The sequence below is a fragment of the Dellaglioa carnosa genome, from assembly GCF_026948345.1.
Classification (GTDB): domain Bacteria; phylum Bacillota; class Bacilli; order Lactobacillales; family Lactobacillaceae; genus Dellaglioa; species Dellaglioa algida.
Genome location: NZ_JANXLI010000002.1, coordinates 115,343 through 173,013 on the forward strand (window position 1 = coordinate 115,343; position 57,671 = coordinate 173,013).

The following is a 57,671-nucleotide window of genomic DNA, read 5'->3' on the forward strand; positions in this document are numbered from 1 at the left end:
AAAAGAATACTAAAAAAACGAACGACAGTGAAAAATCAATTTATGTTCAACAAAGCGAGAATTTATTAAAAGAAAAATTTGGTACACAGGTCTCTATTCAACAAAGTAAAAAAAATGATAAAGGTAAAATCGAAATTGATTATTTATCAACGGACGATTTGAACCGAATCTTAGACTTACTTGATATTTCACTAGATTAGGAGGTTAGTCGATATGTATGACTTACACGATATTGTTGAAATGAAAAAGCCACATCCCTGTGGAACTAACCGCTGGGAAATTGTCCGAATGGGGATGGATATCCGCATTAAATGTTTAGGTTGCGGACATCTTATTCTATTATCCAGACGAGAATTTGAAAAAAAGATGAAAAAAATGTTAGAAAAGGCTACGCCAGAAGATAACACAAAATAAATGAAAAGAGTGACGCTTAATTATGGCATTAACGGCAGGAATCGTAGGATTACCAAACGTAGGTAAATCAACCTTATTTAACGCAATTACAAAAGCAGGCGCAGAAATGGCTAACTATCCATTTGCAACAATTGATCCTAATGTTGGGATGGTTGAAGTTCCAGATAAACGCTTAGCTCGGATTGACGAAGTCGTCCCTGCTAAGAAAATTATTCACACAACTTTTGAATTTACAGATATTGCCGGTATTGTTAAAGGCGCAAGTAAAGGCGAAGGATTGGGTAATAAATTTTTAGAAAACATTCGTCAGGTTGATGCAATTGTGCATGTTGTTCGCGCGTTTGATGATGATAACATTACGCATGTTTCTGATAAAGTTGACCCAATGGACGATATCGAAACGATTAATTTGGAACTTGTTTTTGCAGATTTGGATAGTGTTACGAAACGCTATGCTAAGGTGGAAAAAGTTGCGAGAACAAAAGATAAGGATGCTTTAGCAGAATTCAGTATCTTACAAAAAATCAAACCAGTTCTTGAAGCTGGACATGCCGTTCGTTCAATTGAATTTGATGAAGAAGAAGAAAAATATGTTAAAGGCATGTTCTTATTAACTAATAAGCCAGTCCTTTACGTTGCTAATATCGCCGAAGACGATATGGCTGACCCTAACGCTAATAAATATGTGAAATTAATTGAATCTTTCGCCAAAGAAGAAGGTTCTGAATGCTTAGCCGTTTCTGCTAAAACGGAAGAAGAAATTGCCGAATTAGATGATGAAGATAAGTTAGATTTCCTTGAAGCTGCTGGTGTCGAAGAATCAGGACTTGATCGTTTAATTAGAGCTTCTTACAAGTTATTAGGTTTAGCAACATTCTTCACCGCGGGTGGTGCTGAAACACGAGCATGGACCTTTAAACAGGGGATGAAAGCACCTCAAGTTGCCGGTGTTATCCATTCAGATTTCGAACGTGGGTTTATCCGCGCCGAAACAATGTCATTTGATGACTTGGATAAAAATGGAAGTGTTGCAGCTGTTAGAGAAGCTGGTCGCTTACGTTCCGAGGGTAAGGAATATGTCGTGCAAGATGGCGATATTATTGAGTTCAGATTTAACGTCTAAATAAAATAAGTTAGTAGGAGTTGTTAACCATGGCAGATGAAAATAACCTTGAAGGAGCACCAGTTGAAGATAGAAATGCTTCGGCCGCTGCAAAACAAAAAGAATATCTAGAAAAAGAAACAAAGTTACAAGGCGAAGGTCCTTTCGCGGGATTAACTAAACGTAATGAAGACTACGTTTACCGTTTAAATAGTATTTTAACGGATTCAGAAATTAATAATGAAAAACGCGATACAATTATTAATGAGATTGTTGCAGAATTGCGTACCGAACAACGTAAGGGCGTAACGGCAACTAAATTATATGGTCCAGTTAGCACAAAAGCTGCCGATATTATTATGGGACCTCAGAAAAAAGCTGCAGAACCATCAACGAGTTTTTGGTTGACTGTTCTGGATAATGGCTTGATGATGCTAGCAATTTTCGCTGCCATGTATGCTGTGACAGGATTTATGAATAAAACAAGTTTAGAGGCCGGTGATTCAGGTGCCGGTGGGTTATTGACGCTACTCTTGACATCGATCTTGGGTGGAATGGGCGCAGCACTTTTCTACAAAAAGTATGGGCCTAATGTCAAAAAAGAAGACAAACCAGCTTTTTGGGTTACATTACTCGTAATGATTGCTTTCATCGCTGTTTGGATTCTTGCCTACATGTTAGTAGCATTGATTCCAGGACCACTTAATTCAATATTACCAGCAGCTGTATACGTTGCAATTGCGGCTATCGCATTTGTGGCAAGACTTTATATTAAACGTCGCTATAATATTAATCGTACAATGTTTTAGATCGATAGCGACTGGGAAAAGAGTTCAAGTAAAATTTTTGAGCTCTTTTTTGCTACAATCACGAACGATTACAACTTAATAAGAATCAGACAATAGCCTTGACCAAGGTTGAACTTATCTGGTATGTTAGTAAACAAAATAAAATGAGAAAGCTGGTTTTAAGATGTCAAATTGGGAAACAAAGTTCGCTAAAAAAGGATTCACTTTTGATGACGTATTATTAGTACCTGCAGAAAGTCATGTATTACCGAACGAGGTTGATATCAGCGTGCAACTAGCTAAAAATATCAAGTTAAATGTCCCAATTTTAAGTGCCAGCATGGATACTGTCACAGATTCTAAGATGGCGATTGCCATGGCTCGCCAAGGTGGATTAGGTGTTGTCCATAAGAATATGAGTATCGAACAACAAGCCGGAGAAGTAAAAAAGGTTAAACGCTCTGAAAGTGGCGTTATTATTGATCCTTTCTACTTGACACCACAACATTCTGTTGCGGACGCTGAACAGTTAATGCAACGTTACCGCATCAGTGGTGTCCCAATTGTTGAAACACTAGATAATCGTTTATTGATTGGTATTATTACCAACCGTGATTTACGTTTTGTCTCAGATATGACAGTTTCAATTGATAGCGTAATGACTAAAGAAGGATTAATAACTGCCGCCGAAGGAACTTCACTCAAGGAAGCGGAAAAAATTCTTCAAACAAATAAAATCGAAAAATTACCAATCGTTGATCATGATGGTCGCTTAACAGGTTTAATCACAATCAAAGATATCGAAAAAGTTGTTGAATTCCCTAATGCCGCTAAAGATAAGCATGGTCGTTTACTTGTCGCTGCTGCCGTTGGTGTTACAAGCGATACATTTGAACGAGCTACAGCTTTACTAGAGGCTGGCGTTGATGCCTTAGTCATTGATACTGCGCATGGGCATTCTGCTGGTGTTATCCGTAAAATCACTGAAATTAGAGCTAAATTTCCTGATGCTACTTTAATTGCTGGTAATGTTGCAACGGGTGAAGCAACTCGTGCTCTTTATGATGCTGGTGTTGATGTTGTTAAGGTTGGGATTGGTCCTGGATCAATCTGTACAACACGAATTGTTGCCGGTGTGGGTGTTCCTCAATTAACAGCCATTTATGACGCTGCTGAAGTTGCTCGCGAATATGGTAAGACAATTATTGCTGATGGTGGAATCAAGTACTCTGGTGATATTGTTAAGGCGCTTGCTGCCGGTGGAAATGCCGTTATGTTAGGTAGCATGTTGGCCGGAACTGATGAAGCACCTGGCGAATTCGAAATTTATGAAGGCCGTCGCTTTAAAGTTTACCGTGGTATGGGTAGTTTAGCGGCCATGGAACAGTCAAATGGCTCTTCTGATCGTTATTTCCAAAGTGGCGTGAACGAAGCTAATAAATTAGTGCCAGAAGGTATTGAAGGTCGCGTGGCGTACAAGGGTAGTTTAGCTGATATCATTTTCCAAATGGTTGGTGGCTTACATTCTGGTATGGGTTACGTTGGCGCTGGTACATTGAAAGCCTTACAAGACGATGCTCAATTTGTTCAAATTTCAGGTGCTGGTTTAATTGAATCACACCCACATGATGTTCAAATTACTAAAGAAGCACCTAATTACTCAGTTAAATAACAAAAAAGGTTCAATTTCTTTAATTAACTTAAATAAATTGAACCTTTTTTTATTGAGTAATTTTTAAAGCGCTAATTTTGTGAAGGTTCATCATCAAACATAGTATCAGACATTTTATTGGCGTCTGCCTTATCTTGATAAAAGTGTTGACTTGCCCATATACCGGCGCCGCCTGCTATAGTTAATACCGGAATGCTGCGCCCGTTAATAACTCTATTTTTAACGCCGTAGTAACTGCCGGCACCCGCAGATTGATACCAACCCCTGACATCAAGCCATTTTCGACCATCTTCCCCGTGAAGTGATACAAATGAGCCCCAATGACTCTCTTTATAAGTGTCCACTTTACTATTTCCAGCCGTACTAGAACCCGCTAAGAGCGCTTTATCGGCGGCTGTTCGTTCACTAGTAAGATGTAATTCAGTAACATTACCATTTGTAATAATTTTATTGCCGGTAATGTTAATCGTATCAAGTTTGGACTCGTATTTATTATAGCCATACCAAGTTCCTATTAATGAAGAATCAATTAGATTATTGGCTTTTTTGGCACTTTCGGAACTAGCTTTTTTGGCACTTTCGGAACTAGCTTTTTTGGTACTTTCGGAACTAGCTTTTTGAGCACTTTCGGAACTAGCTTTTTTGGCACTTTCGGAACTGGCTTTTTGAGCACTTTCAGAACTAGCTTTTTTGGCACTTTCGGAACTAGCTTTCTTGGCACTTTCAGAACTAGTTTTTTTGGCACTTTCAGAACTAGCTTTTTTAGCCTTTTCAGAACTAATTTTCTGAGTACTTTCAGAACTTTGTTGTTCAGTCGACCCTGATTGCTTCCCACAACCAACGGTAACTAAAAGCGAACAACATAAAACAACGACTATCCCCATTTTTTTAACTAACACTTTCATTCCTCCATAAATCTATATTTATCCTACAGTAACTTTATAACATTTAGTCAAATTAATTACAAATACGATTCTAGTAACTGCTATCAGCGTTTTTTTATCTAAAATAAGTGTTATTTGTGGAAGTATTCAACGTTAGGGACTACACTACAATTATAAATAACAGATGGGGGTTACAAAATTGGCATATCAAGCAAGTCAGGAAGAACATTCAATTGAAATTACTAATGTTCAAGCATTAGAAGGTTTAGTAAAAGCACGTATGGAAAAGGGTGCATTTGGTTACATCGCCGGTGGTGCAGAAGATGAATGGACATTACGTGAAAATGGTGTCGCATTTGATCACAAACACATCGCACCTCGCGTTTTAAAAAATATTGAAAAACCAGATTTATCAACAACCTTTATGGGTATCGATTTAAAAATTCCAATGATTGCTGCACCAATTGCAGCACAAGGATTGGCTCATGAACAAGGCGAAATTGATACTGCTAAAGGGGTAGCTGCTGTTGGATCAATCATGTCACTAAGTACATATTCCAACAAAACGATTTCGGAAACATGCGATGGTGGAACGGGTGGTCCTCAATTCTTCCAACTATATATGAGTAAAGATGAAAAATTTAACCGTTTCTTGTTAGATCAAGCTAAAAAAGTTGGCATGAAAGCAATCATTCTAACAGCTGATTCAACATTAGGTGGTAATCGTGAAGCTGATAGTATTAACCACTTTACCTTCCCAATTCCCATGGCAAACTTGGCTGAATATGGCGAAGGTGAAGGACAAGGAATAGCAGCTATCTATGCCAATGCTAAACAAACATTGAGCTTGGAAGATATTAAAACAATTTCTGACTACACTGACTTACCTGTCTTTGTTAAGGGGATTCAATCACCATTAGACATTGATGACATCATCGAAGCCGGTGCTAAAGGCGTTTGGGTTTCAAATCATGGTGGCCGTCAATTAGATGGTGGACCTGCATCATTTGATGTTCTTGAATCAATTGCCAAAAAAGTTAACAAACGCGTGCCAATTGTCTTTGATAGTGGAATCCGTCGCGGATCACATATTTTCAAGGCACTTGCAAGTGGTGCAGATGTTGTCGCAATTGGTCGTCCAATGGTTTACGGTCTTCATTTGGGCGGTGCACAAGGTGTTCAATCAGTCTTTGAACATTTATCAAAAGAATTAACAATCGATATGCAATTAGCCGGAACAAAAACGGTTGATGATATTAAAAAAACTGAATTAATCTAAGAGAGACTCATAAGGGGGATACAATTATGTTAGTAATCAATTATGTTCATGGAAAAGAGTTACAAGCAACTTATAAAACGGCTGCAGCTTTTGTCGCAATGATGGAATTAGAAGTACCTGAATTCGAAGATTATTATGAAATCACTAAAGTTACAGAAGACGGTAAAGAAATTGACATATCAGACAAAACAATGGGCGGTTTATTCAACTACTTATTAGCACGTAAATAATTTTCTAAGAGAAGGGCTTTCATTTTTAAATGGAAGCCCTTTTTGATACCATGAATTAAGCATATTTAAGCAATTCTTTAAAGTTATCCTGTAAGATGTTTGATACAATGTAACTATAATTAAGAAAGTCAGGAGACATCCAATGAAAATTTTAGTCGTAGATGATGAAAAAGAAATCGTTGATTTAATTTCTATTTATTTAAAGAACGAAGGATATGAAGCAATTACTGCTCAAAATGGACTTGAAGCTATTGAAAAATTAGAAAAAATGCCGGATATTGGTGTGATGATTCTTGATGTCATGATGCCTAAAATGAACGGAATGGATGTGATTAAAGAAGTTCGTAAAACTTCAGAAATCCCTATTTTAATGGTTTCTGCAAAGACAGAAGACATGGACAAAATCCGTGGATTAATTACGGGGGCTGATGATTACGTTGTTAAACCATTTAACCCATTAGAAATTATGGCTCGGGTTAAATCATTACTCCGTCGTAGTCAGAACTCAAATCCAGCACCCGATGTTGCACTCGAAATTGGACCATTAATTATTAAAAAGGACTCACATGAAGTTCAGACGGTTGATGGAAATGCTATTCAATTAACGGCTTTAGAATTTGGAATCTTATATTTGTTAGCATCACATCCAAACCATGTTTACTCCGCAGATGATATTTTTGAACAAGTATGGCAGCAGGAATCAATTATTTCTGCAAAAACGGTAATGGTTCATGTTAGCCATTTGCGAGATAAAATTGAAGTGGCCACAAACGGCGATGATATTATTAAAACTGTTTGGGGCGTTGGGTACAAGATAGAGACGCATTAGTTAAGGAGACATCTTTGAAATTAACCGGTAGAGAAAAAAGTGAATTAATCGGTGAAGGATTCATTACAATCATTTTATTAATTTTATTAAATTTATCTGTTTTTATCTTATTAAATCAAACCATTGCCTCTAACCCAGGACTTAGAAATGGGATATTTCAAATAAAGACATCATTAACGTTTGGACCTAATGATTTCAATATTTGGAGTTGGGGCAATGTTTTTGTTGTGTTTATGGTTATTGTAGATATTATTGTGCTTTACTGGCGTTTAATCCGACGTTATCGTCAGATGCAGTTGCGACATGTTATTTCAGAATTGCATTACATTGCTGAGGGTCATTATGACCACCAAATCCCTTTTAAGTTACAGGGAGATATGGCACGGGTGGTTTCGAGTATTAACGCGTTGGTTCAAAGTACAATTGAATCAATGGAAGAAGAACGGCGAATAGAGAATTCTAAGGATGAGTTGATAACGAATGTCAGTCATGATATTCGCACGCCACTAACATCAATTATTGGATACCTCGGTTTAATAGAAGATAATCAGTATAACTCACAAGAAGATCTACTATCATATACGCACACGGCATATGTGAAGTCGAAACAAATGAAAGTTTTAGTGGAAGATTTATTCGAATATACCAAGGTTCGTCAAACGTCGACACCAATTAATGCAATTGATTTTGACATGAATCAGATGTTGGCACAGCTGGCAGCTAGCTTTGAACTTGAAGCTAAAAACAAAGGAATGACAATCAGCAGTAGCACGAAACCTAACCCATTAATGATGGAAGCTGATACTGAGAAATTAGGTCGCGTTTTTAATAATTTAATTTCAAATGCCTTGAAATATGGTTCCGGTGGGAAGCACATTTATCTTGAAGCGGAAAAAATTGGCCAAGAGGTTATCGTGAAAGTCTCTAATGATGGGCCTAAAATTCCTGAGCAGTCGCTTGATCAATTATTTGATCGTTTTTACCGAGTGGAAGAATCGCGTTCACAAAAAACGGGTGGAACTGGATTAGGTCTTGCTATTGCTCAGAGTATTATCACACTTCATGGTGGGTACATTTACGTCGTTTCAGATGATTCGCTAACTAGTTTCGTTATTCACTTACCACTTGGTAAGGATAAAAAACTGATTAGAAAGTAAGAAGGATAGTTGCAAGAATAGGTATTATTGGGTATTCTTAAATGAATAAGAGAAGTTAAGAGGGTAAAGAGAATATGATATTTTTAAAACGCACAAAGAAATTTGTAGTTGGACTTATTTCAGGGGCAGCATTATTTACTGGGCTTTCAGCAATGACGCTTCACGATGTTAAACCTGTATCGGCTGCTACAACAAGTTCAAGCGCAATTAATTTAACTGCTAAAGCTGCTTTAGCAATTGATGCGGACACTGGTCAGGTTATTTACGAAAAAAACGCCGATGCCGTTCTACCAATTGCATCGATGACAAAATTAATTTCAATCGATGTTATTTTGGATCAAATTAAAAGTGGTAAATTAACTTGGGACCAAAAGGTGACTGTTGATGATGATTCTTATAAAATCAGTCAAGACACGTCATTGTCAAATGTACCATTGAGTAAAACGAAAAAATATACAGTTAAAGAATTGTATGACGCTAGTTTAATTTATTCAGCTAATGGTGCCATTATGGCACTTGCTCACCAAGTTTCGGGATCACAAAAAGATTTTGTGACTTTAATGCGCGCAAAAGTTAAATCATGGGGCATTAATGATGCTAAAATTGATAATGTCTCTGGATTAACGAATAGTGATATTAGTGATGCAGATCGCTACCCTGGATCATCTGCGGCCGATGAAAATGAATTAACGGCTAAAGATATGGGACTTATTGCTAAAAACTTACTTAAAAAATATCCAGAAGTATTGAAAACAACAAGTATCAAACGCCAAGCTTTTGATAAAGGAACGTCCGACGAAACGCTAATGGAAAACTGGAACTGGATGTTACCAGGATTGGCTAAAGCTTATACTGAATTACCTGTTGATGGTTTGAAGACAGGAACATCTGATAAGGCTGGCGAATGTTTTACGGGAACCGTTAAAAAAGATGGACATCGTATTATTACGGTTGTTTTAGGTTCATCACATAAGAGTGAAACAGATGTGAGTCGCTTTACTGATACGCAAAAAATCATGTCATATGTCTTTGATTCATTTGATGTTAAAACAATCAAAGCGGGTACGACATTTAAAAATGCAGATAGTTTACCTGTCTTCCATGGTAAAGAATTAACAACAAAAGTGGCACTTAAATCTGACCAAAAAGTTTGGTTGAAAAAGGGCGAAACAGTTAAGAGTGTTGTTTCGGCTACGGTAGCGAAAAACACATCATTAGTTAAAAAGACTGGATTAGAAGCACCCATTAAAGCTAATAGTGATATTGGGACGCTTAAGTTAACTGGCAAAGATGGTGCATTAACTTATGTTGATGGGGCAAAAGCACTTTCTGTTACCGGAACAAATGAGAAGGCAATTGAAAAAGCAAACATCTTTGTTATCATGTGGCGCGCGGTTGCTAATTTCTTTAAAAACTTATTTTAAGCAATAAAAATCATCTATATCACAAGATGATTTTTTTGTCTTTATGAGTTAATAAGTTATGTAAAATTAAGAAAATCTTAAAAAAAAAATAAATAGTAAAAAAAATTTGTCCTTCGTGGACATTTGATGTATATTATAACCTATCGATAAAACTTTATAGTAGACATAATTAATTTTAGGGGGCACCAATTTCAATGAAAATGATCAAGAATGAATTTAAATTTGTTGGTAAGAATAGACTAATTCTTATTTCAACAATCGTTATGATGCTCATTCCGATTCTATACGCTGCTTTCTTCTTGAAATCAGTTTGGGATCCATATGGTAAGACAAGTGAATTACCAGTAGCAGTCGTTAATAACGATAAATCCGTTAAATATAATGGTGAAACTTTAGATGTTGGTGATCAACTTGTAAAAGAGTTGAAGAGTAATCATCAATTAAAGTGGATGTTTGTTTCTGAAGAACAAGCAAAACAAGGGATGAAAGACAACAAGTACTACACAACAATTACGTTACCTGAGAACTTCTCTTCTAACGCAGCAACATTGTTGGATACAAATCCTAAGAAAATGCAAATCACATATGACACCAATGCATCACGTAACTACATTGGTGAAGTTATCAGTGAAGCAGCTGCGAAACAATTAAATAGCCAAATTCGTGAATCAGTTACGGAATCATACGCTACAGCTATCTTTGGACAAGTTAAAACAATCGGTAAAGGCTTTAAAACAGCCGCTACTGGTTCTAAAAAACTATCTGATGGTACGATTACGTTAAATGATGGATTAAATAGTTACATTACAGGTGTTGGCACGGTTAACAACGGTGTTCAAACGTTATCAACTAGCGTTGTACCATTGAAGAACGGCGTACAACAATTAACTACGGGTGCTGGCTCATTAAGTGCCGGATTATCGAAATTAGATAACAGTACGGGCGCTTTAGCTTCAGGTGTATCGAAGTTAGATTCTGGCTCATCAACGTTGGCAAGCGGTGTTGTAACGTACACTGATGGTGTAGGAACAGTAAATACAGGCTTGCAAACGTTAAACGGTAGCACTGGTGCATTGGCTTCAGGAGTTAAGAAGTTAGATACCGGTTCAACTGGTTTAGTTACTGGTGTGAAAGGATACACTAACGGAGTTTCAAATCTAAATGCTGGGTTACAAAAATTAACTTCAAAATCTAATGATTTAAATTCTGGAACAAAACAATTAGAAGGTGGGGTTTCACAAGTTCAAGCGGGAAACCAAGGTCTACATGATAGTTTAAAAAAATCTGCTGATGAACTAAGTGGTCAAATAGCAGAATTAACTGATCCATCAAAACCTAATGTTACAGATTTAAAAGCTGGGCTTACGGGATTGGATTCTTTAATTACAGAATTAACTAAGGGTTTAGGCACTACCGTTAATGTGAAGGGACTTACTGAAAGTTTAACGACAATTCGACGTAATACCGAAACTGTCGGATCTTCCGCTAAGGAGGCAGGAGTTCAGTTAGGAAGTCTAAATGAGAACTTATATAATTCAGCTAATAGTGCCAGCGTTGCTGAGCAACTATCAGATGCCAAAGGAAATATGGCTGTTTTAGCTAAATTTTTAGGTTCTTCCGATTTTGCCAATCTGGCAAAGTCAAATCCAGAGTTAGCAAGTAATATAGCTAAGTCAGTTGGCGGTTTAGGAAGTAACCTGGGAAACGCGGGGGAAAGTTTAAAGGCATCAGGGGATAACGCTAAAGAAATCAGTAAGGATTTGACCGCTATGTCGGATCCATTAGAAAGTAATGGGACTCAATTAAAAAATATTAGCGATGAATTAAGTCTTGTTAAACCGTTATTAGAAAAATTACAAGGATTAAAAGAAGTTTTACCACAGTTAGCGCCAGTACCAGGTTCTGCTAAAACAACAATTGATCAATTAATTGCCGGATTAACAAAAGTTCAAACCGGATTAACACAGCAAGGAGATACGCCATCTACCATGGGTGCCATCCAAGCAACAGAGTTATTAAATTCTGGATTAAGTCAAATTCAATCTGGGTTAAAAGGGAATGGAACTGTTGAAAATCCTGGATTAGTTTCAGGATTACAACAATATACGGCCGGTGCTTCAGCTGCTAATGCTGGATCTAAACAATTAACGGCTAAAAATAACGAACTTGTAGCCGGTGCGGGTCAATTAAGTACAGGTCTATCAACATTAAATGGATCAGTACCAACATTGACATCAGGTGTTAGTCAATTGGCTGCAGGATCATCACAATTAGCAGCAAATAGTGGCGCACTTGTATCAGGCTCAGGTCAATTAAGTACAGGTTTATCAACATTAGATGGATCAGTACCAGCATTGACATCGGGTATCGGTCAATTATCTACAGGTTCAAATACGTTATCAAATGGGTTAGTAACCTTGAATAACCAAGTGCCAGCACTTGTATCAGGTGTTGATCAATTGGCAGCAGGAACTCAAAAATTAGATGATAACTCAGCTAAATTGAGCGACGGTTCTAAAACACTTAAAGATGGCACAAAAACGTTAGCTACTGGTCTTAAAACAGGATCAGATACTGTTAACGGCATTAAAGCAACTAATAAAACAGCTCAAATGTTCGCTGCACCTTCAGAATTGAAACATAAAGATTACAGTTATGTACCTAATTACGGTCATGCTTTAGCACCATACGTACTTTCACTTGCATTGTACGTTGGCGCAATCGTCTTTAACTTTGCATTCCCAATCCGTAAAGTCTCAATGGAAGGTCAATCAGCAACAGCTTGGTTCTGGAGTAAAGTTGCTATCGGAACTGTCGTTGCTATTGGTATGGCAGTCGTTGAAGTGACAGGAATGCTTATGTTCGGATTACAAGCAGACCATGTTGCTCAAACTTACTTAATTGCAACTACGTTCTCGTTAACATCGATGTACCTCGTCATGGCGCTTGCTATGGCATTCGATAATCCTGGTCGTTTTGTGGCCATGGTTCTTCTGATGTTACAATTAGGTGGCGCGGGTGGTACCTTCCCAATGGAAGTTACAAATAGCTTCTTCAACGCTATCCATCCATTCTTACCAATGACTTACTCTACTTTAGGGTTCCGTCAATCATTAACATCTGGAATGGTTAGTGGACAAGTTGGAATGAGTGTTCTTGTTCTAGCAATCTTCGCTATCGTCTCACTTGTTCTATTATGGGTTGCTATGCAAGTTCTTCAAAATATCGGACTTGCTGGTAAATCACAATTAGATGATAACCAAAAATTACAAGATTTAGAAAAATAATCATTAAATTAAAATAAGGTCGCTCAGAATTTATTCTGGGCGACCTTATTTTTGTTGTTGGGCTAAGATGGCTGGTAAAACAATCCGATCAACAATCCGAACTGCAAAATCATTAACGAATTGCGGTGTCATATCATTGGGTGTCATCATTGCCTGATACTGTAATAAATTAAAAGGTAAAAGCTTAATATCCTCAGTGACGGTGTATTGAAGCTCGCCAGAGAGCTGGGCTTGTGACAATAATTGATCCATTAATGATAAGTTTTGTTGACGCATTCGATTTGAATATTTTTGAACGGACGGCGTGTCTTGACCAAGTTCGAATAAGAAGGCACGCATGAACTGAGGTGATGCATTGAAATGACTAAGTACTGAAATTAAATTATCACGTAATGTTTTATCCGAAAAATCAATAATTGAATAATCAGAAATCTCATCTTCTGAGAAGTAATCAACGGCATCTAGAAGTAAATCAAATGGCGTTTTCCAACGGCGATAAAGGACGGGACGCCCCGTGCCCGCCAGTCGAGCAACATTTGAAAAAGTGACATTTTCATAGCCTTCTTTATTTAAAATGTTGATGGCTGATTGAAAGATATCTTTAGTTAATGCTTTTTTTGTCTTTCGGGGTGCTCTTTTTTTATCCGTCATTATCTTTAAATCCCTTCATTTTAGATACGTTAAGTATAACATAGTTACATAATGTTATTAAAATAAATACAACGTGTAATTAAAAATTGACTTTGAGTTTACGTTGACGTATATTATATTTAAGATACAACTCGTACCTTAAATATAATTATTAGGAGACTTATTAAATATGAAGAATAAAAATTTGAAACTTGAACCGATTCCGCATAACTTGGTTATTATTGCGTGGATTATGGTACTTGGTATTATGGCACCAATGTTAGATTCCACTATGGTTAATATTGCGGTTAATCAGTTAAGTATTGATTTTCATGTAAGTTTATCAATTGTTCAATGGACGGTTACCGGATTTATACTGGCCATGGGTGCTGCCGTACCATTTTCAAGTTGGTTAGTAATGAGGTTTTCCGGTAAATCTGTTTATCTGTGGGCGGAATTCGCTTTTGGAGTGGCATCTTTATTGGCGGGTATTTCTTGGAATATTAACGTTTTAATTATCTTTCGATTAATCCAAGGATTTGCCGGCGGACTATTAATGCCAGTGATGTTCACCTTGCTTGTCGATTCCGTTGGTGGTGACAGAATGGGACGAATGATGGCTGTTATTGGCCTTCCAATGACCCTTGGTCCAATGGTTGGTCCAATAATTGGCGGACTATTAGTTCAGTATCTCTCATGGCGCTGGATTTTCTTTATCAATGTACCGGTCGTTATTATAGCAATTATATTACTGATACTTAAAGTGCCACAGGTTGCACCAAAAAATAAGTCTGTAAAATTTGATTATTTTGGCGTTACACTACTAATTGCCATTTCTACGACAAGTATCTATGGTGTTGTGCAAGCCAGCACTAAAGGAACGTTTAACAATACGGCGACATTATCGTATGTTGGTGCCGGAATCTTTCTAGCTATGATCTATGTAGGGTACGCATTATTGAATAGTAAGAGGGTCGTGATGCCTTTACATTTATTTAAACAACGTCATTTTTCTGGATCCATGTTAGGAATCTTTTTATCGGGATTTGTGACCTCTGGACCAATGTTACTTTTACCTCTTTTCTTTCAAGATATTCGAGGTGAAAGTGCAATTGTTGCGGCGGTATCTTTGATTCCACAATCAATTGGGATGCTCGTTTCGCGAACCGCAATTGGTAATTTAATTGATTCTTTGGGCGCTCGTTGGGTTACTATTATTGGAATTGGCGTAACGCTCGTTGGGACAATTCCATTTAGTTACTTTGATGCATCAAGTCATTATTTATTAATTGCAATTGTCATGTTCATACGAGGGGTTGGTGGTTCAGCGGTAAAATCTGCGACGCAAGCGGATGCTTATGTTGGATTAGATAAAGTAGATTCAGCAGCAGCCTCACTTAGCTCTAATTTATTTCAACAAATTGGTGCTGGGTTTGCAACAGCCGTTTTAGCGACGGCTGTCACAACCTATACAACGACGCATCATGTTGTAAATGTTACACAGCTGGCTCAGGCTTATCATTATGGATTTATGTGGTCGGCAATATTCGTTGTCAGCCTTATCATTCCAGCTATGATGTTGAGTCGTAAAAGATAAACTGGCGGGATAAAAGAACTGTAGATGAGTTATATTTGGTTAGCACTAATGGGTCGTAATCATCATTGAAAAGCGGTATACTGTATTTATTAATATTTAAAACAATAGGAGGCCAAATTATGTTAAGTCATTTTGATGAAAAAAATCTTGAAGTCAACGAAAAAGGGATTCCGTTCCCAGCTGATACGCGCGTTAGTTTTGAAACTAACAACGAATTCTTTACTGGGGTCGTTGAAAAACAACTAAAAAATTCGGCTATTATTAAATTCGATAAGGAATTTATTAAGAATGAAACGGCTGAAGAATTAAAACAAAAAGTTGTCATTAGTTACGCAGGATTAGAATTAATTAAATAATTAGAATGAGAGGTTAGCGTGCGTACTTAGCGCTAACCTCTTTTTTTAAATTAAACTAAAAAAGGGGGATGACAAGATGAATAGGTGGATTCAAAAATATCTCGATAAAGCCAATTTATTGGCTTCCCCCGTACAAATTGTCGTGTTTTATTATTTGTCATTAATTGTGGTTACTAGTCTCTTGTTATGTATCCCATTTTTTAAACAACCGGGTGTGAATATCTCGTTTATTGATACGATCTTTATGGCTGTTTCAACCGTTAGCGTTACTGGATTGACGACATTTCCGTTAGAGCAAGTCTATAATCAAAATGGTATTGTTTTACTCGAAATATTATTTCAAATAGGTGGTTTTGGGATCACCATGTTATCGACATTTATCTTGGTAATTGCTGGACGTCGAATTGGATTACAGCAGCGCCGACTGATTCAGACCGATATGAACCAACCACGTTTAAGCGGAAATGTTCGTTTGGTTTACACAATCTTTGGTATTATGTTGGCAATTCAAGCCGTATTTGGCGTAATTTTTTCATGTTACCTGTATGCACGTGATGGATTTGAACATCTAGCTAAATCAATTTTTGATGGCTTTTATATTTCAATCTCAGCACTGACAAATGCGGGTTTTGATATTACTGGTCAATCCATTATTCCGTATTCAAAAGATTACTTTTTTTTATTTTTAATTATGATTTTAATTTTTATAGGTGGTCTTGGGTTCCCAGTTATCATTGAAGTATTAGCGTGGATTAAAATGACTTGGTTTAGGCCGGGTAATCAGAAATTTAGATTTTCACTGTTTGCAAAACTGGCGGGTAGCTTCGCGATTGGGTTCTTTTTTATTGGAACTATTCTGATATTTTTATCTGAGAATAATGGCTATTTTGCAAATAAAACGGTTATTGAGAAAACAATCACGGCCATGTTTTATAGTGTGACAACGCGAAATGCGGGATTACAGATAAATCAAATTGGCGATTTTAATACAACAACATTACTTATTTTCTCTATTTTAATGTTTATTGGTGCCAGTCCGAGTTCTGTTGGTGGTGGTGTCCGAACGACGACGATTGGTATTTTAGGGCTATATCTACTCTCATTTATCCGAGGGCATAAGAACGTGAATGTCTTCAACCGAAGAATTCACGAAAATGATATTCAAAAATCAATTGTCGTTGTTAATTTGTCCATCTTGATGTGTCTGATTGCGGTTTTCATTTTAAGTATTACGGAAAACCAATCACTCATTTCATTGATTGTGGAGGTAACCTCCGCCTTTGGGACAACGGGATTATCAACGGGCATTACTAGTTCGCTTAGTGTCATTGGTAAAATGGTTATTATTATCTTGATGTTTGTTGGACGTGTAGGGATGTTATACATGTTGATATTCTTTGTTTCGAAAAAAGATCGGGATGAAAAATACCGTTTTCCGTCAGAACAAATCATTATTGGATGACTTTTTGATTAAAGTTATTAAATAAAGAGTATTAAAAAACAGATGTATGCTATAATTTATACCGCAAAACCATTTTATATTACTGGAGGATTATCGTGAAAGAAACGGAAAAACGCTGGCTCACAGTCCTAAAAATTGCGCTGCCACTTTGTCTGAGTTACATCCCAATTGGACTCGCATGTGGGATTTTACTCCATGCGGCAGGCTTCAATACGATATTAGCAGGATTAGTTTCCGTGCTTGTTTTCTCAGGTGGTGCACAGTTTTTGATTGCATCAATGCTGACAATTCATTCGCCGATTCTTTCGATTGTTACCATGTTATTCTTCCTTGAATTGCGTTACGCCTTATTAGGTGCTAGTTTATCGCAATACATTCGAGGAACTAGTCGTAAATTCCTATACATATTTGCGGCATCACTGAACGATGAAAATTATGCAGTTAATTACTTAAAGTTTGCGACAGATAAAGAATGGAAACCAAAAGATGCCTTGATGGTTGAACATTACTCATTATTATTTTGGACAATGAGTAACGTTGTGGGTAGTCTTATTGGTGCCGGATTAAAAATTAATTTAAGTATTGTTGAATTTGCGTTAACATCATTATTTATTTATATGATTGTCATGCAACTCAAAAATTACTTAACAATTCTAATTAGCGTCTTGTCAGGAATATTGGCAATTGTATTTATGACGTTATTTCAAAGTACGATGGGATTAGTAGTGGCAACGTTGTTAGCCTCTTTTGTTGGCTTCTTGATAGAACACGAAGTCGTTAAAAAAGGTAAACGTAGCAAGTTATTGAATACGATTAAACCAAGAGCAAGTCGACATACGATCAGTAGAAAATCTAAAGTTTCTGAGGAAAGTTAACTATGGAAATGACAACAATGGATCATTTTTTATTAATTATTTTATCTGCGTTTGTTGCATATTTACCTCGATTCATTCCATTACGAATTTTTGCATCTCGTGAAATTCCGGAATGGTTTAATGAATGGATGAAGTATGTGCCCGTTTCTTTATTTTCAGCATTAGTTTTTAAAGATCTTTTTATTAATTCAAGATTTCAGTTTGTTGGTGTAGATAACGTAACGAAGTTAATAGCAGCAGTAATCGTCTTTGCGATTGCTTACCGTACGCGGTCAATGGGTCTATCAGTTGTTCTTGGACTCTGTGCTATTATGTTATTGTCACTTGTTTTGTAAATATAAATTAAAATAAGAATTCGGTTTCATTGGGAAGCCGAATTCTTATTTTTGATTAGCGATTGAGCAATATTCCGTGATATAATGGCGTTAGTATAAATATGATAATTAAGAGGTGTAGTTAGAATGAAAAAATGGGTATGGGGAATAGTAGTAATCATCATTGTAGGTATGTTTGGTGGTTATGGGTTAACAAAACACGCGGAAACTGGAAAGAGTTATGATACGGCAATGAAGGACGGTAAAGCCGCAATCAAGGATGCAGAGTATGCTAGCGCTGAAAAGCACTTCGACGTTGCTTTACAAAAAAAATCAAATGACGCTACTGCACAGGCTTATAAGACACAAGTAACGCACTATAGGACCGTTCTTGATAAGGTCGAAGCACGCCAGTATGATAAGGCAAAAGATGCAATAAGTATCGTTTTGGCAGATCGTGACGCATCAACGGTTATTAAAAAACGTGCAACAAATTTAGAAAAAGAGTTGGCAACAGTTATTAAAAAACGTGAATCATTTACAGCAAGTTATAATACTGCAAAAGATTTAACCGCAAAAAATAGTTACACGGCATCGAATACTGAATTAGATAAAATTTTAAAAGATAGTGATATTGATAAAAATTATTATTCAGATGTTAAGAAAGAAGCAATTGATTTACAAAAGAGCAATGATAAGAAATTAGCAGCTATCGGATACCCAACAAGTAGTTCAACGAGTTCGAGCTCATCATCTTTATCATCAAGTAGCAGTAGTACTACTTCGAAACCTAATACTGATTCTGGTTCATCGTCAGCGGAATTAACATCAGAAGAAAAGGATGATGCGGCGAAGTATTCGGGATCAAATGAGTACACGACAAATTCATCAGATTATGTTGATGCAAGTAGTGATAAAATTACTGCAGCTCGTATAAGCGAGGCACGTGATGCAATTAAATCTGCTGGGGTAAATCCTAGAGCGTTTAGCGATTCGGATGTTGCTAAAATTATTAAACAGTCTATTAAAGAAAAAACAACTGTTAAGGCTATTGCAGCACGCGATTACAAATAAAATACTTTTAAGAGCACGATCCTTGATTTTATTGGGGTTGTGTTCTTTTTCTTAAGTATATACAACATAGTAAAAACTGGGGGAATAGGTTATGTATTTAGCTATTAAAGAAATAAAACATAATAAGTTTCGATACGGACTTATTATTTTCACGATCTTTCTAGTATCATATCTCATCTTTTTTTTAACAGGTTTAGCATTTGGACTTGCGAATAATAATCGCTCGTCAATTGATAATTGGCATGCAGACAATGTTGTCATTAGCCAATATGCGAATGATAACTTATCGTCTTCGGAAATTCAAAGTAGCGCATTGCCTGAAATTTCAGGATCAAGTGCTGATTATGCTTACTTAGGTCAAATGATGGGTGTTGCTAGTCGTAAGAATGAAAAAAAAGCAAATATCAGTGTTTTTGGTATTGAATTTAATAAGTTCTTAAAACCAAAGTTAATTCAAGGACGTATGCCACAAAAGGCTAACGAAGTTGTTGTTGATAATGGATTGGAAGCAACTAAACTAGGTCAAAAAATAAAAATTAATAATGTGGATGAAGTTTATACGGTCGTTGGATTAACTACCGGGAACAAGTATACGACATCGCCTGTTGTTTATTTGCGATTGGCTGATTATCAGACATTAAGGTATGGACCAGGTAGTTCAAATAAAAAAATAAATGCGGTCGTTTTAAAAAATTCGGCAGGTATTAAAAAAGAAACACAATTTACAACGTTAACAACGAATGAATTAATTAACAATATACCGGGATACGCTCCAGAGGTAAAAACATTTGCATTAATGATTGGGGCGTTATTTGTTATTATTGCGTTTATCGTCGGTATATTTATGTATATTTTAACTATTGAGAAAACAGCTGTTTATGGTGTTTTACGAGCACAAGGGATTTCTGGTGGAACCTTAGTTAAAAGTTTAATCTGGGAATCATCATTGTTAGGGGTAGCAGGAATTGGGCTTGGAATTATTGCGGATGTGGCAACAGCAATAACGCTGCCAGCTGCCGTACCATTTTTAAATAACGCGCTCTTAGTTTCTGGATTCTCACTTGTTTTATTGCTAATGATTATTCTGGGATCACTATTTTCAATTTCTAAAATATTACGTGTTGATCCACTTGATGCAATTGGGGGTGTCTAAATTGAGCTTAATGCGATTATTGAATGTATCCAAGATGTTTGGAAAAGGTGATAGTGCCAAGTTAGCGCTCAAAGATATTAATTTAGTTGTTGAACCTGGGATGTTTATTGGGTTAACTGGTCCTTCAGGCTCCGGGAAGACAACATTGTTAACAATTATGGGTGGGCTTCAAGGTCTAACCGACGGTGAAGTTTATTTTAAAGATTTAGAAATTGGTAAATTAAGTGAAAAAGAACGCACGCACTTAAGATTTAATGAATTTGGCTTTATTTTACAAGGCTCAAATTTAGTTCCTTTCCTAACGGTTTTAGAACAGTTTGAGTTGGTAAGTAAAATGCGTAGTAAAAAAGGGAATAATAATCCCGAAGTAATGCTACGTGAATTGGGCGTATGGGATCAAAGAAATCAATACCCAGCTAGTCTTTCAGGTGGACAAAGACAACGTGTTGCAATCGCTAGAGCGTTGTTTAGTCAGCCGGAAATAGTCTTTGCAGATGAACCAACGGCAAGTCTAGACAGTAAAAGAGCGAAACAAGTTGCTAAACAATTGGCAGATATTACGAAGAAAACAGGCCAAACGATTATTATGGTTTCGCACGATGAGGATGTATTAGCTTATACAGATAAAACATTCTTTATGCGGGATGGGCAATTGACGGAAGAATAATAATAGATAAATTAAAAGACAGAATTCTTATAAAAAAGAATTCTGTCTTTTAATTTGGAACAAAAAAAGAGACGCAGTTGCGTCTCTCCTTAATTTAATAGTTTATGATCTTAATGATGTCCATTTCCAGTTGTTAACTTCTGGAAGATCATCACCATGTTCGCGAATGTAAGCTTCATGTTCTGCAATCTTAGCATCCATTTCTTTAACAAATGCATCACCCATAGCGCCTAAATGGCCGGCTTGTAAGACAGCATCTTTAGCAAGGTTGAAACGATCCATTTGGTTCAATACACGCATATCGAATGGTGTAGTAATATCACCATTTTCACGGTAACCATGAATTGCGATGTTGTGGTTGTGACGATCATAGAAGATGTCACGAACCATAGCTTCGAAACCATGGAATGCGAATACGACTGGTTTGTCAGTTGTAAAGTAGTTATCGAATTCTTCATCAGAGAAACCACGAGGGTCAATCTTAGGATGACGTAATTTCAAGATATCTACAACGTTGATGAAACGAATCTTTAATTCTGGGAAGGCTGCGTTTAAAAGATCAACAGCAGCTAAAGATTCTAAGTTAGGTTCTGTACCAGCAGCAGCAATAACGATATCAACATCATCGCCTTTAGCAGTACTTGCCCAATCAATGACTTTCAAACCGTTTTCAACAAGTTCTTGAGCTTCATCAGCTGAGTAGAATTGAGGACGTGGATGTTTACTTGAAACAACCAAGTTAATCAATTCTTCGCTTTGAAGAGTTGTATTCATAACAGCTAATAAACTGTTAGCATCAGCTGGTGTATATTCACGGATGAATTCAGGTTTCTTATCAGCTAAATGACCAAGGATACCTGGATCTTGATGAGTATAACCGTTATGATCTTGTTGGAATACAGTTGATGTTGCAATAACATTCAATGATGGGTAATGGTTGCGCCATGATTGTTCTTTGGCTTTACGTAACCATTTGAAATGTTGTGTCAACATTGAATCAACAACGCGTAAGAATGATTCGTAACTAGCGAAGAAACCATGACGTCCAGTTAAGACATAACCTTCCATCCAACCTTCAGCTTGATGTTCTGATAATTGAGAATCAAGAACACGGCCTACAGGACTTTGCCATTCATCGTTACCTTTTTTGATTGGTTCTAACCATTGACGGTTAGTTGCTTCAAAGACGGCATTCAAACGGTTTGATTTAGTTTCATCTGGTCCAAAGATACGGAAGTTTTTAGGATTTTCTTCGATAATATCACGAGCAAAATCACCGAAAACAATCATATCTTGTGCTGTAACAGCACCTGGAGTTGACGTATCAACAGCATTTTTCTTCCAATCAGGCATAACTAATTTTTGAGGATTAATTCCACCGTTAGTAATAGGGTTCATTGCCATACGTTGGTTGCCTTTAGGTGCCATTTCTTTTAATTCAGGAATTAATTGACCATCTTTTGTAAATAATTCTTCTGGACGGTATGATTTCATCCAATCAACAAGTGAGTCAATATGTTCCATGTGACGTTGTGTTACAGGAATTGGCACTTGGTGAGCACGGAATGAAGCTTCGATTGGTTCGTTATCCCATTGTGCTGGACCAGTCCAGCCTTTAGGTGTACGAACAATCATAACAGGCCATTTAGGCATTGTTGCTTCTTCAGCTGGGTGTTTGCGAGCTTCAGTTTGGATAGCTTTAATTTTTTCGATAGCAAGATCCATTTTTTTAGCCATATCAGGATGGATGATCTCAGGATCAGTTCCTTCAACGAAAATTGGATCCCAACCCATACCTTCAAAGTATTTCGTTAAATCTGCATCAGATTTACGTGATAAAATTGTAGGATTTGAGATTTTGAAACCATTCATATCAAGAATTGGTAATACGGCACCATCATTAACTGGGTTAATGAAGACATTTGAGAACCAACTTGTTGCTAATGGGCCAGTTTCTGATTCACCATCACCAATTACTGTAGCAGCAATGACGTCAGGGTTATCAAGAATAGCACCAGCAGCATGAGATAATGAATAACCTAATTCGCCACCTTCATGAATTGATCCTGGTGTTTCAGGAGCAGCATGAGAAGCAACACCACCTGGGAATGAAAATTGTTTGAACAATCTTTGCATACCAGTTAGGTCTTGAGTGATTTTAGGATAGATTTCTGTATAACTACCATCAAGGTAAGCGTTAGAAACCATTACTTGGCCACCATGACCAGGTCCTTCAATATAGAACATGTTTAAGTCGTACTTGTTAATTGCACGGTTTAAATGAGCGTAAATAAAGTTTTGGCCTGAGATTGTTCCCCAATGGCCGATAGGGTTAACTTTGATGTCTTCAGGTACGACATCAGTTTGTAACAATGGATTTTGTTTTAAATAAAGTTGACCAACTGAAAGGTAGTTTGCTGCACGCCACCAAGCATCAACTTTATCTAAATATGATTTAGATGAAAAATCAGTTTCTGTCATAGTTATACACTCTCCTAAAGGTTTTATTTGTTAAATTAATAACGCTTACTATATGACCATAATAACAAACATCAAACAGAAGTCAATCATTTAGTTTATTGGAACGTACCAATTTTGAAAATAAACAAATAAAAAGCCGTTAAATGGGTTATTTAACGGACATAAAAGTATTGAATTTAGAGAATTTATAATGGAATCTCATGCTTGAATATTCAAATGGTGTACCATCATCTAAGAAAAAAATACCATCCATAATGCTGACTGGTTCTGTTGGTTTTAAATCTAGAAGGGTTTGATCGTTTTCGGTAGAAGGTTCAGCATAAATTGAAATAGATGATTTGGTAACTGACTGATTTTGAGCATCTTCTAAATAATTAAAAATGGATCCCCTAACGATAACACGTGATAAATTGGGAACAATTTTGATGGGAATATATCCTGTCTCAATCATGAATGGTGTTTTTTCAAATAAACGAAGACGAACAATTTTGTAAACAAAGTCATCTGCATTTAAGAAAAGGTTTCGTTGTAAGTCTTCTGATGGGGCAATTACTTCAAAACTTAACACCTTAACTTTAGGACTTTTTCCGTTCATTTCAAAACCATCTGTGACACCCAGGTTAGTTCCCGCATAATTGAAAACCGTTTTATTTTTTAAATACAGTGGATTAATAAATGTACCAGATCCTCGTTTTTTAAAAATAATGCCATCACTGGCCATCTGACCCAAGGCCCGTTTTACTGAACTACGACTAATCTCGTAAGTTTCACTTAGACTACGTTCGTCGGGAAGTTTCATGTCGGGGAATTCATTCGCAGTGATTCTTTTTTTTAGTTTACTAATCAGTTGTTTATAAATTAATTCGGCCATAAAATGGGACTCCTTTCGTAGCGTTAATAATCATAGTTAAACATAAGTTTTAATATTCAACAAGTCGACATTTTCTGAAATGGATTGATGATGTGTAATTAAAAAGTAAGAAGTACAGACATTTCAGTGATTTTTTTGTACAATGAAGATTGTGATTAAAGGAGTGTGTCTATTGGAAATCTGGCAAAGTTTTATTGAAAATATTAAGTTACGTAGATTCGTTGTTTTATGTACGATTATTGGGGTTATCTTCCTTGCAAAAGATGTTATTAGCATTGTGTTATTAACGTTTATTTTTACATATTTAATGGTTCGGTTGATAAATATGATTCAGAGACATTTGCCAATCAATAGCCAATTAATTGTTATCGGCGTGTACCTGGCAATTCTCGCATTATTGTATTTGGCGATTACTAAGTACTTACCGATTTTAGTCATGCAGACAGTCTCGATGACTCATTACGTGATTAATTTTTATCAAAATCCGGGCGATGAAACAAACGTTATGATGGAATGGTTAGTTAATTCTATTGGCAAGTCTCAAATTATTCCGCAATTAAAAAGTGGATTCACGCTTGTTTTTAAATACTTAACAAGTATTGGATTTATGGCGGCAACGTTCTTGTTGTCGTTAATATTAAGTTTCTTCTACACGATTGAAAAAGATCAGATGGCAAAATTCTCAAAAAACTTTTTATCAAGTGAGTTTGGTTGGTTTTTCCAAGATGTTTACTATTTTGGTGAGAAGTTTGTGAAATCTTTCGGGGTAGTGATTGAAGCTCAATTTTTTATCGCAACAGTTAACACAATTATTACGATTACCAGTTTATACTTTATGAATATTCCGCAGCTATTACCTTTAGGAATTTTAATTTTCTTGATGAGTTTAATCCCTGTTGCCGGTGTATTAATTTCATGTATACCGTTAAGTTTAGTTGGGTATTCTGTCGGTGGTATTCGCGATGTTATTTATATTTTAATTATGATTATGGTAGTTCATTTACTCGAGGCTTACGTGTTAAATCCTAAATTCATGTCGAGTCGGACAGAATTACCCATCTTTTTCACATTTGTAATCCTATTGGTTGGTGAAGAATTATTTGGGACATGGGGCTTAATTGTCGGAATTCCTATTTTTACCTTCCTGTTAGATATCTTAGGCGTGAAGTCGATCCCCGGAACTAGAGGACGAAGCGTTAAAATCAAAAGACTAAGGAGAAATAAGCAAACTGATGGCAAAGAAAAATAAATTTTTAACTGAATTTAGAGTAAACAGAAAAAATACGAACTCGGTTAAGTGGGATAACTTAAAAGAACAATATGGTGACGATCAGTTATTACCATTGTGGGTTGCGGATATGGATTTCAAATCACCTAAAGCGGTGACGGATGCCTTAGTTGCCCGTGTGCAACATGGCGTTTTCGGCTATTCAACAATTCCTGATTCATATTACGATGCTTTTTTTGAATGGCAACAAACTCGTTACGGCATTGAAATGCATAAGGAGTGGATGCGCTTTGGAACGGGAGTCGTCAATTCATTATATCAACTAGTCGATTTAATGACGGAGCCAGGTGACAACGTTTTAGTTCAAACACCCGTTTATTATCCATTTTATAGTGCGATTGAAGACAATCAACGACGTGTGATTCGAACACCTTTAAAACATGAAAATAACCAATATGAAATGGATTTTGAAGCACTTGAACGTGATATTAAAGAGAACCATGTTAAATTACTGATTCAATGTTCACCACATAATCCGGTGGGTCGCGTCTGGACGGAAAGTGAGTTAACACAACTGCTTGAACTATGTCGTGAGAATCATGTCATGATTATTTCTGACGAAATTCATCAGGACTTAATTGTTGGAAATAAACCTTTTATATCGGCGCTATCAATAGATGATGGTCGTTACCGAGATAATATGGTTGTCGTTAACGCACCATCAAAGACGTTCAATTTAGCTGCATTACAAAATTCACATATCATTATTCCAAATTCTCAATTACGTGCCAAGTATGACAAACTTGTGAAACATTTAAACAAACCAGAAGGTAGTTTAATGGGACGAGTTGCAGGCGAAGCTGCTTATCTTTCAGGCGCAATCTGGTTGGACGAAATTCTAAGTATTGTCAGAACGAATTATTTAGAAGTCAGTCATCAGTTAGTTTCTAAATTTCCAGAGATTAAAATTAGTGAATTAGAAGGGACTTATCTGATGTGGATAGACCTTTCAGCTTATGTCAGAGCGGACAGAATGAAAGAATTTATGCAAAAAGAATGTGGCTTGGCCGTTGATTATGGTCAGTGGTTTAGCGAAGAAACTCCAGGGTTTATTAGAATGAATTTAGCGACGGATTTAGGGACAGTTCAAATCGCCGTAGATCAGCTGTTAAAAGGGCTCAAGGGTGCCAAACTGAATCACTTAAATTAGACTATTAATTTAGGCGATTTCAGTGTAAAATGTACCAGTAAACTAAAAATAGAAAAAGAGGATTTTATCTTATGGCAAAATTAGTATTTATTCGTCACGGACAAAGTGAATGGAACTTATCTAACCTTTTCACAGGTTGGGTAGATGTTAACTTGAGCGAACAAGGCGTTGCTGAAGCACAAGCAGCTGGTGAAAAGATTAAGGCAGCTGGAATCGAATTTGATCAAGCTTACACATCAGTTTTAACACGTGCTATCAAAACGTTACACTACGCACTTGAAGGTTCAGACCAATTATGGGTTCCTGAAATCAAATCATGGCGCTTAAATGAACGTCATTATGGTGCTTTACAAGGCCAAAATAAAGCCGAAGCAGCAGCACAATTCGGTGAAGATCAAGTTCTTGTATGGCGTCGTTCATACGATACATTACCTCCACTTTTGAGTGCATCTGATGAAGGTTCAGCAGCTAACGATCGTCGTTATGCTGATTTAGATCCTAAAGCTATCCCAGGTGGCGAAAACTTAAAAGTTACTTTGGAACGTGTTATTCCTTTCTGGGAAGACGAAATCGCTCCTAAATTACTTGAAGGCAAAAATGTAATCGTTGCTGCACATGGTAACTCATTACGTGCCCTTACAAAATACATTGAAAACATTTCTGATGCAGATATCATGGGTGTTGAAATGGCAACTGGCGAACCAGTTGTTTACGATCTTGATGACAAATTAAACATCGTAAGTAAAATCAAACTTTAATTGTGGAAAGAAGTTAAGTAATACTGTTGAAATAAAATTAGTCAAAAAAAATAAGAGCAACTATCGGTTTCCTGATAGTTACTCTTATTTTATTTATTCTCGGTCGAATAAGTGAGCAAGAAAAGAGGCATTAAAAGAATGATTGACGATAAAACAATTGTTTTTTCAGCAAGGTAAGGAACAATGGCGCCAGTTACAGCAGCACCAATAGTAAAACTAGAAATAATCGTACCGATTTCAACTGCTTTAGTTGTCGCGACTGTATCGTGTCGGACAAGACCTTCGAAGAGAGATTCAGCTAAGGTTCTAATATTTCCGGTCATCATAAGTGAGGCGAATGGGCCATTGTTTAGACGTCTGAATTCTTGAAGTTGGGCCGCTGCCGCGATTGAGACGAGGGCGCTTGCTAACATGTCAGGAATAACAGGTGAGATAAAAGCGACTAATAAGAGCAAGATAATTTCAAAAGTAATAATTAGTTGTTTGCGTCGTACCAAGGTATCACTTTCAGGAAGCCTAATTTGAAGATAGTGCGCCAACATGGTTCCTAGCATGAAGGATAACAAGGGGACTAAATAATGTAAGGCGGTGGAGAAACTGAGCTGACCAATGTGTGTACCAAGTAAAATTAAATTCCCGGTTTGCAGCCCGGCAAAAACTTCACCGTGAACTAGGTAGGTATAAGCATCGAATCCGCCAGCAGCGGCAGCTAAAAAACTGCTAAAAAGTAATTTTTCGTGTATTGGAGTTATCTGTTTCATCGTTAAATTCCTTTCAGTGTTCATTCAATAAATTGAGTATAGGCGTTCCCAAAAAAAGAAGCGACTAAAAGGTCTTTCAAAGTTCCGCCAAGTAGAAACGTAAAGATGAAAATTCGAGTTGTTACTAAATTGAATCAAGTCGTCTTGTTTATTTAGCATGCACAGATATGGTCAATATTTTTTTTTATAATAATTATATATTTATTATAAAAAGGCATGTCAAGGGGCAAAAAGATGAGGCGTGGCGGACTTATATATTTATTATAATTATATAAAGAAAAGGCGTGATACACTGTAAAAAACAGTAAGAGGAGAGCTAATCTTATGAAAAAAAGACGAAGAATATGGATTAGTATTGCAATAACTTTTATGCTCATCCTAGGAGGATTAATAATGTGGTTTACAGTTGGCAAACAAGAAACAAAACTGAATAAAGGTGGGGTCATTTTTACAGCATTACCTTTGAAGTCGAATGATTATTATCAACCGTTATATCAAGAATTAATACAGTTTAGTAATCAATTCGCGAAACAAGCCGAAGGGCAAGATTCAGTTGAAACTTTAACGAAGGACTCGAAAGTTTTAAAAAGAATTAATACGGACTATGATGATATTTGGTTGCGCGATGTGGCGCCAGTATTGGCTAATAAAATGGTTAAATTTCGCTACCAACCCGCTTATTTACCAAAGAAAGACGCGAAATATTTGGATAAGACTTTCAATCGATTTTTGAAGCAAAATGAGATTAAGACGGAATCTTCTAAATTAATTGTGGACGGTGGAAATGTAGTTTGGAATAAAAAAGACGTTGTTGTAATGACGGATCGTGTTTTTGACGACAACGATCAATTAACGGAAAAAGAAGTTATTCAGGCACTTAAAAAGCAACTGGATGTTAAAACGGTAATTATTATTCCTGCGGAGGAAGAAGATGTTTTAGCGCACGCCGATGGTATGATTAAATTCATTAGTCCTAAAAAGATGTTTATCAGTGATTTTCAAAAAGATACGGTATTTCAGACTAAGGTTCGAAAGGCAATTCTAAAAGGGATGCCAGATGCTGAATTCGTTGAATTAAAATCGGCATATACTGAAAAAGGGCAGTACGATAAAGATATATTCTCTGCTAAGGGCTTATATATTAATATGTTGGAAACGGACAAAGTAATCTATGTGCCACAATTTAACATGAAACAAGATCATGAAATGCTAGAATTTATTCGTAAGAACGTAGATAAACCAGTTATTCCTGTTGAAATTGGAGATATTTCAACAATGGGAGGCGCATTGAACTGTTTGACATGGTATTACCCACCGATTAAGGATTAATGCGAAGACTTATAAAATGATTTTTCTGGTCGAAATTAAAAAAATACGTTAATATAATATTTTAAAAGAAAAATAATTTTTTTTAAAGCTTACCAAAAGCGGCTATTAATTTTTAATAATTACGGTATAATAATAAAATAGGTTTTTATTATTAAATGAAGAGGGATTTATAATTAAAATGAAAAAAAATATGAATGTGTTTCTGGCTGGTGTTATTTTAGGCCTGATTGTTATGGGGATAGGGCTTTTAGTTATCTATAGACCAATGATGCTCAATAAAGAAAGTCTTTGGAAAGAATCAGTTATAGCAAAATCAAATACTGAAATCAACGCGGTAAAAAAAGCAAATGAGACATCAAAAAAATTAGATAAGAACCTTCAAGTTCTTAATATCGATTTTCAAAAAAAAATGAAACAAACTAATTTTGTTGGATCTTTTTACGGAGTTAAAGATAATGAAGAATTTACTGACGCCGGTTTGGGTTACGCCAATGCTAGTAAAAAAATATTAAATGGTAAGGATTCCATGTATAGTATTGCTTCCATTCAAAAAGTGATGACTACTATCTTATTAGGACAGGCATTACTACAGACAAAACACAACTTGGATGAACCGTTAAGTAATTTCTTACCTGACGTACCAAATGCGAAAAATGTAACTTTAAGATCAATGCTTCAAATGGTATCCGGATATGCTCCACAATCGGCGCCCAAGGGGAAGAATCTGAGTGGCCAAAAATTATATGAATATGTAATTAATAATATGGAAGTTGGCAACGTAGGAAAATTTAAATATTCGGCGGTTAATTACTTATTGCTAACCTTTGTGATTGAAAAGTTGACCGGTAAATCTTATGAAGACTATTTTAAAGAAATTATTAAACAACCGTTAGGATTGACACATACTGATTTCCAACAAGATATTGTTAATAATGAGGAACGAGCGGTTAGCTACAAATCAAATACTAAAGATAACTATAAGGAAATATTTGAGATGACGATGGGCCAGTATAATTATGAAAAAGGAACTGGAAATTTATTTATGTCGAGTAAAGATCTTTTTAAAGTATTGAGCCAATACTTAAAAGGAAACATAATCCCAATGACAATGGTCAGAGAACTAAATAGACCGGAGGGGCAGACGACTTACTGTGGTGGATTATATCATAATGAATCACGTGTAACGGCACATGGTATGGAAAGGGGATTTGAACCTACCGTATTAATGTCTTATGATGGTAAAAGTGGGATCGTCTCTCAAGGGAACATGAAGTTAAAAAAATACACTAATATGAACTCGCTGATTAAAATTTATCCAACCTTGTTTAAACAAGACTAGACAATAGCATAATATTGAAAACGACTGCCTTTGGGCGGTCTTTTTTTGTTTAATCATAAACATAAAGTTTACAAAATTTACAAAAAACTATTTACATTTGTAAAAGTAAGCGCTATCATTTGACTTGTAAAGACGAAAGGAGATACACAAAATGAAAATTACAACAGGGGAACTAGCAAAATACTTAGATCATACTAAATTAAATCCGGATGCAACAAAAATGGACATTGAAACGATTTGTGAGGAGGCACGTCAATATAATACGGCATCTGTCTGTGTTAATGCGCATTGGGCATCATTGGTTACAGAAAAATTGGCAGGAACGGATGTTAACACATGCGTTGTTGTGGGATTCCCATTAGGAGCAACAAGTACACAGTCAAAGGTAGCAGAAACTAGAACAGCTATTGAAGACGGTGCAAAAGAAATTGATATGGTCATTAATATTGGCGAATTGATTGGCGGCAACAATGAAGTCGTTGAATCTGATATCAGTGCGGTTGCACAAGAAGTTCATAAATCAGGTAAATTATTAAAAGTGATCATTGAAACGTCATTTTTAAATGATGAACAGATTGTTAGAGCCTGTGAATCATCTGAAAAAAGTCATGCAGATTACGTTAAGACATCTACGGGATTCAGCGCTTCTGGTGCCAAAGTAGAAGATGTGAGCCTGATGCGTAAAACAGTCGGTGATCGCTTAGGCGTGAAAGCTTCCGGTGGTATTCATAGTCGCGAGGAAGCAATCGCAATGATTGAGGCAGGAGCAAGTCGCTTGGGTGTTAGTGCAACTAAGAAAATTTTAGAATAGGGTGAAAAAAATGAAATATAAACGTATTTTTGGACTCGTTCTTGATTCTGTTGGAACGGGTGCTGCAGATGATGCAAAAAATTTTGGCGATGAAGGATCCGATACGCTAGGACATGTTGGCGAAGCTTACAAAGGCAAGTTGAAAATACCTAATCTCCAAAAGTTAGGTATTTCAAACATTCGTGAGAATACTATCGAAGGTGTTGCCGCCGAAGAAGAACCTTTGGCTAGTTTTGGAAAAATGAAAGAAATATCAGTTGGAAAAGACAGTATGGACGGACATTGGGAAATGATGGAATTACCTGTTGTTCAAAAACTAAGCTTCTTTCCAAATGGGTTTCCACAAGAATTACTTGATAAACTAACAGAATTTTCTGGTCGTAATATTGTGGGTAATCGTCCTGAATCGGGAACTAAGATTATTGAAGAATTGGGTGAGCACCAATTAGAAACTGGCGATTTAATCGTTTATACGTCGGGCGACTCTGTTATTCAAATTGCTGCAAATGAAGCAATTATTCCCGTTGAAGAATTATACCGTATTTGTGAATACGCGCGTAGCCTAGTCAATGGTCCTGAATATACAGTTGGACGTATTATTGCTCGTCCTTACATTGGAAAGACCAAAGACACATTCACTCGAACAGCTAATCGTCATGATTTTGCGTTAAAACCAACTGGAAAAACGGTTATGGATTACCTGCAAGAAGATGGGTTTAAAACAATCGGGGTTGGTAAAATTAATGATATATTCTCGAAACAAGGGATTGACGAAGGTTATCATAATGAAAGTAATATGGACGGAATGGATCATGTTGACCACGTTATGGCAGAAGATTTTACAGGTTTTTGTTTTATCAATTTAGTTGATTTTGATGCTATGTATGGACATCGACGTAATCCGATTGGTTTTGGACAGGCATTAATGGATTTTGATGAACGTTTGGGTACGGTTCTTGAAAATATGAAACAAGATGATTTATTGATGATTACTGCAGATCATGGGAATGACCCTACATTCAAGGGTAGCGATCATACAAGAGAAAATGTGCCATTATTAGTTTACTCACCTCAAAATAAAAAGAGCGTAGATTTAGGCACGAGAAAAACATTTTCAGATTTTGGTGCAACAATATTAGATAACTTTGGTGTTCAAGGTGAGAACAGGGGAACTAGTTTTTTAGACAACCTTGAATAATCAATATGAATGAAATAGACAATGGGGGGAAACAACGAACTATGAAAAGCTACGATGAAGAAAAAATAAAACAAATGCTACTAATTTCTCATTTGTATTATGAAAAAAATATGGGACAAGTGGAAATTTCTAAGAAAATAGGACTTTCTCGTCCAACTATCTCACGTAGCTTGCAAACGGCTAAAGAAATGGGATTAGTAAAAATTCAAATTGAAAATCCATTTGTTGATTTTAAAGAGCTGGAACAACAATTGAGTGATAAATATAAAGCTAAAATTAGCATTGTGCCGACTAACTATAAAGGAGAAACGACGGCCTTAAATAGCGTTGGTATGTTCGCAGCAGAGTATTTATCACGAATTATTAAACCAGAAGATATTATTGGAATTGGTTGGGGTAAAACGGTTCATGCGGTTACGAAACATATAGAAAAACGAAACGTTTTAGGCGTTCAGGCTGTTCAACTAAAAGGTAGTGTGAGCTTTGAGAACGAAAGAACATATGCTTACGAAAGTATTACTGAGCTAGCTAAAGCTTTCAACACGCAGTCACGGTATTTACCATTACCGACAATTTTTGACAATGTGGAAACAAAAAAAATGGTGGAGAAAGATCGTTTTATCAAGTCTATTTTGGATTTGGGAAAACAAGCTAATATTGCCATTTTCACTGTTGGTGTTATTGGAAAAGATGCGCTTTTATTTCACTTAGGTTACCTAAATGATGAACAAAAAAAGGAACTAGAATCTAAAGCGGTAGGAGATATCGCATCCCATTTTATTGATGAAAAAGGGAAGATCGTTAGTCAGGAATTAGATGACAGAACCATCGGGATTCAATTAGAAGACTTAAAAAAGAAAGAGCATTCAATAGTGGTAGCTTCTGATGTTGAAAAAGCAGCAGGTGTACACGCCGTTTTAAAGGCGGGATACGCAAATACTGCGGTCATAGGTAGCAGCTTGGCGCAAAATTTAATTGACTATAAATAAAATTGGAGCGTGAAAAAAATGAGAATGGTAGATGTCATCGATCAAAAAAGAAATGGTAAGGAATTATCTGATGAAGAAATTCAATTTTTTGTGGACGGTGTTGTGAACGGATCTGTACCTGATTATCAAACGAGTGCTTTACTAATGTCTATATATTTTCAAGATATGACTGATCGTGAACGTGCTTCTTTAACGATGAAAATGATGGAGTCCGGTGAACACTTAGACCTATCAGACATCCCTGGTATTAAAGTTGATAAACATTCAACAGGTGGCGTCGGTGATAAGGTTAGCTTACCTTTAGCCGCAGTTGTAGCGGCGGTCGGAATTCCTGTACCCATGATTTCTGGTCGTGGTCTTGGACATACGGGTGGAACTTTAGATAAGTTAGAAGCCATTCCAGGTTACCAAATAGAGATAAGTGATGAAGCCTTTATTAATCAAGTTTCAAAAGAGAAACTAGCAATTATTGGTGCTACAGGTGGTATCGCACCCGCTGATAAAAAAATATATGCCTTGCGGGATGTTACAGATACCGTCGATTCGATTCCGCTGATTGCCAGCTCAATAATGAGTAAAAAGATTGCATCTGGAACGGATGCATTGGTGATTGATGTTAAAACTGGTTCAGGCGCATTTATGAAAACATTAGAAGATTCTACGGCTTTGGCCACAGCACTTGTTGAGATTGGAAAAAGTGTTGGAATGGATTGTATGGCAGTTATTTCTGATATGAATCAACCTCTGGGTAATAAAATTGGTAACTCGTTAGAGATAGAAGAATCAATTGATATTTTGAAGAATAAAGGGCCTGAAGATTTACGTGAGTTGGTATTAACTTTAGGTAGTTATATGGTTATTTTAGGCGGAAAAGCTGAAAAATTTGATGAAGCTAAGCAGCTATTGGAAGAGGCCATTGAATCAGGAGCTGCTTTGGATCGATTCCGCGCGATGATTAAGGCACAAGGCGGGGATGAAACGGTCATTGAAGACTATTCAATCATGCCACAAGCTCAGTATAAATTTGAGTTGCCAGCTTTAAAGAGTGGGGTTGTAGCTAAATTGACGGCCGATGAAATTGGTATCGCAAGCATGATGCTAGGTGGTGGTCGTCAAAAAGCAGGAGATCAATTAGATTATGCAGTAGGTATCGAATTGCATAAAAAAATTGGCGATAAAGTTGAAAAAGATGAGTCGTTAATGACTATTTACAGTAATCGTGAGGATATTGAAGATATTAAGTCCTTAATTTATGACAATGTTGAAATTGCTGAACGTGCTGAAAAACCACAAATGATTTATAAAATTATTAAATAGGGTTTCAAAAAGACTAGTTTTTTAAATTAATTGAAAAGTGAGGATGATTTTAATGAGTACACATATTGGAGCACAAGCCAATGAAATCGCAGAGGTTGTTTTAATGCCAGGCGATCCTTTACGAGCTAAGTATATTGCTGAAACTTTCTTGGAAGATATTCACCAATACAATACGGTCCGCAATGCTTTTGGCTACACCGGCAGTTATAAGGGACACAGAGTATCTATTCAAGCTTCAGGCATGGGAATTCCTTCGATTTCTATTTATGCAAATGAATTAATCCAATTCTATGGTGTTAAGAAATTAATTCGTGTTGGTACTTGCGGCGGTATGGGAACCGATATTCATGTTAGGGATGTCGTTATTGCGCAAGCGGCAAGCACGGATTCGGCTATTATTAACAATACTTTCGGGAGTGGTATGTACTATGCGCCAACCGCTGATTTTAAACTATTGTTAGCTGCGCACACGGCTGCGCAACAACAAGGAATTACAGTTAAAGTTGGTAATATTTTATCGGAAGACCGTTTTTATAATGATGAAATTGATCGTAATAAATTAATTGAATATGGTATTTTAGGCTCTGAAATGGAATCTGCGGCACTATATATGTTGGCGGCTAAGTATCATGTACAGGCTTTAGCAGTATTGACCATCAGCAATCATATTATAACGGGTGAGGAAACAACGGCCGAAGAACGAGAAAAATCATTCAACGAAATGATAGCGCTTTCTTTAGAAACTGCTATCTCCGCTGATTAAGGGAAGAGGCAATATCATGTTTATTATTATTAATATTATTGGTTTGTTATTATTTGTAGGATTAGCTGTTTTATGTTCCAAGAATCGAAAAGATATTAAATGGTATTCAATTGGAACAATGTTAGTCGTCAATTTGATTGTTTCGTGGTTATTAACTGGCTTCCCAATTGGTAGAGATATCGTGTTGGGTGCGGCTAACGGGTTCAATGCGTTAGTTCAGGTGGCTTACACGGGTATTGCATTTGCTTTACCAAGTTTAGTTCACGTTAAACAAATGGATTTTGTTGTGAGCGTGTTACTACCCATTTTAATGATCATTCCATTATTTGATATTTTAACGTATATCGGTGTTTTACCATGGATTATCAAATGGATCGGCCGTGGTTTGGCAAAAGTAACAGGCCAACCTAAATTTGAATCATTCTTTGCAGTTGAAATGATGTTTCTAGGTAACACAGAAGCTTTAGCTATTTCTGGAATCCAATTAAAACAAATGAATAAACAACGTAATTTAACTTTGGCAATGATGTCAATGAGTTGTGTGACTGCTTCAATTGTTGGGGCCTACACGCAACTTATGCCAGGACAATTTGTATTAACTGCAATTCCGGTTAACGTTATTAATGCTATTATTATTACTAATATTTTAAATCCAGTCGTTGTTCCAGTTGAAGAAGATACAATCGCAACAATGTCAGCTGAATCCGGCGAAAATGGTAAAGAACCATTCTTTTCATTTTTGGGAGATTCAATTTTAGGCGCAGGTAAATTAGTTTTGATTATTACTGCAAATGTTATCGCCTTTGTTGCATTGGCAGCTTTAGTAGATAAACTATTAGGTATCGTAAATCCATGGTTAAGTTTGGAACATATCTTAGGTATTATTATGTTCCCATTCGCTTGGTTAATGGGACTAAATACAGCAGATGCTTTCCAATTTGCGCAATACATGGGAACAAAATTAGTGACGAATGAGTTTGTTGTTATGGGACAAATTACCAATTCGGTTAAAGACCTCGCGCCTCATTACCAAGCTGTCTTAACTGTTTTCTTAACGTCATTTGCTAACTTCTCAACAGTTGGTATGATTATTGGTGCGTTCAAAGGGTTGGTTAACCATGAGAAAAACGAATATATTGCTAAGAATGTTGGCTTCATGCTCTTATCAGGTGTGTTAGTTTCATTACTTTCAGCAGCAACAGTTGGTCTCTTTATCTGGTAATTATAAAATAAGGTGTGAGTGAGATGTTACAAGGTTTAAAAGAAATGATTAAAAGAAGAACTAAAGCGACCATTGGTAAAAATGATCTTAAAACCGAAATTTTAGCGGGTGTGACAAGTTTCTTTGCAATATCATATATTATGATTGTTAATCCACTTATTTTAAGTGACGCAGGTATTCCCGTTAATTTAAGCATTTTTGCAACAATTATTATTTCAGTATTAGGTTGTTTATTGATGGCGGTTTGGGCGAATGCCCCCATTATTCTGACACCGGGGATGGGCGTTAATGCTTTCTTCACATACACATTAGTTGTTGGCATGCATTTTACATGGCAAGTTGCAATTGCCGTTTCTTTGGTCAGTAGTTTTTTATATCTGGTAATTGCCTTTACACCGTTAAGTCGCATTTTGGCGGAAAGTATTCCGGATGTTTTGAAAACAGGAATTACGGTTGGAATAGGGCTATTCTTAGTTGAATTAGGGTTGGAAAAGGCTGGTTTAATTACTGCTGGATCAAACGGATCTTTACTGGCATTTGGTTCTCTACAAAACCCTACAACGTTATTGGCACTGTTCGGATTAACGTTGACCGTTATACTATATGTTAAAAAGATTCCGGGAAATTTTATTATTGGGATTATTGTGACAAGTCTTGTAGGAGCAGCTTTTAAGATTAAAGGGCAGGCAACTACAGTTGATGTCACACAAATTAAAGAATACGGTAAGTTATTGTTTCAGGGCGACTTTCAAGAAATTGGTCAATTAAAATTCTGGTTGGCCGTCTTTTCAATGACGATGATTTTGGTTTTTGAATCGATGGGACTACTTGAAGGACTCTTACCAGATAAGAGTAAATTTAAAAAGTCATTTCAAAGTAGTGCAATTACCGCTCTTCTATCAGGTATCTGTGGAACAAGTCCAACCGTGGCTGCTGCCGAAAGTGCCGCTGGTATTGAAAGTGGTGGTCGCACTGGGATTGTGGCGGGCGTTGCTAGCCTACTGTTCGCTAGTTCAATTTTCTTAGTTCGATTTTTGAAGTATGTGCCCGAGGCAGCCATTGCGCCCGTAATCATTATTACAGGTGCCTTGATGATGCAACAACTTCAGCATATACAAATTCAAGATTTTAGTGAGTGGTTCCCAGCTTTTTTGATTATCGTTTTAATTCCTTTATCAGGGAGTATTGCGATAGGATTATCATTTGGATTTGTTAGTTATCCGATACTAAAGATAATGACAAATAAAACGGATATTTCACCAATTATGTGGATTTTAAGTACGCTGTTCTTAATAAATCTGGTGTGTACCGCATTTTTAAATTAGTAAGGTAATTTAAATAATTTTATAAAATATAAAAAAGTATTTCGTTAGATAAGAGCGTTACTATGCTTCTTAAAACGAAATACTTTTTAGTTTGTTCAAAATGGGTATTCCTTTAGTGTGAAGGGAGTACTCTTTTTAAACTTTTTAAAAGTGGATTCACCTTGTAATACAAATGCATTTGAGATAAGATTTAGAAGATTAAAATAAAGAGCGACAGTGAGCGCTCATTTTAGGAGGAACTGAATATGCAACAGACAACGGCAGTGAAACAACACCAGAATCGACTAACTAGTTACCAAGGAAAGGTCGTCGCCTCAGCAACTGCGGGCTTTGGACTGGAGAACATGGATGTCATGTTCTTGTCCTTCGCCTTATCCTCAATTATTGGGGAGCTTCACTTGAACGGATCACAGGCGGGATTGATTTCATCAATCACCAATGTAGGAATGTTAATGGGCGGTGTGATTTTTGGTATGTTGGCAGATCGATTTGGGCGTATTAAAACGTTCACTTATACGATTTTCATATTTGCATTTGCAACTGCGGCCATGTTTTTTGCCAGTAATTTAACGACTATTTATGTTTGTCGGTTCTTCGCGGGTATCGGTGCGGGTGGCGAATACGGAATTGGAATGACCATTCTAGCAGAAAGTTTTAAGAAGAAAGACATGGGCCGCGTTTCGTCATATGTTGGTGTTGCAGGACAAGGTGGCGCTATATTAGCGGCAGTTTTGGCAGCATTTATATTACCACAGTTTGGTTGGCGTGCCTTGTTCTTATTCGGGCTAATCCCTGTACTAGTTACGTTCTTTGTTCGTCGCCATCTGAAAGAAAGCAAGGCATTTGAAACAAGTAAACATGATGGAAAAGGTCAATTTAGAGCTTTATTTGCAACACGTCAGCTAACACATCAAACATTAGGATTAATGTTCATGGCAATTGTTCAGATAGCTGGCTATTTCGGATTAATGAATTGGTTGCCAGCAATTATGCAAAAACAATTGGGGTTAACTATTGCGGGATCATCAACATGGATGATTTCAACAATCATAGGTATGAGCGCTGGAATGTTAACGTTTGGTTGGGGTTTAGACAAATTAGGTGCTCGATTAGCTTACGGAATATTTTTATTAGCTTCGGCGGTCAGCGTCTATATTCTGACGATACCAACGAATACCATGATGATGCTTTTTGCGGGTGCACTGGTGGGGTATTTCGCCAATGGCATGTTTGCCGGGTATGGCGCAGTTGTCAGCCACTTGTATCCAACGGAAGTTCGCGCAACTGCTAACAATGTGATTATTAACGTTGGACGAGCAGTTGGTGGATTCTCATCGGTGGCAATAGGATTTATCTTGGATCACTACGACGTAATGGCGGTCATGATTTTCTTATCATTGCTCTACCTGATGAGTTTTGTCGTAATGATGAGTATCAAAAATTTAAGAAGAAAAGAATACCTATCATTTAACCGCGATTAAAATGGGCGTTAATAAATTTAAAAAAAGGATTAACTTGCTAATTAACAGCAAGTTAATCCTTTTTAAATTAGCTACATACCGTGATCTAAAAGGTATTGGTAAGAAGTATCTGATAAATCGGGTGAAATACGGACACGATGTAAAGTGAATAGTCCTTGGTTCTCATTGGCTAGACCTGGCAAGGTTGTTAAACCAAGCTTATAACCTGCGGCTTGAGCCAACTTAGGTGTTTGATCGTTAAAGCGCCCAACTGGATAACAGATAATCGAAGTTTGTTGATGAAATTTATCGTTTAGCCATTTCTTTGAGTCAACAAATTCAGCCGTTTGTTGTGCATCGGTCATTTGATTGAGCTCTTTATGATGAACGGTATGACTTTCAATAGTTACTAAACCAGATTGGCGCATTTCATTCATTTGTGGCATCGTTAATTTGTTTTTATGCCCGAAGTGATTTGTAATATAGTTAATAGTTGCTTTTTTATGATATTTTTTTAGGGCCGGATAAGCTTTTTCGTAATTATCTTTGTAGCCGTCATCAAAAGTTATCCAAACAATTTTATTAGCAGGCTTTTTATGAGTTTTAAAAACCGTAATGGCCTCGGCAGGTGTTAAAGTATAATAACCATTTTTTTGAAGCCATTGCATTTGATGTGCAAATTGGGATTCGGGAATGCGTAATGAATTTCCGACAGAAATGCTATGGTACATTAAAATCGGGAACTCAGTATCCCCTTCAAAGGATTGCCAATGCGAGCTATCAACCTTTTTTTCCGAAAGGGCCTTATGTTTCTGAATGGCTTTTTTTGGAGTAGAGGGATGGATTTTTTTAACTGGGATACTTTGTTGGTGTGAGGCGGAGGGTGCTTTCTTTCCAATAAAAAATGATGTCCCGGCACCGATGGAAAGGATAAGTAACAATAAAATGAACCAAATCTTTTTTTGCTTTAACATAATGAACTCCTTTTAGTTTAACTACCACTATTTAATTTACCATTATGATGTGGGAAGTTCCAACATTTTAAGAATAGATGATAAGCTAATTTAATAAATAGCATCAGAAAATATAGCTAATTTTATTTATAATAATGAGAGCGGTTTAAGAGAAAGTCCGAAAGCGCTTGCTAAATATAGGAAATATATTTATACTATAATGATTGAAGACGCTTCCTATTTTTTTATAACGAATGAATCAAGAAGAATGGTCTGATAAATATACTAAAGAATTGAAGGACAAGTGCAATGGCAAAAATTATTACTGTTTTAGGATCAACTAATATTGATAAGGTTATTTCTGTACCCCGTTTTGCAACTAGTGGAGAGACTTTACACACACCAAATCATCAAATTGAAGCAATGGGTGGAAAAGGCTTGAATCAAGGCGTTGCAGCCGCACGTTCTGGCGCTAAAACCAACATGATTACTAAAGTTGGTAAGGAATTCGATACGTCAAAAAATATGAATGTCGAAAACTTGAGTACGGATCATGTGATGGTTTCAGAAACTGAAGAAACAGGACAAGCTTACATTACTGTTTCAGCAGAAACTGGAGATAATATTATTCATATTTATGGTGGCGCTAATGCTGATATGGCGGCTGCAGACGTCCGTGCTCATGAAGCCGCTATTGCTGAATCAGACTTTTTGATTACACAATTAGAAATTCCAATGGAAGCAGTTATCGAAGGATTCAAGATTGCTCGTGAAAATGGTGTTAAAACAATCTTAAATCCTGCTCCAATGCCTGAAAATGGCGGATTACCAGCAGAATTGTTACAATTAACTGATATTATTACACCTAACGAACATGAAACGTTCTTATTAACTGGTATTGAAGTGACTGATGAACATTCAATGTTGCACAATGCTGCTTACTATTTTGAACGCGGAATTGATACCGTTATTATCACAATTGGATCAGAAGGTTCTTTCTTTATGCGCGATAATGGTGAAGAAGGAATTGTTCCGGCATTCAAAGTTAGTGCCGTTGACACAACTGCTGCCGGGGATACATTTATTGGTGCCACAGCTACACGATTACATGCTAACTTAGATAACTTGGCTGAAGCAATGCGTTATGGTTCGGCCGCCTCATCCGTAACTGTTTCACGTGCTGGCGCCCAACCAAGTATTCCAACAGAAGCTGAAGTTTTAGCCGTTTTGGATGCTCACAAATAAATTTATATTTTTTGAATAGGAGATAAATTATGCGTAAAACAAATCTTTTGAATACAAAATTATCAAATGCAATTTCCGAAATTGGACATACCCAATGGTTAACAATTGGTGATTCAGGGCTTCCAATCAAGGATGATGGTCGTAAAATTGATCTTTCGGTTATACGTGGATTACCATTATTTATTGATGTCTTGGCCGCAACATTATCTGAAATGAAAGTTCAAAAGGTTTTCTTAGCTGAAGAAATTAAAACGGTAAATCCTGAACAATATACAGCTATCAAGGCATTATTGGATGATGACGTTGAAATTATTTTTATCTCTCATGACGAACTAAAATCGATGAGCCGTGATGATAATAATATCGCTACAGTAAGAACGGGTGAAATTACGCCATTTTCAAATATTGTTTTGGAATCAAATGTTGATTTTGAAGGCGAAGCAATTAAATAAATTATTAATTTAGGAATAGGAAGATATATATAATGAATATGTTAGGCTTATTTTTTTCACTTTTAGCAATTATTGGTTGGAGTGCTTATCCAACGTTAGTGTCATACTTTGGTGGTAAACCAGTTCAAGGTATTTTTGGCGCAACATGGGGAACTTTGATTGTCGCAATTGTTCTCTCACTAGTTACAGGAATGCCAATGTTACATGGCTCTAACTTCTGGTTAGCATTCTTGTCAGGTGCTGCCTGGGCCTTCGGTAATGTCTTAACAATTATGGCCTTTGGTATGAAAGATCAAGAAGGTAACGCCTTAGGATCCGCAAAAGCAATGCCAATTTCAACAGCTTTCCAAATTACGGCGAATGTTGTATGGGGAGTTCTAATGCTTGGTAACTGGGGTCCTGTTTCATCAAAAACTTATGGATTTATAGCTGTTGTTATTATTTTGATTGGTGCATACTTAACGACTTACCAAGAGAAAAAATCAGCTGGTAATAAAGAATTACTTACAAAAGCAGTTGGTGTGTTATTAATTGCTCAAGTAGGTTACTCATTATATGGAATCTTGCCACAATATACTAAAGGAACTGACGGTATGCATATGTTCCTAGCGCAGGCAATGGGAATGGCAGCCTTTGGGTTAGTTCTTGGAATCTACGAAGTATCAAAAAACAATAATAATATTTTTACACAGAGTGTCACGTATAAACAAATTTTTTCAGGTTTCTTCTTCGCAATGGCAGCATTAGGCTACCTTGTTTCAGCTCAACCTGCAATGCTTGGATTAGCAACTGGATTTGTCCTTTCACAAGTTTCAATTGTCGGTGCAACAATTTCGGGAATTATCGTTATGCGCACTAAGAAAACGGGTAAAGAGTGGTTAGTCATTGCTATTGGGTTAGTCATGATTGTGATTGCCGCTGCCGTAACAGTTTTCTTAAAGAACTAAGTAGCATTGGTTAAATAAATAATAGGTATGAGGGAGTCTTAATGACAGTAATTTGTTATTAAGGCTTTTTTCGTTTCAATAAAACAAGTGTATTTTGTTACGCAAAATGGAACAAAATACACAGTATTATGGTAACAAACGATAGGCGGAAAAAGTCTATTAATTAGTTTTAAAACAACTTATATTAGGGGTGTAGAAAAAATAAAAAATATATAGGAGATGCTTATTATGAAAAGAGATTTTATCGATACTAAGACATACACGAAAGACGAAATTCAATATTTAATTGATTTAGGAATTCAAATGAAGAAGGATATTAAAGAAGGTAATTATCCTCAACTATTAAGTAACAAGACCTTAGGTATGTTGTTTGAAGAATCATCAACCAGAACACGTGTCGCTTTTGAAACAGCTATGACACAACTTGGTGGACACGCACAATACTTAGCACCAGGACAAATTCATTTAGGTAGTTCAGAAAGTGAATCATTAGGAGATACAGCAATTGTTTTAGCTCGTTTGGTAGATATTTTAATGGCTCGTGTTGCTAAACATGAAACGATTGAGATCATTGCAGAAAAATCAACCGTTCCCGTACTAAATGGGATGAGCGATTATAACCATCCTACACAAGAAATTGGCGATATCATCACAATGGCTGAAAACTTACCAGCTGGTAAGAAATTAAGCGATTGTAAAGTTGTTTTTGTAGGGGATGCAACTCAAGTTTGTGTTTCATTAATGTTTGTCACAACTAAAATGGGCATGCAATTCGTTCAATATGGTCCTAAAGGCTACCAAATCAAACCAGAAACATTAGCAATTGGCCAAAAAAATGCTGAATTATCAGGTGGCAGTGTTTTAATTACTGAAGATGTTGAAGAAGCAATGAAAGATGCAGATTTCGTTTATACAGATGTTTGGTATGGCTTATACGAAGCAGCATTGACATATGACGAACGTATGGCAATCTTCTATCCTAAATACCAAGTTAATGACGCATTAATGGCTAAAGCAAATGATAACGCTAGATTCATGCATTGTTTACCTGCTAACCGTGGTGAAGAAGTGACAGATAGTGTCCTAGATTCAAAAGCATCAGTTGCATGGGATGAAGCAGAAAATAGATTAACAGCAATGAGAGCATTATTAGTTTACTTAATGGCCCCAAGTATGAATTATTCCGACGAATTGCTTGATTCTTTGAAGGATGACACGCTAAAAAATTTATTGATAAATCGAGTTGATTCAACGAAATAATTTCTGATTTGTCAATAAATGGAGGCGGAGACTATGCAAGAAAAGAAACAATTCAGACTGTTTGATGCAGTCTTAATGTCGGTAGTTGTAGTATTAGTTGTTGAATCTGCAGCACCTGCGGCCGCTATTGGACCATCACAATTTTTCTGGTGGGGAGCACTTCTCTTATTCTTCTTTCTACCTTATGGGTTAATTTCCGCGGAATTGGGAACGACTTATAATGATGAAGGTGGTATTTATGATTGGGTTAAAAGAGCCTTTGGTAGAAAATGGGGCGGAAGAGCTGCTTGGCTTTACTGGATTAATTTTCCTATCTGGATGGCTAGTTTAGCCGTCTTATTCAATGAAGTGATCGAACAGATTTTCCGAGTTAAAATAGGAACGGGAATGGGTATTGGAATTGAGCTCTTATTCATTTGGGGCGTTACTATTATCTGTTGTTACCCAATTGCGGATAGTAAATGGATCTTGAATTTAGCCGCAATTGCGAAAGTGATTATCATGTTAAGTGTGGGTGGACTAGGTATCTACCATGCAGCTACTCACGGTTTGGCTAATGATTTTTCAGGAACAGCAATGTTACCTAAATTTGATGCAACAAGTTTAGGTTATATATCTGTTATTCTATTCAACTTTTTAGGATTTGAAGTTGTGGCTACAATGGCCGGAGATATGAAAAATCCTAAGAAACAAATTCCACAAGCTATTATCTGGGGTGGTGTTCTAATTGCCGTCTTCTACCTCTTTGCCGCATTTGGAATGGGAGCTGCTATTCCAAGTAGTCAACTATCAACATCTGGTGGATTAATGGATAGTATTTTATTATTAGTTGGACACTATAACTGGTTTGTTGTTACGATTGGGGTACTCTTCATGTATACCCTGGTTTCTAATCTAGTTTCTTGGTCAGCAGGGGTTAATTATGTTGCCTTATACGCTGCTAAAAATAACGATTTACCAAAAATCTTCAAAAAAGAAAGTAAAAAAAGCCATATGCCAATTGGGGTAACTATTTTAAATGGTGTTATCGCAACTGTCTTGGTTATTGCCGCACCATTTATCCCCAATCCCAACATTTTCTGGGCATTCTTCTCCTTAAATGTTGTTGCACTATTGGGTTCATATATATTAATGTTCCCATCATTTCTACGCTTACGTAAGATTGATGGCGATCGGGAACGCCCATTTAAAGTTCCAGGCAGACCACTAATGATTAAATTAATGACTTGGATTCCGATGGTCCTTTTAATTTTGACATTGATTTTAACAGCCTTTCCGTTGAACGGTGGCCAAGCAGAAATGAGTAGTAAAATACCAGTATTAGTGGGAACCGTTATTACAATTATTATTGGTGAAATTTGTATTAATTATGCTGAAAAACAAGGTAAATAAATCGAGAGAGGAAGTAATTAAATTATGAAAACTTTAGATACATCTCCAAAAACAGACGGATACCATATGCCAGGTGAGTTCGAGGAACATAAAGGCGTTTATCTTTTATGGCCAGAACGTCCAGATAACTGGCGAGAAGGGGCAAAACCAGCCCAAGCTGTTTTCGCTGAAGTGGCAGCAGCCATTGCTAAGTTTGAATCAGTAACGGTTGGAGTTAGCGATCGTCAATATACGAATGCACGTCATGTACTTGCCGATAATATTGAAGTGGCAGAAATATCAAGTGATGATGCATGGATTCGCGATTGTGGACCAACATTTGTTGTTAATGACAAAGGCGACGTTCGTGCTGTTGATTGGACTTTCAATGCTTGGGGAGGCTTAGTTGATGGGTTATATTTCCCTTGGGACAAAGATGATAGAGTCGCACAAAAAGTATCAGAATTAGAAGGCCGTAATCGTTACCGACTAGATGATTTTGTTCTAGAAGGTGGATCAATCCATGTTGATGGAGAAGGAACGTTAATTACAACTGAAGAATGTTTATTATCTGATGGACGTAATCCTCAATTATCAAAAGAACAAATTGAAAGTATTTTAAAAGAATATTTGAATGTTGAAAAAGTTATTTGGTTAAAAAATGGGATTTATTTGGATGAAACTAATGGTCATGTTGATAATATTGCCAATTTTGTTAAACCAGGTCAAATCGCTTTGGCATGGACCGATGATCAAAATGATCCGCAATATGCAATTTCTAAGGAGAATTATGACATTTTAACAAATGCAACAGACGCTAAAGGTCGTAAAATTCAAGTTGAAAAATTATATGTTCCTAAACCAGTTTTAATTACGGCTAAAGAAAGTGAAGGCGTAGATGCAGTTGACGGAACATTGCCACGTTTAGAAGGCGATCGATTAGCAGCTAGCTACGTTAACTATTACACAGCTAATGGTGCAATTATCTACCCACTTTTCGACGATCCAATGGATGAAAAAGCTAAAGAAACTTTACAAAAATTATATCCTGATCGTGAAATGGTCGGTATCTTGGCTCGTGAAATTTTATTAGGCGGTGGCGATATTCACTGCATTACGCAACAAGTCCCAGTCGGCAGATAGGAGATTATGATGGCAAAAATTGTTGTCGCACTTGGCGGTAATGCAATCTTATCGAATGATGCATCTGCCAATGCTCAAAAAGAAGCAGTTCAAGGAACAGTTAAGGCGTTAATTAAATTTATTGAAAATGGTGATCAGTTAATTATTACGCACGGTAATGGACCACAAGTTGGGAATCTATTACTACAGCAACAAGCAGCGGATAGTGAAAAAAATCCGGCTATGCCTTTAGATACTTGTGGTGCTATGACTCAAGGAAGTATTGGTTACTGGTTCCAAAATGCCATGCAAGAACAACTGGCTAAAAAACAGATTGATAAAAGTGTCGTTTCAATCGTGACGCAAACGATTGTGGATGAAAATGATCAAGCGTTTGAGCAACCCACTAAACCAATTGGTCCTTTCTATAAGGAATCAGAGTTAGAGCAGATAACTAAATTACATCCCGAATGGACATTAGTTGAAGATTCTGGGCGAGGTTATAGAAGGGTTGTCCCTTCACCTCAACCGCTTGAAATTAAAGAATATCCGGCCATTAAACAAATTGTGGATGCTGGTATTATTCCAATCGTCTCAGGTGGTGGCGGTATTCCCGTTATTCGTAAGGGCGATCAATTAATCGGGACCGAGGCAGTTATTGATAAAGATTTTAGTGCTGCTAAGATTGCTGAATTAATCAATGCCGATCAGTTAATTATTTTAACTTCTGTCGGTGGCGTCTTTTATAATTATGGCAAGGCAAATCAGGAAGAAATTTTTGATGTTACGGCCGAGGAAATACAAGGCCATATTGACGCTAAAGAATTTGCCGCGGGTAGCATGATGCCTAAAGTAAAAGCTGCCGTTCAATTTGTACAAAAGACAGGTAATCCTGCCGTGATTGGCGCTTTAGAAGATGTTCAAGATATTATTAGTGGAAACAAAGGAACCGCTATTCATCAATAATTAGAGAAGTAACTAGCCGTGTCAAGCTAGTTACTTCTTTAGTGTATACTGAGTTATAGGAAAGAAATACGGAATGGGGTTCATTTATGAAAATTATGGGATCAACACCTCGAAAAGATCATTTTTATTTACCTGCAGAAACAATTCGACATCATGAATCAATAATGATGTGGCCAGAACGACCTGACAATTGGCGTAATGGCGCAAATGATGCGCGCCATACCTTCATTGAGATTGCAATAATTGTAAGTCGGTATGAACCAGTGACCATGTTGGTTTCAAGGCAGCAGTATAAACATGCCCGCCACTTATTACCGGAATCAATTAGGGTGCTTGAGATGAGCTTTGACGATGCTTGGATAAAAGATATTGGGCCAACCTATGTATTGAACGACCAGGGCGATATTCGAGGCGTCGATTGGCGCTTCAATGCATGGGGTGGACTAGTTGATGGGTTATACTTTCCATGGGATATGGACGATCAAGTTGCAGAAAAATTATGTGAACTTAATCGAATTGATTATTATCGATTAGAAGAATTTATCCTGGAAGGCTGCGCTTTTCACACCGATGGTGAGGGGACTCTGATTGTTACGGAGGAATCCATCTTGTCAGAGGGTCGAAATGGTCAAATGACTAAACCTGTTGTAGAAACGATTTTGAAAGCCTATTTAGGTGTTGAAAAAATTATTTGGCTTAAATATGGCTATTATATGGATGAAACTAACGGCGACGTTGATAGTATGTTGAGTTTTGTGCAACCCGGGGAATTAGTACTTACTTGGACTGATGATGTGGATGATCCGCAATATGTGATATCGCAACAAGCATATGATGTTTTAAAAAATGCTACAGATGCGAAGGGTCGCCAATTTAAGATTCATAAATTACAAATACCAAAACCTTTATTTGCTACTGAAGATGAAAGTAACGGCGTTGACTTGGTAAATGGTCTTCTGCCACGCTATCCAGGAGACAGATTGACAGCAAGTTATGTTAACTTCTATCTCGCAAATGATGTTTTAGTTTTACCTGTTTTTGATGATCCGCAAGATAATATTGCTATTGAGAAAATGTCTCAACTATTTCCGGATCGTAAGATAGAACCTGTTTATGTACGAGAACTTTTGTTAGGCGGAGGTAACGTACACAGTATCGTGGACGCATTACCAACGTATACGGGGGTGTAAAATGAACTTTTATGAAATTGTTAATGGAAACATTGAGAAAATTAATAAGAATGAACAAATTTTATTAGATTTTGTTATTAAAAATATGGATAGCATTAAAAATAAAAATATTCGTGAGTTAGCGGCGGAATGTTTTGTATCTACCACAACATTTCTAAGATTTGTTCGTAAAATTGGCTTTTCTGGTTATAGCGAATTCATAACCGTTATTAAATATACAATGATCACTCAAAATAATATTGAAAAAGATAAAACCTTTGCGATTAACCAGGTAGAATATCGCGAAGAATATTTAAAAAATATTAACGAAACGGTCCGCGTCTTGGACAATGATAAATTAAATAGAATAACAGCGGTAATGAATAAACGACCCCATTTATATATTTTTGCGAAGGGATTTAGTAAATATGCGGCTGAATATATTGAGTACCTTTATACATTAAATAATTTTATTGTTATTTTTCCTAAAAATTTTGAACAACGTCAATTGGCATATCGTAATATACAACCTGACGATTTATTATTTGTCTTCAATTATGATGGTGAGGACAAGGAACTGATTGAGATTCTACAAATTATTGAAAGAAAACGTGAATATGCGTTATTAGTTTCCATTACAGGCGCGAATAACAATACCATTCAAAATATGAGTAATATTAATTTATACTTGTTTACCGATGAATTGTATCAAAATCGAATTGAAATGACATCGCATGTTTCGTTAATTGCTATTATGGAATTACTGTTGTACCAATATAATGAAGGTATTAAATAAGAACCGGAGTAATAAAAAAAGTCATTCTTAGGGGTGCCTTTTTTTATTACTTATATACCTAATAAGACTCTAATTAAAGTTAGATAAAGAATAAGTTATTTAACTAAAATAGCTACCTTTTTAATTGTATACGGGGTTAATTTAATGTTATCATACAGTGTGCGAAAGCTTTACGTATAAACTTACATAGTTTTAGAGGGTAGAAAGGAATGACCGTATGAGATAAATATTGCGCTAGTTGCAATATTAGAAATGGTTGGGTTAAGTATAAAGGAGTGTTGGTTTTATTCGAGGGCCAATGCTCAGGCAGAATTAGACCGAAACAAAATGCTATGGCGGGGGCCATAATAGCAATGCAAGATGATGTATTTTAAAAAAAATTATCTGATGCAGACGGATGAACCAAGTCCGATTTTGATTTCAATGAACAACATAGTGAACCAGATAACTATGGTGTTCATATAACTGTGGGGGAAAACAAAATGATTAAATATATTTTAGCGACTTTTAGTATCAGTATTATGTTTGGAATAACGGCTTCAAAAGTTTTTGCTGCAAGTGATCCGGTATTGAATGGGACAACTGATGCAACGGTAAATTTAACAGGAGGGGCCAGCGGGTTATCAATCGCAGCGGCGCCAAATTTTAATTTCGGAAAGTCTGAAATAAGTAGTGTGGCAACAACGTTAACTTCTAGTGGAACGGCCAGCGATGGTTCAGCTATAGAGGCGCAGGTTTCAGATGCCCGTGGAACAGGTGAAGGTTGGGATTTACGAGTTTCATTAGGATCTCCCTTTAAATTAAGTGACTCAGAGGGTGGACATTTATTAAATGGAGCCGTTTTAAAATTAAGAACGAAAACGGCGACGAGTGCGGGTACCGGACAGGCACCAGGCACTTTAGTAAATGAATTAACGCTGAATGCCGCTTCACAATCAAGTGTCACAGCAGCCGTCAATCAAGGCATGGGAACTTGGAGTATGCCTTATACGGATGCCACTTTGATGGTTCCGGCAGGAAACTATATCGGTGCTTACACGGCTACAATTAATTGGTCGTTAACAGATGCGCCATAATAATCTGAGGCGGTGGGGCCGTTCCAGATTATTTTGTATTGAGATAAGTAAACTTAAAATGCCGTTTTGTTAGGACATAAGTTAAAAAGACAGATGGCCAGTACGTAAAAAGGGGATCTCTGAAATGAAAAGAATGATTTTAGCAATCAGCATGGTGGGTATCATTTTGAGTTACATGACACTGGGGGAAACTCATGTCCAGGCGGCATATGAAAATAATCCACCTCAAAGTATTAAATTAGATAATATCTTTACGACACCAGCCGGATCTGATAGTACAGTTGTCCAAAATGGGACAACAAAGAAGAGTTACGTCCAGGTTACCCCGGATAAAGGAAATAATAAAAATGGGGCAATTTGGTCAACGGCTAATAATACATTAGATTTAACGAAAGATTTTGAATCATCTATGTATCTCTATTTTGGTGGAATGGGTGATAATGCTGCTGATGGTATGGCCTTTGTTATGCAAAATGATGCTAGACAAGGTAACACCATCATTAAAGGTAGCGGTGCTCAAATGGGCGTCTGGGCCAGTGATGTACATTATGGTCCGTTCGATGGCATTCAAAATAGTTTTGCAGTGGAATTTGATTCTCATTATAATGATGGGTTTGATTGGAATGTTGGTTCGTCAATTGGTGATCATTTAGCGTGGGGATTCCCAGGTCAAAAATCAACGTACAAGGATGAGGGCGAAGGGAGACGGATATTAAATCATAATGCTGTACAAAGTATTCAGCAAATGTCGAATGATAGATGGTATTCATTCAACGTTAAATGGAATGCAACAACCAAAGTGCTACAGTATTCTTATGGAGATGACCGGGCCAAAAATCCGGTAGTCAGTGTTAACATTGATCCACAAACTATTTTTGGTGGGAATAATGTAGTTTGGGGATTTACTGGGTCGACAGGTAGCAGTACCGAAAATAATCAAGTTGCATTTGCCAAAGTTCCTGGACTAGTTAACGAAGAAGGTACCGATACGGTAACCAATAGTTCTGGCGACGTTGTTGCCGGTAAGGATGTTACTGGTAAGAAAGTTAGTTTGGGCGATAACTTACATTATAAAGTCGGTTCAAAATATACAAGTGGTAAGCAAGATTGGGAAAATATCTTAGCTGATTTCAAGTTAGATGGGGACGTGACATACAAACCCGGGACACTTAAAGTTGTTAAAAAAGCGCAAGACGGAACTGAAAAAACGACTTCGTTACCCGACTCATCTTGGTCAAACAAGGCGTTATCTAAGGTTAATTTAGGTAAATTGGGAACGTATACTGCCGATGCTAATAGTTCGGCCTATATTACTTTTGATGTGACTGCTGATAAGGTAGGAATGGTAAATCAAAGTGAAGCCGCATTGAATGGTGACAACTATTTAACAAAGACTAATGCATTAAGTTATGAAATCTCACAAAACAAGGCACCTACTCTTACCTTGGCTGATGCCGGTAAATCAATTGATGTGACTGAGGGTGATGCTTACAAATTTAATGGTACTTGGAAAGATGTTGATAGTGATACTGCCAACTTGTCTTATTCTGTAGATGGTGGTAGCGCCGTTTCATTTGCGAGTGACGTTAAAAATGATCCAAAAGGGCAAGATCATAATTATTCAGCGACTGTTCCGGCTGCTTCATTACCTTTAGGAACACATAAGGTAAGTGTTTACGCGGTGGATTCAGATGGCGCTAAATCAAATGTTGAGACAGTTACGATTAATGTTGCAACTGCAGGGCTTTTACAGTTTGTAAATATCCCTACGACAACCAGTTATGGGTCAACAGAAATACCAGCGGGTAAAGAGACTGTTGATATTAACAGAGGAAGCGATTGGGACGTTAGAGTAAAAGATACCCGAAAAACGGGTAGTCATTGGCACGTTGATTTAACGTTAACAGAGCCCTTTACAACGGGCAAGGGGACGGCGAATGAACATGTGTTGAAAGAAGCATTAGTTTATAAAACGGGTACTAGCCAGACAGAATTTACCGTTGGGACGGCGGTAAATGTATACGATAAAACAACTGTAAATAGTGATGATGTACCAATTAAATGGGCAGATGACCAAGGTGTCTTAATGGTCGCGCACAGTGCTGATTATAAAGGCGCATATGCAGCCAGACTCAACTGGTCACTAGTAGATGCACCATAGAATATAAAAATAAAGAGTCACGCAATCGGTAATTACGATTGCGTGACTCTTTATTTAGTTTATTTATTGAAATTAGCTCCAACGATTTGATTTTCCCGGTAAAACCATTAAAATAATGAACCAAATGGGACCAAGAATAGGGATTAGTTGAAGCAAAATCCACCAACCAGAACGATCAGTATCATGTAAACGACGAACGGTTACTGATAAGTTTGCAAGCCATACTAAGAATACGACGATATTTCTTCCGGTTGCAAGAGCCAGATCGCTGAAATTGTAGATATCCGTTATCGGATGGCCTACAGAAAAGGTATAAATATTAACAATTAAGAACCCAACAATAGCATTAATGATAGCTGGCCACCAAAAATCTGATCTGCGTGCTGTATCAGAAAAATTAGTGATGTTATTCCAGAAATTTTTATATGATTCAATCATGATAATAGCCCCCTTTTTTATAAAGCTTTTAAAGTCATCATTTGTTGGACTTACCATAAATTAATGTTAAAAATTAAATATTAGTACCTGAACATATTTTACTAGATTGCGTCTTGTAAGTACATTAATATGCATTATTGATAATATCCATCGCATAAAAATTATCATTATTACCTGATAGATATGATAATTTATTCTTTGTAAAAGGTGGATAAATATAAAAATATATAGGGCTGTGATATCATAAGTGATACACAGTAAATATTTGATTGGAGGACACTATGCGTCGAACTTTACATTTTTTAAACAAAAGTTATCGAATGTTTTTTCGTCATTGGAGACTATACCTTCTCTTAGTGATAGGTACAAATTTTATACTATCGCAGATTATTCAACCAATATTAACGATGATAATGGGTAGTATTCTCAATGGTAATGACGTCGACTATCTAACCTACACTAACGTCGTGTCAGTTCTGATAGATAAACCGATACTTCTGATTGAATTGATTTTGGTGATATTAGTCATCCTGGGGATTGTCTATGTCCAGATGGCCTTTATGATTCGAAGTATTCGATCAATTCGGTATGATTTAAAAATTGGCTATAAAGTATTATTAAAACAATCTATCAACGACGTACTTGCATTGCGTCCTTTAACGGCACTACTCGTAACTTGGTACTTCGTCTTAATTTTACCGTTTGGGGAAGTTCTATTTAAATCTTCCTTGTTGAGTAAGGTGACTATTCCAGATTTTATTATTCAAGACATGTGGACAAGTCCCAAAATATGGGGCCCCATACTGACTATTTATGGCCTAGCCTTCTTTTTCTCCATTAGACTAATCAGTTTTTTACCAACATTATTATTCAGTTCTGAAAAAAGAACGGGCCAATTAATTAGGTTGAGCTGGGATTCAGCTCGTGGAAGATTTTGGACGACATTAATAAAAGGGTTGGCTATTACTATTTCTCTGGCCGTTTTGGCTATTATCAGTCAAGTTGGCTTATATGCAATTCAAAGTTACGCAGATACCCATTTTCAAGGGCAAGCACTAGTCATAGCAATGATTAATCTACTTCTTTTAGAATTCTTTAGTCAAATAATCCTTGCATTAAGTGTCATATTATTATTAGGTATCGCATTAGATATTTTTGAGCAACATCAACCGCAGTTACAACCGGTTCAAGAAGTAGCTAACAGAAGTAAGCGACTCACTATATTACGAAGAGTTGGTGTGTTTTTCGTTATTTTACTGATTGCGGGAACGGCATCCGTTTATAATTATGGTTATCTAAAAGGGATGCTGGGAGATTATCCGGTTCTTATTTCTCATCGAGGAGTTGATGATGGGAATGGGGTACAGAACACAATTCCTGCCTTAGAGAAGACTTCTGCGGAGAAACCGGATTATATCGAAATGGATATTCAGGAAACAAAGGATCACCAATTTGTTGTCATGCATGATCCTAATCTAGAGGCTTTAGCTGGGGTTAATCGGACAGTACATGATTTAACATTATCTGAGCTAACGGCACTTACGGTTAGCGAGAATGGCTATTCGGCTAAAATTCCGAGTTTTGATCAATATTTAGACGCGGCAGAGAAACATCATCAAAAATTATTAGTTGAGATTAAGGTTTCTCCGCAAGATAGTTCTAATATGACTAAAAATTTTGTGAAAAAATATCAAAAAAGAATGTTAGCTGATAAAAATAGAATTCATTCTTTAAGTTACGATGTTGTTTCAAAAGTTAAAAAGCAGGCGCCTAAACTTTATATTAGTTTTATTATGCCTTATAATATTTCCTTCCCGAACACATCGGCTGATGCATACACTATGGAGGCTACGACTTTGAATGATTCATTTGTTAGCCAAGCCCATAGTGAAAATCAGGACGTATACGCTTGGACTGTTAACGATGATAGCGTCATGCAAAATATGATGTTTATGAATGTTGACGGCATTATCACGGATGACCTAAGTACGCTTAAGGATGTTGTTAAAGCTAACAATGACCATCCAAGTTATGCAAACAGATTATCACTTTTTTCAAATCAGTTGACCGGATTCAACGTAACCGTAGAAAATTAGTTGGCGGTAAGTGTAAATGGTATGTTACCGTTTACACTTGCTGGGTAGCATGCTATGCTTAAATCGTTATTGAACTGAAAATATGATTGAATTAGGAGTGTGCAACAGCAATGATTAAAATTATAGCATCAGATATGGACGGCACATTATTAAATAATGAAAATAGTATTTCTGAAGGTAACGCGAATGCCATCAAAAAGGCACAAGCTATGGGTGTAACCTTTGTTGTCGCAACTGGACGTAGTTATGATGAAGTTAAACCTTTGATTGACGCGGCAGGTATCAACGCACCAATGATTAATTTCAATGGAGGAGCTACAACAACCGAAACTGGGACGCAAATTCATCGTTTTCCAATATTGAAAGATGAAGCAAAAAAAGTAATTAAACTGTTGAAGGATGAACATGTGTTTTTCAAAATCATGACATCGGATGGCGTTTACTCAGATAATCCGCTTAAATATGATGAAGCTGTTGTTAAATTACAATTACAACCAATACATTATGTTGATAGCTATAACGACATAATTGATAATGCAGAGATAGATTTGTTTAAAGTGCTTATTCGAAAGACTGATGGCGCAGACGATTTATCGGTTATAAAAAATAAGATTGAAGAAAATACGACGTTGGTCGTGACTTCTTCAGGAGATAACAATCTTGAGGTTAATCACAGTAATGCGCAGAAGGGTATCGCATTGAAACGATTTGCCGATGATCTGGGTATTCCAATGTCAGATGTAATGGCAATTGGAGATAACCTAAATGATATCTCAATGTTAAAAGCTGCAGGTGTTAGTTATGCCATGGAGAATGGCCATCAAGAAAATAAAGATGTTTCTAACCATCGGGCAAAAACGAATGTTGAAGATGGTGTTGGATTGGCAATTTTGGAACAATTATCTCAAGAATGATGACGAAAAAAGACTGAATACCATTACGGTATTCAGTCTTTTTGGTTGAAATTTAATCGGCAATCATGTCGCCGGCTGTTGGGCCAGCATCTAATTTATAAATACGTTCGATATCAATAACGACGGCATAATGTGTTTCTGGTAAATGACGTTCTGTACCAAACGCTACGGCATTATCAAAAATTTCACCTGAATCAAACAAATGAGCTGTTCCTTCAAAACGGAACCCTTTTAAGTTAGGACGATCAACAACGGCAACCGCTGCACGACCATTATCTTGAAGATTGTGTAAGGCTTGTTTTGCCGTTTCTTCATTGTAAATCAAATGTGTATCATCAAAAACACGCATTGATCCTTTTGGACCAACTTGTGGAAAGCCATTTTCATCTGCGGTTGAGAGGAAATTAAGTTGTTCAGAAATCATTTTCTTCATATCTTCTGTTAATTTT

Annotated in this window: 53 protein-coding genes (2 of these 53 running past the window's edge); 45 read left to right on the forward strand and 8 right to left on the reverse strand. The window is 36.7% G+C overall.

Translation table 11 applies throughout. From position 1 onward, the window contains the following. The 5 genes from N0K80_RS03560 to guaB all read left to right on the forward strand — a co-directional run. Nucleotides 1–200, forward strand: partial view of a ParB/RepB/Spo0J family partition protein gene (locus N0K80_RS03560; RefSeq protein WP_057974184.1) — the end only. The gene continues 682 nt to the left of window position 1, outside the view; only the last 200 of its 882 coding nucleotides appear in the window; its start codon lies off the left edge, out of view; the stop codon is at nt 198–200. A 13-nt stretch (nt 201–213) separates the two neighbouring features. After that, nucleotides 214–414, forward strand: a complete 201-nt coding sequence (locus N0K80_RS03565; protein WP_057974185.1) for a DUF951 domain-containing protein — start codon at nt 214–216, stop codon at nt 412–414. A 22-nt stretch (nt 415–436) separates the two neighbouring features. Beyond that, a complete protein-coding gene (ychF, locus tag N0K80_RS03570; RefSeq protein ID WP_112251030.1) occupies nt 437–1,537 on the forward strand; it encodes a redox-regulated ATPase YchF in 1,101 nt (366 codons plus the stop codon). Between the two features lie 29 nt (nt 1,538–1,566). Then, on the forward strand, nt 1,567–2,325 hold the full coding sequence (locus tag N0K80_RS03575; RefSeq protein ID WP_146343168.1) for a DUF1129 family protein: 759 nt from the start codon (nt 1,567–1,569) through the stop codon (nt 2,323–2,325). 163 nt (nt 2,326–2,488) lie between these two features. Then, nucleotides 2,489–3,976: an IMP dehydrogenase gene (guaB, locus tag N0K80_RS03580; RefSeq protein WP_057974188.1), complete on the forward strand. Its 1,488-nt coding sequence runs from the start codon at nt 2,489–2,491 to the stop codon at nt 3,974–3,976. A 71-nt stretch (nt 3,977–4,047) separates the two neighbouring features. On the opposite strand, the gene N0K80_RS03585 is transcribed toward guaB, so the two are convergent. Beyond that, nucleotides 4,048–4,875 (reverse strand): hypothetical protein, encoded by an 828-nt coding sequence (locus tag N0K80_RS03585; protein ID WP_269023788.1) that lies wholly within the window; start codon nt 4,873–4,875, stop codon nt 4,048–4,050. A gap of 184 nt (nt 4,876–5,059) precedes the next feature. Between N0K80_RS03585 and N0K80_RS03590 the strand changes: the two genes are divergently transcribed. From N0K80_RS03590 to N0K80_RS03615, 6 genes are all read left to right on the forward strand, one after another. After that, nucleotides 5,060–6,139 (forward strand): lactate oxidase, encoded by a 1,080-nt coding sequence (locus N0K80_RS03590; protein WP_191978435.1) that lies wholly within the window; start codon nt 5,060–5,062, stop codon nt 6,137–6,139. 26 nt (nt 6,140–6,165) lie between these two features. Then, the gene (locus tag N0K80_RS03595; protein WP_112251185.1) at nt 6,166–6,369 is read left to right on the forward strand and encodes a hypothetical protein; all 204 of its coding nucleotides are present in this window, start codon (nt 6,166–6,168) and stop codon (nt 6,367–6,369) included. Nucleotides 6,370–6,511: 142 nt separating this feature from the next. After that, nucleotides 6,512–7,198 carry a response regulator transcription factor gene (locus tag N0K80_RS03600; RefSeq protein ID WP_057974192.1) on the forward strand — a complete coding sequence of 229 codons (687 nt, stop codon included), beginning with the start codon at nt 6,512–6,514 and terminating at the stop codon, nt 7,196–7,198. 14 nt (nt 7,199–7,212) lie between these two features. Next, nucleotides 7,213–8,355, forward strand: a complete 1,143-nt coding sequence (locus N0K80_RS03605; protein WP_269008485.1) for a sensor histidine kinase — start codon at nt 7,213–7,215, stop codon at nt 8,353–8,355. Nucleotides 8,356–8,429: 74 nt separating this feature from the next. Continuing rightward, entirely contained in the window at nt 8,430–9,779 is a 1,350-nt protein-coding gene (locus tag N0K80_RS03610) for a serine hydrolase (protein ID WP_269023789.1), read from the forward strand. A gap of 194 nt (nt 9,780–9,973) precedes the next feature. Further along, on the forward strand, nt 9,974–13,066 hold the full coding sequence (locus tag N0K80_RS03615; protein ID WP_269023790.1) for a YhgE/Pip domain-containing protein: 3,093 nt from the start codon (nt 9,974–9,976) through the stop codon (nt 13,064–13,066). 45 nt (nt 13,067–13,111) lie between these two features. On the opposite strand, the gene N0K80_RS03620 is transcribed toward N0K80_RS03615, so the two are convergent. Beyond that, nucleotides 13,112–13,717, reverse strand: coding sequence for a TetR/AcrR family transcriptional regulator (locus N0K80_RS03620; protein WP_269023791.1), 606 nt, complete (start codon nt 13,715–13,717; stop codon nt 13,112–13,114). Between the two features lie 169 nt (nt 13,718–13,886). Between N0K80_RS03620 and N0K80_RS03625 the strand changes: the two genes are divergently transcribed. The 8 genes from N0K80_RS03625 (at nt 13,887) to N0K80_RS03660 (ending at nt 21,194) form a co-directional block, all read left to right on the forward strand. Then, nucleotides 13,887–15,293 (forward strand): DHA2 family efflux MFS transporter permease subunit, encoded by a 1,407-nt coding sequence (locus N0K80_RS03625; RefSeq protein ID WP_269023792.1) that lies wholly within the window; start codon nt 13,887–13,889, stop codon nt 15,291–15,293. Nucleotides 15,294–15,412: 119 nt separating this feature from the next. Beyond that, nucleotides 15,413–15,649 (forward strand): hypothetical protein, encoded by a 237-nt coding sequence (locus N0K80_RS03630; RefSeq protein ID WP_057974657.1) that lies wholly within the window; start codon nt 15,413–15,415, stop codon nt 15,647–15,649. A gap of 76 nt (nt 15,650–15,725) precedes the next feature. Beyond that, complete coding sequence (locus tag N0K80_RS03635) at nt 15,726–17,111, forward strand: TrkH family potassium uptake protein (RefSeq protein ID WP_146343174.1); 1,386 nt, start codon at nt 15,726–15,728, stop codon at nt 17,109–17,111. Nucleotides 17,112–17,206: 95 nt separating this feature from the next. Further along, nucleotides 17,207–17,986 carry an AzlC family ABC transporter permease gene (locus N0K80_RS03640; RefSeq protein WP_112251197.1) on the forward strand — a complete coding sequence of 260 codons (780 nt, stop codon included), beginning with the start codon at nt 17,207–17,209 and terminating at the stop codon, nt 17,984–17,986. Between the two features lie 2 nt (nt 17,987–17,988). Beyond that, a complete protein-coding gene (locus N0K80_RS03645) occupies nt 17,989–18,321 on the forward strand; it encodes an AzlD domain-containing protein (RefSeq protein WP_057974660.1) in 333 nt (110 codons plus the stop codon). A 126-nt stretch (nt 18,322–18,447) separates the two neighbouring features. Further along, nucleotides 18,448–19,374: a hypothetical protein gene (locus tag N0K80_RS03650; protein ID WP_269023793.1), complete on the forward strand. Its 927-nt coding sequence runs from the start codon at nt 18,448–18,450 to the stop codon at nt 19,372–19,374. 91 nt (nt 19,375–19,465) lie between these two features. Continuing rightward, entirely contained in the window at nt 19,466–20,527 is a 1,062-nt protein-coding gene (locus N0K80_RS03655; protein ID WP_269023794.1) for an ABC transporter permease, read from the forward strand. Nucleotides 20,528–20,537: 10 nt separating this feature from the next. Beyond that, on the forward strand, nt 20,538–21,194 hold the full coding sequence (locus tag N0K80_RS03660) for an ABC transporter ATP-binding protein (RefSeq protein ID WP_330166149.1): 657 nt from the start codon (nt 20,538–20,540) through the stop codon (nt 21,192–21,194). A 102-nt stretch (nt 21,195–21,296) separates the two neighbouring features. Here the strand turns inward: N0K80_RS03660 and N0K80_RS03665 are convergent, their stop codons facing one another. Both N0K80_RS03665 and N0K80_RS03670 read right to left on the reverse strand, forming a co-directional pair. Then, complete coding sequence (locus tag N0K80_RS03665; RefSeq protein ID WP_269023796.1) at nt 21,297–23,675, reverse strand: phosphoketolase family protein; 2,379 nt, start codon at nt 23,673–23,675, stop codon at nt 21,297–21,299. A 148-nt stretch (nt 23,676–23,823) separates the two neighbouring features. Next, a complete protein-coding gene (locus N0K80_RS03670) occupies nt 23,824–24,546 on the reverse strand; it encodes a GntR family transcriptional regulator (protein ID WP_269007957.1) in 723 nt (240 codons plus the stop codon). A gap of 172 nt (nt 24,547–24,718) precedes the next feature. Here N0K80_RS03670 and N0K80_RS03675 point away from each other — a divergent pair, with 172 nt between their 5' ends. The 3 genes from N0K80_RS03675 (at nt 24,719) to N0K80_RS03685 (ending at nt 27,742) form a co-directional block, all read left to right on the forward strand. After that, on the forward strand, nt 24,719–25,795 hold the full coding sequence (locus N0K80_RS03675; protein WP_269023797.1) for an AI-2E family transporter: 1,077 nt from the start codon (nt 24,719–24,721) through the stop codon (nt 25,793–25,795). Beyond that, the gene (locus N0K80_RS03680) at nt 25,779–26,984 is read left to right on the forward strand and encodes a MalY/PatB family protein (protein WP_269023798.1); all 1,206 of its coding nucleotides are present in this window, start codon (nt 25,779–25,781) and stop codon (nt 26,982–26,984) included. Before N0K80_RS03675 ends, N0K80_RS03680 begins: the two co-directional genes overlap by 17 nt. 71 nt (nt 26,985–27,055) lie before the next feature. Next, nucleotides 27,056–27,742, forward strand: a complete 687-nt coding sequence (locus N0K80_RS03685; RefSeq protein ID WP_269007960.1) for a 2,3-diphosphoglycerate-dependent phosphoglycerate mutase — start codon at nt 27,056–27,058, stop codon at nt 27,740–27,742. An 89-nt stretch (nt 27,743–27,831) separates the two neighbouring features. On the opposite strand, the gene N0K80_RS03690 is transcribed toward N0K80_RS03685, so the two are convergent. Beyond that, nucleotides 27,832–28,503, reverse strand: coding sequence for a YoaK family protein (locus N0K80_RS03690; protein WP_269023799.1), 672 nt, complete (start codon nt 28,501–28,503; stop codon nt 27,832–27,834). Nucleotides 28,504–28,896: 393 nt separating this feature from the next. Between N0K80_RS03690 and N0K80_RS03695 the strand changes: the two genes are divergently transcribed. The 10 genes from N0K80_RS03695 to N0K80_RS03740 all read left to right on the forward strand — a co-directional run bounded on the left by N0K80_RS03695 (nt 28,897) and on the right by N0K80_RS03740 (nt 40,277). Further along, nucleotides 28,897–29,832, forward strand: coding sequence for an agmatine deiminase family protein (locus tag N0K80_RS03695; RefSeq protein ID WP_269023800.1), 936 nt, complete (start codon nt 28,897–28,899; stop codon nt 29,830–29,832). A 178-nt stretch (nt 29,833–30,010) separates the two neighbouring features. Beyond that, nucleotides 30,011–31,171 (forward strand): serine hydrolase domain-containing protein, encoded by a 1,161-nt coding sequence (locus N0K80_RS03700; RefSeq protein WP_269023801.1) that lies wholly within the window; start codon nt 30,011–30,013, stop codon nt 31,169–31,171. Nucleotides 31,172–31,322: 151 nt separating this feature from the next. After that, a complete protein-coding gene (deoC, locus tag N0K80_RS03705; protein WP_269023802.1) occupies nt 31,323–31,982 on the forward strand; it encodes a deoxyribose-phosphate aldolase in 660 nt (219 codons plus the stop codon). Between the two features lie 10 nt (nt 31,983–31,992). After that, nucleotides 31,993–33,180, forward strand: coding sequence for a phosphopentomutase (locus N0K80_RS03710; RefSeq protein ID WP_269007965.1), 1,188 nt, complete (start codon nt 31,993–31,995; stop codon nt 33,178–33,180). Nucleotides 33,181–33,221: 41 nt separating this feature from the next. Beyond that, nucleotides 33,222–34,169 (forward strand): sugar-binding transcriptional regulator, encoded by a 948-nt coding sequence (locus N0K80_RS03715; RefSeq protein WP_269023803.1) that lies wholly within the window; start codon nt 33,222–33,224, stop codon nt 34,167–34,169. Between the two features lie 18 nt (nt 34,170–34,187). Next, the gene (locus N0K80_RS03720) at nt 34,188–35,486 is read left to right on the forward strand and encodes a pyrimidine-nucleoside phosphorylase (RefSeq protein WP_269007967.1); all 1,299 of its coding nucleotides are present in this window, start codon (nt 34,188–34,190) and stop codon (nt 35,484–35,486) included. Nucleotides 35,487–35,538: 52 nt separating this feature from the next. Next, nucleotides 35,539–36,249 (forward strand): purine-nucleoside phosphorylase, encoded by a 711-nt coding sequence (deoD, locus tag N0K80_RS03725; protein ID WP_269023804.1) that lies wholly within the window; start codon nt 35,539–35,541, stop codon nt 36,247–36,249. Between the two features lie 16 nt (nt 36,250–36,265). Continuing rightward, on the forward strand, nt 36,266–37,471 hold the full coding sequence (locus N0K80_RS03730) for a NupC/NupG family nucleoside CNT transporter (protein ID WP_112250990.1): 1,206 nt from the start codon (nt 36,266–36,268) through the stop codon (nt 37,469–37,471). Between the two features lie 23 nt (nt 37,472–37,494). Next, complete coding sequence (locus tag N0K80_RS03735; RefSeq protein WP_407932681.1) at nt 37,495–38,796, forward strand: NCS2 family permease; 1,302 nt, start codon at nt 37,495–37,497, stop codon at nt 38,794–38,796. 245 nt (nt 38,797–39,041) lie between these two features. After that, on the forward strand, nt 39,042–40,277 hold the full coding sequence (locus N0K80_RS03740) for an MFS transporter (protein ID WP_269023805.1): 1,236 nt from the start codon (nt 39,042–39,044) through the stop codon (nt 40,275–40,277). Nucleotides 40,278–40,348: 71 nt separating this feature from the next. On the opposite strand, the gene N0K80_RS03745 is transcribed toward N0K80_RS03740, so the two are convergent. Further along, nucleotides 40,349–41,230 (reverse strand): polysaccharide deacetylase family protein, encoded by an 882-nt coding sequence (locus tag N0K80_RS03745; protein ID WP_269023806.1) that lies wholly within the window; start codon nt 41,228–41,230, stop codon nt 40,349–40,351. A 288-nt stretch (nt 41,231–41,518) separates the two neighbouring features. On the opposite strand from N0K80_RS03745, the gene rbsK reads away from it, so the two are divergent. The 11 genes from rbsK (at nt 41,519) to N0K80_RS03800 (ending at nt 53,774) form a co-directional block, all read left to right on the forward strand. Continuing rightward, nucleotides 41,519–42,454 (forward strand): ribokinase, encoded by a 936-nt coding sequence (gene rbsK, locus N0K80_RS03750; protein ID WP_269023807.1) that lies wholly within the window; start codon nt 41,519–41,521, stop codon nt 42,452–42,454. Between the two features lie 29 nt (nt 42,455–42,483). Beyond that, on the forward strand, nt 42,484–42,906 hold the full coding sequence (rbsD, locus tag N0K80_RS03755) for a D-ribose pyranase (protein WP_057974681.1): 423 nt from the start codon (nt 42,484–42,486) through the stop codon (nt 42,904–42,906). Between the two features lie 32 nt (nt 42,907–42,938). Beyond that, the gene (locus N0K80_RS03760) at nt 42,939–43,853 is read left to right on the forward strand and encodes a GRP family sugar transporter (protein ID WP_057974682.1); all 915 of its coding nucleotides are present in this window, start codon (nt 42,939–42,941) and stop codon (nt 43,851–43,853) included. 228 nt (nt 43,854–44,081) lie between these two features. Next, the gene (ptcA, locus tag N0K80_RS03765) at nt 44,082–45,113 is read left to right on the forward strand and encodes a putrescine carbamoyltransferase (RefSeq protein WP_269023808.1); all 1,032 of its coding nucleotides are present in this window, start codon (nt 44,082–44,084) and stop codon (nt 45,111–45,113) included. A 33-nt stretch (nt 45,114–45,146) separates the two neighbouring features. Further along, nucleotides 45,147–46,505 (forward strand): APC family permease, encoded by a 1,359-nt coding sequence (locus N0K80_RS03770; RefSeq protein ID WP_057974684.1) that lies wholly within the window; start codon nt 45,147–45,149, stop codon nt 46,503–46,505. Between the two features lie 24 nt (nt 46,506–46,529). Continuing rightward, nucleotides 46,530–47,627, forward strand: coding sequence for an agmatine deiminase (gene aguA, locus N0K80_RS03775; protein ID WP_146342596.1), 1,098 nt, complete (start codon nt 46,530–46,532; stop codon nt 47,625–47,627). Nucleotides 47,628–47,636: 9 nt separating this feature from the next. Then, nucleotides 47,637–48,572 (forward strand): carbamate kinase, encoded by a 936-nt coding sequence (arcC, locus tag N0K80_RS03780; protein WP_269023809.1) that lies wholly within the window; start codon nt 47,637–47,639, stop codon nt 48,570–48,572. Nucleotides 48,573–48,658: 86 nt separating this feature from the next. Continuing rightward, the gene (aguA, locus tag N0K80_RS03785) at nt 48,659–49,762 is read left to right on the forward strand and encodes an agmatine deiminase (RefSeq protein ID WP_269023810.1); all 1,104 of its coding nucleotides are present in this window, start codon (nt 48,659–48,661) and stop codon (nt 49,760–49,762) included. 1 nt (nt 49,763) lies between these two features. Then, nucleotides 49,764–50,537 carry a MurR/RpiR family transcriptional regulator gene (locus N0K80_RS03790; RefSeq protein ID WP_057974688.1) on the forward strand — a complete coding sequence of 258 codons (774 nt, stop codon included), beginning with the start codon at nt 49,764–49,766 and terminating at the stop codon, nt 50,535–50,537. A gap of 482 nt (nt 50,538–51,019) precedes the next feature. Then, entirely contained in the window at nt 51,020–51,613 is a 594-nt protein-coding gene (locus N0K80_RS03795; protein ID WP_269023811.1) for a WxL domain-containing protein, read from the forward strand. Between the two features lie 124 nt (nt 51,614–51,737). Next, entirely contained in the window at nt 51,738–53,774 is a 2,037-nt protein-coding gene (locus tag N0K80_RS03800; protein ID WP_269023812.1) for a lectin-like domain-containing protein, read from the forward strand. A 72-nt stretch (nt 53,775–53,846) separates the two neighbouring features. Here the strand turns inward: N0K80_RS03800 and N0K80_RS03805 are convergent, their stop codons facing one another. Beyond that, nucleotides 53,847–54,212 (reverse strand): DUF805 domain-containing protein, encoded by a 366-nt coding sequence (locus N0K80_RS03805; protein ID WP_269023813.1) that lies wholly within the window; start codon nt 54,210–54,212, stop codon nt 53,847–53,849. A 281-nt stretch (nt 54,213–54,493) separates the two neighbouring features. On the opposite strand from N0K80_RS03805, the gene N0K80_RS03810 reads away from it, so the two are divergent. After that, nucleotides 54,494–56,308 carry a glycerophosphodiester phosphodiesterase gene (locus N0K80_RS03810; RefSeq protein ID WP_269023814.1) on the forward strand — a complete coding sequence of 605 codons (1,815 nt, stop codon included), beginning with the start codon at nt 54,494–54,496 and terminating at the stop codon, nt 56,306–56,308. 110 nt (nt 56,309–56,418) lie between these two features. After that, the gene (locus tag N0K80_RS03815) at nt 56,419–57,222 is read left to right on the forward strand and encodes a Cof-type HAD-IIB family hydrolase (protein WP_269023815.1); all 804 of its coding nucleotides are present in this window, start codon (nt 56,419–56,421) and stop codon (nt 57,220–57,222) included. 52 nt (nt 57,223–57,274) lie between these two features. Here N0K80_RS03815 and N0K80_RS03820 read toward each other — a convergent pair whose 3' ends face one another. After that, nucleotides 57,275–57,671: the 3' portion of a pyridoxamine 5'-phosphate oxidase family protein gene (locus N0K80_RS03820; RefSeq protein WP_269023816.1), read on the reverse strand. The gene runs 5 nt beyond the window's last position; only the last 397 of its 402 coding nucleotides appear in the window; its start codon lies off the right edge, out of view — the gene reads right to left on this strand; it ends in the stop codon at nt 57,275–57,277.

Coding starts and splice junctions, on each gene's coding strand:
- N0K80_RS03565 (WP_057974185.1), top strand. CDS start 214: ATGTATGACTTACACGATATTGTTGAAATGAAAAAGCCACATCCCTGT.
- ychF (WP_112251030.1), top strand. CDS start 437: ATGGCATTAACGGCAGGAATCGTAGGATTACCAAACGTAGGTAAATCA.
- N0K80_RS03575 (WP_146343168.1), top strand. CDS start 1,567: ATGGCAGATGAAAATAACCTTGAAGGAGCACCAGTTGAAGATAGAAAT.
- guaB (WP_057974188.1), top strand. CDS start 2,489: ATGTCAAATTGGGAAACAAAGTTCGCTAAAAAAGGATTCACTTTTGAT.
- N0K80_RS03595 (WP_112251185.1), top strand. CDS start 6,166: ATGTTAGTAATCAATTATGTTCATGGAAAAGAGTTACAAGCAACTTAT.
- N0K80_RS03600 (WP_057974192.1), top strand. CDS start 6,512: ATGAAAATTTTAGTCGTAGATGATGAAAAAGAAATCGTTGATTTAATT.
- N0K80_RS03610 (WP_269023789.1), top strand. CDS start 8,430: ATGATATTTTTAAAACGCACAAAGAAATTTGTAGTTGGACTTATTTCA.
- N0K80_RS03615 (WP_269023790.1), top strand. CDS start 9,974: ATGAAAATGATCAAGAATGAATTTAAATTTGTTGGTAAGAATAGACTA.
- N0K80_RS03620 (WP_269023791.1), bottom strand. CDS start 13,717: ATGACGGATAAAAAAAGAGCACCCCGAAAGACAAAAAAAGCATTAACT.
- N0K80_RS03625 (WP_269023792.1), top strand. CDS start 13,887: ATGAAGAATAAAAATTTGAAACTTGAACCGATTCCGCATAACTTGGTT.
- N0K80_RS03630 (WP_057974657.1), top strand. CDS start 15,413: ATGTTAAGTCATTTTGATGAAAAAAATCTTGAAGTCAACGAAAAAGGG.
- N0K80_RS03635 (WP_146343174.1), top strand. CDS start 15,726: ATGAATAGGTGGATTCAAAAATATCTCGATAAAGCCAATTTATTGGCT.
- N0K80_RS03645 (WP_057974660.1), top strand. CDS start 17,989: ATGGAAATGACAACAATGGATCATTTTTTATTAATTATTTTATCTGCG.
- N0K80_RS03650 (WP_269023793.1), top strand. CDS start 18,448: ATGAAAAAATGGGTATGGGGAATAGTAGTAATCATCATTGTAGGTATG.
- N0K80_RS03655 (WP_269023794.1), top strand. CDS start 19,466: ATGTATTTAGCTATTAAAGAAATAAAACATAATAAGTTTCGATACGGA.
- N0K80_RS03660 (WP_330166149.1), top strand. CDS start 20,538: ATGCGATTATTGAATGTATCCAAGATGTTTGGAAAAGGTGATAGTGCC.
- N0K80_RS03665 (WP_269023796.1), bottom strand. CDS start 23,675: ATGACAGAAACTGATTTTTCATCTAAATCATATTTAGATAAAGTTGAT.
- N0K80_RS03670 (WP_269007957.1), bottom strand. CDS start 24,546: ATGGCCGAATTAATTTATAAACAACTGATTAGTAAACTAAAAAAAAGA.
- N0K80_RS03680 (WP_269023798.1), top strand. CDS start 25,779: ATGGCAAAGAAAAATAAATTTTTAACTGAATTTAGAGTAAACAGAAAA.
- N0K80_RS03685 (WP_269007960.1), top strand. CDS start 27,056: ATGGCAAAATTAGTATTTATTCGTCACGGACAAAGTGAATGGAACTTA.
- N0K80_RS03690 (WP_269023799.1), bottom strand. CDS start 28,503: ATGAAACAGATAACTCCAATACACGAAAAATTACTTTTTAGCAGTTTT.
- N0K80_RS03695 (WP_269023800.1), top strand. CDS start 28,897: ATGTGGTTTACAGTTGGCAAACAAGAAACAAAACTGAATAAAGGTGGG.
- N0K80_RS03700 (WP_269023801.1), top strand. CDS start 30,011: ATGAAAAAAAATATGAATGTGTTTCTGGCTGGTGTTATTTTAGGCCTG.
- deoC (WP_269023802.1), top strand. CDS start 31,323: ATGAAAATTACAACAGGGGAACTAGCAAAATACTTAGATCATACTAAA.
- N0K80_RS03710 (WP_269007965.1), top strand. CDS start 31,993: ATGAAATATAAACGTATTTTTGGACTCGTTCTTGATTCTGTTGGAACG.
- N0K80_RS03715 (WP_269023803.1), top strand. CDS start 33,222: ATGAAAAGCTACGATGAAGAAAAAATAAAACAAATGCTACTAATTTCT.
- N0K80_RS03720 (WP_269007967.1), top strand. CDS start 34,188: ATGAGAATGGTAGATGTCATCGATCAAAAAAGAAATGGTAAGGAATTA.
- deoD (WP_269023804.1), top strand. CDS start 35,539: ATGAGTACACATATTGGAGCACAAGCCAATGAAATCGCAGAGGTTGTT.
- N0K80_RS03730 (WP_112250990.1), top strand. CDS start 36,266: ATGTTTATTATTATTAATATTATTGGTTTGTTATTATTTGTAGGATTA.
- N0K80_RS03735 (WP_407932681.1), top strand. CDS start 37,495: ATGTTACAAGGTTTAAAAGAAATGATTAAAAGAAGAACTAAAGCGACC.
- N0K80_RS03740 (WP_269023805.1), top strand. CDS start 39,042: ATGCAACAGACAACGGCAGTGAAACAACACCAGAATCGACTAACTAGT.
- N0K80_RS03745 (WP_269023806.1), bottom strand. CDS start 41,230: ATGTTAAAGCAAAAAAAGATTTGGTTCATTTTATTGTTACTTATCCTT.
- rbsK (WP_269023807.1), top strand. CDS start 41,519: ATGGCAAAAATTATTACTGTTTTAGGATCAACTAATATTGATAAGGTT.
- rbsD (WP_057974681.1), top strand. CDS start 42,484: ATGCGTAAAACAAATCTTTTGAATACAAAATTATCAAATGCAATTTCC.
- N0K80_RS03760 (WP_057974682.1), top strand. CDS start 42,939: ATGAATATGTTAGGCTTATTTTTTTCACTTTTAGCAATTATTGGTTGG.
- ptcA (WP_269023808.1), top strand. CDS start 44,082: ATGAAAAGAGATTTTATCGATACTAAGACATACACGAAAGACGAAATT.
- N0K80_RS03770 (WP_057974684.1), top strand. CDS start 45,147: ATGCAAGAAAAGAAACAATTCAGACTGTTTGATGCAGTCTTAATGTCG.
- aguA (WP_146342596.1), top strand. CDS start 46,530: ATGAAAACTTTAGATACATCTCCAAAAACAGACGGATACCATATGCCA.
- arcC (WP_269023809.1), top strand. CDS start 47,637: ATGGCAAAAATTGTTGTCGCACTTGGCGGTAATGCAATCTTATCGAAT.
- aguA (WP_269023810.1), top strand. CDS start 48,659: ATGAAAATTATGGGATCAACACCTCGAAAAGATCATTTTTATTTACCT.
- N0K80_RS03790 (WP_057974688.1), top strand. CDS start 49,764: ATGAACTTTTATGAAATTGTTAATGGAAACATTGAGAAAATTAATAAG.
- N0K80_RS03795 (WP_269023811.1), top strand. CDS start 51,020: ATGATTAAATATATTTTAGCGACTTTTAGTATCAGTATTATGTTTGGA.
- N0K80_RS03800 (WP_269023812.1), top strand. CDS start 51,738: ATGAAAAGAATGATTTTAGCAATCAGCATGGTGGGTATCATTTTGAGT.
- N0K80_RS03805 (WP_269023813.1), bottom strand. CDS start 54,212: ATGATTGAATCATATAAAAATTTCTGGAATAACATCACTAATTTTTCT.
- N0K80_RS03810 (WP_269023814.1), top strand. CDS start 54,494: ATGCGTCGAACTTTACATTTTTTAAACAAAAGTTATCGAATGTTTTTT.
- N0K80_RS03815 (WP_269023815.1), top strand. CDS start 56,419: ATGATTAAAATTATAGCATCAGATATGGACGGCACATTATTAAATAAT.